General features: G+C 69.1%; 50 protein-coding genes and 5 pseudogenes (1 of these 55 only partly in view). 22 read left to right on the top strand and 33 right to left on the bottom strand.

Annotated features, from left to right (window positions below; translation table 11 throughout):
- Positions 1–34: pseudogene (locus EFK10_RS51165) on the bottom strand (IS256 family transposase) (its annotated part extends 155 nt beyond the left edge of the window); the annotation flags it as partial.
- 35 nt (positions 35–69) lie between these two features.
- On the opposite strand from EFK10_RS51165, the gene EFK10_RS33005 reads away from it, so the two are divergent.
- Entirely contained in the window at positions 70–369 is a 300-nt protein-coding gene (locus tag EFK10_RS33005; RefSeq protein WP_407647198.1) for a hypothetical protein, read from the top strand.
- Between the two features lie 142 nt (positions 370–511).
- Here EFK10_RS33005 and EFK10_RS53545 read toward each other — a convergent pair.
- Positions 512–700 (bottom strand): annotated as a pseudogene (locus EFK10_RS53545) (hypothetical protein); the annotation flags it as partial.
- A gap of 169 nt (positions 701–869) precedes the next feature.
- On the opposite strand from EFK10_RS53545, the gene EFK10_RS32995 reads away from it, so the two are divergent.
- Entirely contained in the window at positions 870–1,814 is a 945-nt protein-coding gene (locus EFK10_RS32995; protein ID WP_127359326.1) for an aldo/keto reductase, read from the top strand.
- Positions 1,815–1,862: 48 nt separating this feature from the next.
- Here the strand turns inward: EFK10_RS32995 and EFK10_RS53815 are convergent.
- The 3 genes and pseudogenes from EFK10_RS53815 to EFK10_RS32980 form a co-directional block, all read right to left on the bottom strand.
- A pseudogene (locus EFK10_RS53815) lies at positions 1,863–2,128 on the bottom strand (hypothetical protein); the annotation flags it as partial.
- A gap of 206 nt (positions 2,129–2,334) precedes the next feature.
- Positions 2,335–3,114: an SDR family NAD(P)-dependent oxidoreductase gene (locus tag EFK10_RS32985; protein WP_127359325.1), complete on the bottom strand. Its 780-nt coding sequence runs from the start codon at positions 3,112–3,114 to the stop codon at positions 2,335–2,337.
- 33 nt (positions 3,115–3,147) lie between these two features.
- Complete coding sequence (locus EFK10_RS32980) at positions 3,148–3,924, bottom strand: PaaX family transcriptional regulator C-terminal domain-containing protein (protein WP_127359324.1); 777 nt, start codon at positions 3,922–3,924, stop codon at positions 3,148–3,150.
- Positions 3,925–4,036: 112 nt separating this feature from the next.
- Between EFK10_RS32980 and EFK10_RS32975 the strand changes: the two genes are divergently transcribed.
- Positions 4,037–5,725 carry a DNA alkylation response protein gene (locus EFK10_RS32975; RefSeq protein WP_127359323.1) on the top strand — a complete coding sequence of 563 codons (1,689 nt, stop codon included), beginning with the start codon at positions 4,037–4,039 and terminating at the stop codon, positions 5,723–5,725.
- Positions 5,726–6,081: 356 nt separating this feature from the next.
- Here the strand turns inward: EFK10_RS32975 and EFK10_RS32970 are convergent, their stop codons facing one another.
- Together EFK10_RS32970 and EFK10_RS32965 are read right to left on the bottom strand one after the other, a co-directional pair.
- Positions 6,082–6,456, bottom strand: coding sequence for a PIN domain-containing protein (locus EFK10_RS32970; RefSeq protein ID WP_164836247.1), 375 nt, complete (start codon positions 6,454–6,456; stop codon positions 6,082–6,084).
- Positions 6,453–6,716: a hypothetical protein gene (locus tag EFK10_RS32965; protein WP_240677624.1), complete on the bottom strand. Its 264-nt coding sequence runs from the start codon at positions 6,714–6,716 to the stop codon at positions 6,453–6,455. Before EFK10_RS32965 ends, EFK10_RS32970 begins: the two co-directional genes overlap by 4 nt.
- 306 nt (positions 6,717–7,022) lie before the next feature.
- Between EFK10_RS32965 and EFK10_RS32960 the strand changes: the two genes are divergently transcribed.
- Positions 7,023–7,511, top strand: coding sequence for a TIGR00725 family protein (locus tag EFK10_RS32960; protein WP_322973439.1), 489 nt, complete (start codon positions 7,023–7,025; stop codon positions 7,509–7,511).
- Positions 7,512–7,717: 206 nt separating this feature from the next.
- Here the strand turns inward: EFK10_RS32960 and EFK10_RS48940 are convergent, their stop codons facing one another.
- Positions 7,718–8,005, bottom strand: a complete 288-nt coding sequence (locus tag EFK10_RS48940; RefSeq protein WP_206305679.1) for an undecaprenyl diphosphate synthase family protein — start codon at positions 8,003–8,005, stop codon at positions 7,718–7,720.
- A gap of 444 nt (positions 8,006–8,449) precedes the next feature.
- Between EFK10_RS48940 and EFK10_RS32950 the strand changes: the two genes are divergently transcribed.
- Entirely contained in the window at positions 8,450–9,397 is a 948-nt protein-coding gene (locus EFK10_RS32950; RefSeq protein ID WP_322973438.1) for an NmrA family NAD(P)-binding protein, read from the top strand.
- A gap of 377 nt (positions 9,398–9,774) precedes the next feature.
- Here EFK10_RS32950 and EFK10_RS32945 read toward each other — a convergent pair whose 3' ends face one another.
- From EFK10_RS32945 to EFK10_RS32940, 3 genes are all read right to left on the bottom strand, one after another.
- Positions 9,775–10,185, bottom strand: coding sequence for an ester cyclase (locus EFK10_RS32945; RefSeq protein ID WP_127359320.1), 411 nt, complete (start codon positions 10,183–10,185; stop codon positions 9,775–9,777).
- A gap of 129 nt (positions 10,186–10,314) precedes the next feature.
- A complete protein-coding gene (locus tag EFK10_RS51155) occupies positions 10,315–10,449 on the bottom strand; it encodes a hypothetical protein (RefSeq protein WP_240677626.1) in 135 nt (44 codons plus the stop codon).
- Positions 10,389–10,778, bottom strand: a complete 390-nt coding sequence (locus tag EFK10_RS32940) for a phosphatase PAP2 family protein (RefSeq protein WP_240677623.1) — start codon at positions 10,776–10,778, stop codon at positions 10,389–10,391. The genes EFK10_RS51155 and EFK10_RS32940 overlap by 61 nt, the downstream gene beginning before the upstream one ends.
- An 8-nt stretch (positions 10,779–10,786) precedes the next feature.
- On the opposite strand from EFK10_RS32940, the gene EFK10_RS32935 reads away from it, so the two are divergent.
- Positions 10,787–11,023 (top strand): hypothetical protein, encoded by a 237-nt coding sequence (locus EFK10_RS32935; protein WP_127359319.1) that lies wholly within the window; start codon positions 10,787–10,789, stop codon positions 11,021–11,023.
- Here EFK10_RS32935 and EFK10_RS32930 read toward each other — a convergent pair.
- From EFK10_RS32930 to EFK10_RS32900, 7 genes are all read right to left on the bottom strand, one after another.
- Complete coding sequence (locus tag EFK10_RS32930) at positions 10,989–12,635, bottom strand: glycoside hydrolase family 13 protein (protein WP_240677622.1); 1,647 nt, start codon at positions 12,633–12,635, stop codon at positions 10,989–10,991. The two genes, EFK10_RS32935 and EFK10_RS32930, sit on opposite strands and share 35 nt — an antisense overlap.
- Positions 12,636–12,907: 272 nt before the next feature.
- Entirely contained in the window at positions 12,908–14,509 is a 1,602-nt protein-coding gene (locus EFK10_RS32925; protein ID WP_127359318.1) for a glycoside hydrolase family 66 protein, read from the bottom strand.
- A complete protein-coding gene (locus EFK10_RS32920; RefSeq protein WP_206305678.1) occupies positions 14,506–15,369 on the bottom strand; it encodes a carbohydrate ABC transporter permease in 864 nt (287 codons plus the stop codon). Before EFK10_RS32920 ends, EFK10_RS32925 begins: the two co-directional genes overlap by 4 nt.
- Positions 15,366–16,385, bottom strand: coding sequence for a carbohydrate ABC transporter permease (locus EFK10_RS32915; RefSeq protein ID WP_127359317.1), 1,020 nt, complete (start codon positions 16,383–16,385; stop codon positions 15,366–15,368). Before EFK10_RS32915 ends, EFK10_RS32920 begins: the two co-directional genes overlap by 4 nt.
- Positions 16,386–16,394: 9 nt before the next feature.
- The gene (locus EFK10_RS32910; protein ID WP_127359316.1) at positions 16,395–17,687 is read right to left on the bottom strand and encodes an extracellular solute-binding protein; all 1,293 of its coding nucleotides are present in this window, start codon (positions 17,685–17,687) and stop codon (positions 16,395–16,397) included.
- 134 nt (positions 17,688–17,821) lie between these two features.
- Positions 17,822–19,069: an ROK family transcriptional regulator gene (locus EFK10_RS32905; protein ID WP_164836246.1), complete on the bottom strand. Its 1,248-nt coding sequence runs from the start codon at positions 19,067–19,069 to the stop codon at positions 17,822–17,824.
- A gap of 82 nt (positions 19,070–19,151) precedes the next feature.
- Positions 19,152–19,427, bottom strand: a complete 276-nt coding sequence (locus tag EFK10_RS32900) for a hypothetical protein (RefSeq protein ID WP_127359314.1) — start codon at positions 19,425–19,427, stop codon at positions 19,152–19,154.
- A gap of 1,262 nt (positions 19,428–20,689) precedes the next feature.
- On the opposite strand from EFK10_RS32900, the gene EFK10_RS47965 reads away from it, so the two are divergent.
- The 3 genes from EFK10_RS47965 (at position 20,690) to EFK10_RS52860 (ending at position 25,433) form a co-directional block, all read left to right on the top strand.
- Entirely contained in the window at positions 20,690–20,857 is a 168-nt protein-coding gene (locus tag EFK10_RS47965; RefSeq protein ID WP_164836245.1) for a hypothetical protein, read from the top strand.
- A gap of 704 nt (positions 20,858–21,561) precedes the next feature.
- A complete protein-coding gene (locus EFK10_RS52865; protein WP_322973437.1) occupies positions 21,562–23,400 on the top strand; it encodes a non-ribosomal peptide synthetase in 1,839 nt (612 codons plus the stop codon).
- Between the two features lie 20 nt (positions 23,401–23,420).
- Positions 23,421–25,433 carry a Pls/PosA family non-ribosomal peptide synthetase gene (locus tag EFK10_RS52860; RefSeq protein ID WP_322973436.1) on the top strand — a complete coding sequence of 671 codons (2,013 nt, stop codon included), beginning with the start codon at positions 23,421–23,423 and terminating at the stop codon, positions 25,431–25,433.
- Between the two features lie 94 nt (positions 25,434–25,527).
- Here the strand turns inward: EFK10_RS52860 and EFK10_RS53540 are convergent, their stop codons facing one another.
- Positions 25,528–25,740, bottom strand: a complete 213-nt coding sequence (locus EFK10_RS53540; protein ID WP_206305677.1) for an SDR family oxidoreductase — start codon at positions 25,738–25,740, stop codon at positions 25,528–25,530.
- 66 nt (positions 25,741–25,806) lie between these two features.
- Here EFK10_RS53540 and EFK10_RS32885 point away from each other — a divergent pair.
- From EFK10_RS32885 to rph, 3 genes and pseudogenes are all read left to right on the top strand, one after another.
- Positions 25,807–26,540 (top strand): annotated as a pseudogene (locus EFK10_RS32885) (FAD-binding protein); the annotation flags it as partial.
- A 365-nt stretch (positions 26,541–26,905) separates the two neighbouring features.
- On the top strand, positions 26,906–27,637 hold the full coding sequence (locus EFK10_RS32880; protein WP_127359313.1) for an SDR family oxidoreductase: 732 nt from the start codon (positions 26,906–26,908) through the stop codon (positions 27,635–27,637).
- A 790-nt stretch (positions 27,638–28,427) separates the two neighbouring features.
- Complete coding sequence (rph, locus tag EFK10_RS32870) at positions 28,428–31,025, top strand: rifamycin-inactivating phosphotransferase (protein ID WP_127359312.1); 2,598 nt, start codon at positions 28,428–28,430, stop codon at positions 31,023–31,025.
- Between the two features lie 420 nt (positions 31,026–31,445).
- Here the strand turns inward: rph and EFK10_RS32865 are convergent.
- Positions 31,446–31,808: pseudogene (locus EFK10_RS32865) on the bottom strand (VOC family protein); the annotation flags it as partial.
- Between the two features lie 179 nt (positions 31,809–31,987).
- Here EFK10_RS32865 and EFK10_RS32860 point away from each other — a divergent pair.
- Positions 31,988–32,230, top strand: a complete 243-nt coding sequence (locus tag EFK10_RS32860; RefSeq protein ID WP_127359311.1) for a hypothetical protein — start codon at positions 31,988–31,990, stop codon at positions 32,228–32,230.
- 137 nt (positions 32,231–32,367) lie between these two features.
- On the opposite strand, the gene EFK10_RS32855 is transcribed toward EFK10_RS32860, so the two are convergent.
- Together EFK10_RS32855 and EFK10_RS32850 are read right to left on the bottom strand one after the other, a co-directional pair.
- Positions 32,368–33,039 carry a GntR family transcriptional regulator gene (locus tag EFK10_RS32855; protein WP_127359310.1) on the bottom strand — a complete coding sequence of 224 codons (672 nt, stop codon included), beginning with the start codon at positions 33,037–33,039 and terminating at the stop codon, positions 32,368–32,370.
- Between the two features lie 102 nt (positions 33,040–33,141).
- Positions 33,142–34,218, bottom strand: a complete 1,077-nt coding sequence (locus EFK10_RS32850) for an asparaginase (protein ID WP_127359309.1) — start codon at positions 34,216–34,218, stop codon at positions 33,142–33,144.
- Between the two features lie 96 nt (positions 34,219–34,314).
- Here EFK10_RS32850 and EFK10_RS32845 point away from each other — a divergent pair, with 96 nt between their 5' ends.
- From EFK10_RS32845 to EFK10_RS32820, 6 genes are read left to right on the top strand one after another with little or no spacing between them, the layout of a single operon-like run.
- Positions 34,315–35,592, top strand: a complete 1,278-nt coding sequence (locus EFK10_RS32845) for an MFS transporter (RefSeq protein WP_164836244.1) — start codon at positions 34,315–34,317, stop codon at positions 35,590–35,592.
- 52 nt (positions 35,593–35,644) lie between these two features.
- A complete protein-coding gene (locus EFK10_RS32840; protein ID WP_127359307.1) occupies positions 35,645–36,892 on the top strand; it encodes an alpha/beta hydrolase family protein in 1,248 nt (415 codons plus the stop codon).
- Positions 36,889–37,503: a cysteine hydrolase family protein gene (locus EFK10_RS32835; protein WP_127359306.1), complete on the top strand. Its 615-nt coding sequence runs from the start codon at positions 36,889–36,891 to the stop codon at positions 37,501–37,503. The genes EFK10_RS32840 and EFK10_RS32835 overlap by 4 nt, the downstream gene beginning before the upstream one ends.
- A complete protein-coding gene (locus EFK10_RS32830; protein ID WP_127359305.1) occupies positions 37,500–38,564 on the top strand; it encodes an amidohydrolase family protein in 1,065 nt (354 codons plus the stop codon). Before EFK10_RS32835 ends, EFK10_RS32830 begins: the two co-directional genes overlap by 4 nt.
- The gene (locus EFK10_RS32825) at positions 38,557–40,053 is read left to right on the top strand and encodes an aldehyde dehydrogenase (protein ID WP_127359304.1); all 1,497 of its coding nucleotides are present in this window, start codon (positions 38,557–38,559) and stop codon (positions 40,051–40,053) included. Before EFK10_RS32830 ends, EFK10_RS32825 begins: the two co-directional genes overlap by 8 nt.
- A 20-nt stretch (positions 40,054–40,073) precedes the next feature.
- A complete protein-coding gene (locus EFK10_RS32820; protein WP_127359303.1) occupies positions 40,074–41,441 on the top strand; it encodes a dihydroorotase in 1,368 nt (455 codons plus the stop codon).
- A 327-nt stretch (positions 41,442–41,768) separates the two neighbouring features.
- On the opposite strand, the gene EFK10_RS32815 is transcribed toward EFK10_RS32820, so the two are convergent.
- The 9 genes from EFK10_RS32815 to EFK10_RS32775 form a co-directional block, all read right to left on the bottom strand.
- Positions 41,769–42,416, bottom strand: coding sequence for a sortase domain-containing protein (locus EFK10_RS32815; protein ID WP_127359302.1), 648 nt, complete (start codon positions 42,414–42,416; stop codon positions 41,769–41,771).
- A gap of 454 nt (positions 42,417–42,870) precedes the next feature.
- Positions 42,871–43,131 (bottom strand): hypothetical protein, encoded by a 261-nt coding sequence (locus EFK10_RS32810; RefSeq protein WP_127359301.1) that lies wholly within the window; start codon positions 43,129–43,131, stop codon positions 42,871–42,873.
- A 449-nt stretch (positions 43,132–43,580) separates the two neighbouring features.
- The gene (locus tag EFK10_RS32805) at positions 43,581–44,633 is read right to left on the bottom strand and encodes a dipeptidase (protein WP_265737581.1); all 1,053 of its coding nucleotides are present in this window, start codon (positions 44,631–44,633) and stop codon (positions 43,581–43,583) included.
- 27 nt (positions 44,634–44,660) lie between these two features.
- Positions 44,661–45,734: an ABC transporter ATP-binding protein gene (locus EFK10_RS32800; RefSeq protein ID WP_240677621.1), complete on the bottom strand. Its 1,074-nt coding sequence runs from the start codon at positions 45,732–45,734 to the stop codon at positions 44,661–44,663.
- Positions 45,731–46,798: an ABC transporter ATP-binding protein gene (locus EFK10_RS32795; RefSeq protein ID WP_127359299.1), complete on the bottom strand. Its 1,068-nt coding sequence runs from the start codon at positions 46,796–46,798 to the stop codon at positions 45,731–45,733. Before EFK10_RS32795 ends, EFK10_RS32800 begins: the two co-directional genes overlap by 4 nt.
- Positions 46,795–47,763 carry an ABC transporter permease gene (locus EFK10_RS32790; protein WP_127359298.1) on the bottom strand — a complete coding sequence of 323 codons (969 nt, stop codon included), beginning with the start codon at positions 47,761–47,763 and terminating at the stop codon, positions 46,795–46,797. Before EFK10_RS32790 ends, EFK10_RS32795 begins: the two co-directional genes overlap by 4 nt.
- On the bottom strand, positions 47,756–48,733 hold the full coding sequence (locus tag EFK10_RS32785; RefSeq protein ID WP_127359297.1) for an ABC transporter permease: 978 nt from the start codon (positions 48,731–48,733) through the stop codon (positions 47,756–47,758). Before EFK10_RS32785 ends, EFK10_RS32790 begins: the two co-directional genes overlap by 8 nt.
- Before the next feature lie 134 nt (positions 48,734–48,867).
- Positions 48,868–50,619, bottom strand: coding sequence for an ABC transporter family substrate-binding protein (locus EFK10_RS32780; RefSeq protein WP_164836243.1), 1,752 nt, complete (start codon positions 50,617–50,619; stop codon positions 48,868–48,870).
- Between the two features lie 151 nt (positions 50,620–50,770).
- The gene (locus EFK10_RS32775) at positions 50,771–51,490 is read right to left on the bottom strand and encodes a GntR family transcriptional regulator (protein ID WP_127359295.1); all 720 of its coding nucleotides are present in this window, start codon (positions 51,488–51,490) and stop codon (positions 50,771–50,773) included.
- Between the two features lie 191 nt (positions 51,491–51,681).
- Between EFK10_RS32775 and EFK10_RS32770 the strand changes: the two genes are divergently transcribed.
- The 3 genes from EFK10_RS32770 to EFK10_RS32760 are packed head-to-tail and all read left to right on the top strand — an operon-like array spanning position 51,682 to position 55,344.
- Positions 51,682–53,394 (top strand): CocE/NonD family hydrolase, encoded by a 1,713-nt coding sequence (locus EFK10_RS32770; RefSeq protein ID WP_127359294.1) that lies wholly within the window; start codon positions 51,682–51,684, stop codon positions 53,392–53,394.
- Positions 53,395–53,422: 28 nt separating this feature from the next.
- A complete protein-coding gene (locus tag EFK10_RS32765) occupies positions 53,423–54,430 on the top strand; it encodes a proline racemase family protein (protein WP_240677620.1) in 1,008 nt (335 codons plus the stop codon).
- The gene (locus EFK10_RS32760) at positions 54,427–55,344 is read left to right on the top strand and encodes an ornithine cyclodeaminase family protein (RefSeq protein WP_127359292.1); all 918 of its coding nucleotides are present in this window, start codon (positions 54,427–54,429) and stop codon (positions 55,342–55,344) included. The genes EFK10_RS32765 and EFK10_RS32760 overlap by 4 nt, the downstream gene beginning before the upstream one ends.
- A 409-nt stretch (positions 55,345–55,753) precedes the next feature.
- On the opposite strand, the gene EFK10_RS32755 is transcribed toward EFK10_RS32760, so the two are convergent.
- Positions 55,754–56,077, bottom strand: a complete 324-nt coding sequence (locus EFK10_RS32755; protein WP_265737583.1) for a DUF4232 domain-containing protein — start codon at positions 56,075–56,077, stop codon at positions 55,754–55,756.
- A 599-nt stretch (positions 56,078–56,676) separates the two neighbouring features.
- A complete protein-coding gene (locus EFK10_RS32750; RefSeq protein WP_206305676.1) occupies positions 56,677–57,030 on the bottom strand; it encodes a hypothetical protein in 354 nt (117 codons plus the stop codon).
- Positions 57,031–57,192: the final 162 nt, after the last annotated feature.

The raw sequence follows: 57,192 nt of genomic DNA, 5'->3' as shown, positions 1-57,192 counted from the left end.
TCGTGCGCAGGCGCACCGTCGCGAAGGTCGACCCGAATGTCCTCGCGGACCTGCGTAGCACCAGTGGCCGTGCCCCGCACGAGGGCGACAGCGGCGGCGATTACTGCGCCAGCATCCGCGTCCAGCCCTTCCCGGCCCGTACCTGACCCCCCGGATGCGTACCGAACCGCCGCCCTGGCTGGCGTCACCGCGTCGGTCGCGCTCGCCCGGACCGCGTACGCCTTCAAGGCCGGCGCCTGGTCGCTGTCCGTCTCCCGGCACCAGATCGAGCAGTCCCCCAAGGTCCGCCGCTCCTGCCCCTGCTGCCACGGCGACGGCGGCTGGTGGACCGGCGGCCCGTTCCCGGAGATGGATGCGTGCGGCTGCTGAGCAGATCGCCGAGCTCTCCGCATCCGGCTGCTTCGACCCGCCCCCTTCCTCGACGAACCGCCGTTCTGAGCCGCCGGTCCGCGTGACTCAGCCCGCAATGCGACTCCATCAGCTGGTTCAGCAGGATCAGCATGTAGAGCGCGGAGAACACCTCCACCAGTACCTTTGGCGGGTCGACACGGGGCAGCAGCGCGTTCACCGCCGCCCGCAGATCGAGCAAAGAAGCCGGTTCGGGCTCCGGCTCCAGCGCGGCGAAGTGCAGACGGCCGTCGTCGTCGAAAACGATCTGAGCGTTGTCCGGCAGACGCAAGGCGACCTCCCGGTAGGTGCCGCGCCGGCCCCACGGCACGCACCGCGATCCGCGCCGCCCGGTCCCTGGCCCGGCAGCGAGCCTGGTCCCTGGCCTGCCGGGCCAGGCGGCCACCCTTCCGGGTTTCCGGCACGTGAACAGATCCCGGAAACGGGAATAGAGAGCTCCGGGCGCGGGGTTGATCTTGCTTATGACTGATCTGCGTAAGCTGGGCAATTCTGACCTCCAGGTTTTCCCGCTCTCCCTCGGCGGCAACGTCTTCGGCTGGACCGCGGACGAGGCGGAGTCCTTCGCCGTACTCGACGCGTATGCCGCCGCCGGCGGCAATTTCATAGACACCGCCGACGTCTACTCCGAGTGGGCACCGGGCAACAAGGGCGGTGAGTCGGAGACGATCATCGGCAGGTGGACGGCCGCCCGCGGCAACCGCTCCGACATCATCGTCGCCACCAAGGTGGGTCAACACTCGGACTACAAGGGGCTTGCCCCGGCCACCATCAAGGCTGGCGCCGAGGAGTCGCTGCGCCGGCTGGGCTCGGATTACATCGACCTCTATTACACGCACTTCGACGACCCGACCGTGCCGGTCGAGGACATCATCACCGCCCTCGACCAGCTGGTGAAGGAGGGCAAGGTCCGCGCCATCGCGGCCTCCAACATCACCGGGGAGCGGCTGGCCGCGTCGCTGGCCTTCTCGGAGAGTGAGGGATTGGCCCGGTACGTGGCACTTCAGCCCCACTACAACCTGGTCTCCCGCGACACCTATGAGGGTCCGCTCCGGGACACCGTCGCCGAGTACGGCCTCTCGGCCGTTCCTTACTGGGCACTCGCCTCCGGCTTCCTGACCGGCAAGTACCGTCCGGGCACCCCGGTGGACAGCGCGCGGGCCGAGGGCGCGGGCAAGTACCTCGAGTCCGAGCGGGGTCTCAGGGTCCTGGCCGCGCTGGACAAGATTGCCGAGGCCCACGAGGCCGAGGTCGCGAGCGTCGCGCTGGCCTGGCTGGCGGCGCAGCCGACCGTCGTCGCGCCGATCGCCTCCGCGCGGACGACCGCGCAGCTGCCCGCACTACTGGCGGGAGTGGAGCTGGATCTGACCGCCGAGGAACTGGCGGAGCTCACTGCCGCTTCCGCCTGAGGCACGCGCCTGACGCCTGGCCCGGCGTACACGCCGGGCCAGGGGCCGTGCTGCGGCCATGCCGCGTTGGAAGGCCTGCCACGATCCGCGCCGCTGGGTGAGCCCGTCGAAGCTCTCCTGCGTCGCGCCGTAGACGCTCACCACCAGCCGGTATGCCGGGTAGGCCTCGAACATCTCGAGCAACTGGCGGAGGATGGCGAGCATCTGCTTGCCCAGGGCCTGCTCGACCAGGGGCGGCTGGTGGGCGTAGTCGCCGCGGAAGACCTCGCGAGTCGCTCCACTTCGGCCTCGATGCCGCGCTGACGGCCGGCCCGCGTACGTCCTTGGTCGGAGCACAGGATCAGGCCGGGGCCACCGACGCGTCCGGCGAATGCCCAGGTGAGCGACCGGGTTCGAGTCCCATTTCGGACCCGGACGTTAAACGACAGGCTTAGCTTGGCTTTAAACCCCACCAAGAAACGATCTTGGTGGGGTTTAAAGCCAAGCTAAGCGGTAGGCGTCGTCGTCCGCGCCGACGGCCTCAGTAGTGGATGGTGCCTCGGGTACCGCCGCTCGCGACGATCGGATCGCCGTTCAGCGCGACGCTCTTCGGGCTGGCGAGGAAGGTGACCACAGCCGCGACCTCCTGCGCGGTCACCAGACGGCCGATCGACACCGTCGACCCCATCGCCCGCTCCACCTCCTCCACGCTGGTGCCTCGGGCGTCGGCCATAGCGGTGAGCACCTGCGTCGTCTGCTCGGTACGCGTCGCGCCAGGGTGTACGACCACGACGTTCACGCCTTGAGGGCCGAGTTCATCCGCGAGGTTCTTGCTCAGTGCGGCCACTGCGACGTTACGTACGGATCCGACCACCGAACCCGTCTGGCGTGCGGCAAGGCCGGCGACGTTGATGATGCGACCCCAGCCCTGAGCGGTCATGAGGGGCGCAAAGGCACGTGCCGTGCGTAGGTATCCCTGGACCTTGACATTGATCTCGCCTTCCAACGCGTCCTCGGAGAAACCTCCGGTGTTAGGGGTGGCTGCGGCATTGACGAGAATGTCGACGCCTCCGAACTGCCGGACGACCTCCCCGGCCATCGCGGCCACGGACTGGTCGTCCCCGGTGTCGGCAGGTACACCGATCACTCGGCGGCCGCTCTCCGCAGCGACCTGCTCGGCAGCCCTCGTAAGAGCGTCGTTGTCTCGCGCGACAAGTGCCACATCGGCCCCCTCGGCTGCCAATGCCCGGCCGATTGCCAGACCGATCCCCCGGCTCCCGCCAGTGACAACGGCACGCCGACCAGTCAGTTCAAGATCCACCGTGATTCCCTTTCAGCGCTCCCCGCATGATCCTCAAGCACCTGGACCCGCCCCTGTGTTCCCGCGGCCGGTCCGCACCGCTTCGGTCAGTTCGCTCCGGTAGTCCGTGTACGTGGTACGCAGGGCCGGCGCGGGCCAGTCGGCGGGCAGGAGTTCGTCGGGCAGGACGGGGTCGGTGAGCAGATGCCGGACCATGGCCGCGGCGGTGGCGAAGCGATCGGCCGGCCGCTCCACCGCCGCGAAGTGGGTGAGGAGAGCGTTGGCCGTTTCGGCCCACGTGTCGAGCGCCCACAGACTCGTGGCCAGGGCGCGCGAGGGCTGCTCGGGCCTGGCGGTGAAGCACTGGGCGAGTTCTGCGACGTGGCTGGGCCGTGGCCGCAGCAGATTGGCAGGCCGGAGCCATACTCCTTCGCGCAGTTCCGCCAGCCGAAGGCCGGACAACTCGGCGCGGAGTTCGGCTCGTTCGGCCGGCTCGCGTCCTGTCGCGGTGACGACGAGGATCTCCCAGTCGCCGTTCCACGCCCGGGTCCTGGGGTGGACGGCGTCGTCCACGCGGCGTTGACGCTGCAGCAGCCTGTCGCTGAGCCGGTAGACCGTGTCCGTACGGTGCAGGTCACCCGCCGCCACCATCCGGCTGAGCGCGGCCCGCAGTGCCGAGCCGGCGACTCCGAACGGTTCCACGGTGCGGACCAGGTCCCGTACCGGAAGCTCGGGCGGGTGGAGGCCCAGCAGCAGGCTCAGGACGACCGACCGCGCGGACAAGGGGCGCAGACCGACCTCGCCCGGCGACAGTGACGCGTTCATCCGCATGGACGGCATTGTGCCCGGCCAGGGGCACGAGCGCGCAGGCAGGTGGGGATCCGCACCACACCTCCGTATTACATGATTGCTTCAGTTGTAGAAATAGTGCAACACTGGCCGCATGGTCCCGATACTCGCACGCGAGCAGTCCGACACGCATGAGGTCACCAACCAGTCCCCGCCGCTCACCCCGTATGACGCGTCCGACGACGCGGCCCTGCTGGAGGGGCTGCGCCGCGAGGGTGCCGACTGGGCCGAAAAGGACGTCCGGCGGCTCGGCCGCCTGGCAGGCGGCGAAGAGGCCCAGCAGTGGGGCGAGCAGGCCAACCGGTACGAACCGGAACTGCGGACGCACGACCGCTACGGCAACCGGATCGACGAGGTCGACTTCCACCCGAGCTGGCATCACCTGCTGGAGGTCGCGATCGCCGAGGGCCTGGGCGCCGCGCCCTGGGCCGACGACCGCCCCGGAGCCCATGTCGCCCGCACCGCCGGCGGTCTGGTGTGGGGGCACACCGACGCCGGGCACGGCTGCCCGACGTCGATGACCTACGCGGCCGTGCCCGCCCTGCGCCGGCAGCCGGACCTCGCCGCGATCTACGAACCCCTGCTGGTCAGCCGGGTCTACGACCCGGGGCTGCGGGCGCCGACCGGCAAGCGCGGACTGCTCGCAGGCATGGGCATGACCGAGAAGCAGGGCGGCTCCGACGTCCGTACCAACGCCACCGTCGCCACGCCCACCGTCGAGCCCGGCGTGTACACCCTGCGCGGGCACAAGTGGTTCACCTCGGCGCCGATGTGCGACCTGTTCCTGGTCCTCGCACAGGCAGCCCCCTCCGGAGACAAGGGCGGCCTGTCCTGCTTCCTGGTACCGCGGATCCTGCCCGACGGCACCCGCAACACGTTCCGCATCCAGCGCCTCAAGGACAAGCTGGGCAACCGCTCCAACGCCTCTTCCGAGCCGGAGTTCGACGGCACCGTTGCCTGGCTGGTCGGCCCCGAGGGACAGGGCGTCAAGACCATCATCGAAATGGTCAACTGCACGCGCCTGGACTGCGTGATGCTCACGGCGACGCTCATGCGGAAGACCCTGGTCGAGGCGGGCCATCACGTGCAGCATCGTGCCGCCTTCGGAGCGCCGCTGATCGACCAGCCCCTCATGCGCAACGTACTGGCCGATCTCGCCCTGGAGTCCGAAGCCGCCACAACGCTCACGCTGCGGCTGGCCGGTGCGGCCGACCGCGCGATCCGCGGCGACGAGCACGAGGCGGCATTCCGCCGGATCGCGACCGCCGTCGGCAAGTACTGGGTCACCAAGCGGGGCCCGGCCTTCACCGCCGAAGCCCTCGAGTGCCTCGGCGGCAACGGGTACGTCGAGGAGTCCGGCATGCCCCGCCACTACCGCGAGGCTCCCCTGCTCTCCATCTGGGAGGGGTCGGGCAACGTCAACGCCCTCGACGTCCTGCGCGCCCTAGGACGGGCCCCCGCCACGGCCGAGGCCCTGTTCTCGGAGCTCTCCCTGGCGCGCGGCGCCGACGCCCGCCTGGACGCCGCCGTGCGCCGGCTCAAGGACCAGCTGTCCGGCCTGGCAGGCGGCGTGGAGGGCGTCCAGTCCGGAGCCCGTCGGCTCGTGGAGCTGATGGCGCTGACCCTGCAGGCCTCGCTCCTGGTCCGCCACGCGCCGCCCGCGGTCGCCGACGCCTTCTGCACGACCCGACTCGGAGGCGACTGGGGGCACGCGTTCGGCACCCTTCCCGCCTCCGCCGACCTCGACGCGATCCTCGCCCGCGCCCTACCCGCCACGGCCTGAGGACCCACGAAACGCGAATGGTGCTGGTCGAGACCCGGACGCGTTCCGCACACGTGGGCGGCCCGAGCGGGGAGCCTGGGATGAGCACGACCGTGGCGGCGGTGAGCACAAGGCCGGTAAAGACGGCGTAGAAGCCCTTGGCGCCGCGTACGCCGCGGACGGCGGCCCGCCGCCGAGGGGGCGGCGGCGGGCCGCTGCCTCACTGTGGCACACCAGGAGTAGTCAGGCTGTCGGAGACCGGGCGTCCGGAGGTGGCCGTGCCGCATCCGGCCACGGGCCAGGCACCGGCCGTACGACTCGACGCGGCGGCGCGGCAGCCCGACCGGGTCGTGTCACGCCCGCGGCCGAAGGGCTGATCAGTTCGGATTCAGGGGTGCAATGCCGGTCCCCAGGTAGAGCTCGGGTTCAAGGGACAGAACCGTGACGGGCTGGCCTGCCTTGACCGCGTGCCAGGCGATCGCCGCGGCGTGAGCCACCGGCCAGTCCACGCTCGGCCAGTCCATCGCATCCGCAGCGTGCGCCGTGGTGAACGGCACGGCTTCGGCGAACCGCAGTGTGGCGGCGTGTCGGCCCGCACCGGCCAGTCGCCGCTCGGCGGCCAGGACCGACAGCGACGGGACCAGGACGCGGCCCGTGCCGCGCGAGGCCTCGATGTACAGGCCGGTGAAGAACGCATCGGCCCGGTACAAAGCAGCCAGAGCCGTATGGTCCAGGACAGCCGTCAAGCTCATGCTGCGGCGCCGCCCTGGTGGGCGCGGATCTTCTCCCAGGCGTCCGTGCCGACCTGCTGCACCTGCTCGGTGTACTCCACCCCGAGCTCGCGAGCAGCCTCAAGAGCACGCTGCTCCCGCTCGGCATCGGTCAGCTCACGAGCGGCGAGCTCCTCCAGCAGCTCCGTAATGGTGGTGCCACGCTCTTCCGCGAGGACGCGCAGCCGGTCGCGCACCCTCTCACTGGTCTTGATGCTCGTCGGCTTGCTCATGCTGCTCATACCGGCATTCTACCGCCGGTAGAACTCTCGGCACCATCCCGCTGCGCCCGACAGCGCCCCGAAGGAGGCAGATGCTGGGGTGTCCATCACAGAGGCGCTCGCCCTGTACACCCCACGCGCCGAGGACCTGCGCGACGGACACCGCCGCCGGCAGCAGCCTGCCGACCAGCCCCTCACCCGCCGCGAGGACACCTCCTGGCCGCCGACGGTTGCCAGGCAGCCCCCGGGAACGCCCGTGCGCCCTGAATCGCGCCGTGGACCGACTTCTGCCCGCCAGGGAATTCGGCGACTTCAACACGGGCGGTCGTGTCATGGCAGTCTGGACAGGTGATCCAGGTTGCGGTGTGCGGGCCAGCGGTATGCACCGTGGCCGAGTCAGCAGCGGCCCGCGAGGTCGGCGCGCTGCTGGCGCGGGCCGGCGCGGTGGTGCTCTGCGGCGGCTACGGCGGCGTCATGGACGCCGCCGCTGAGGGGGCGTCACACGAGGGCGGCCTCGTGGTGGGGATCCTCTCCGGCACCGACCGGTCGGAGGCCTCGTCCCATCTGGCTGCCACCGTCGTCACCGGTATGGGCCAGGCCCGCAACAGCATCCTGGTTGGCTCCGCGGACGCCGTCATCGCCGTCGGCGGCTCCTGGGGAACGCTCTCGGAGATCGCCATCGCTTTGCGGCGCGGCATCGGGCCGGTGATCAGCCTCGGCGGCTGGCACATCACCGACGCGCAGAACCGGCCCGTCCCCGGGCCCGGCCTGGCACACACCCCGCAACAGGCTGTGCGGCTCGCGCTGGGTCGGTGACCGGCGCTGGGTCAGTGACCGCGTAACCCTGGACCAGGACCTCGCCAGCGTCGACGTCTTCGTACAGCGCTGAGCAGCCGCGACAACACCCGAGCTGATGCGGCCGACCGTCCCCGGGCCCCGTCCGTCGGTGAACGACGGGCAAGAGCACGAGCCGAATACCCGAGCCGCCCCGTCCTCGATCGGGCGGGGCTGCTTACGTCGCCTCAAGCACCGTAGCAACGTTGCCGAACTGAATAGCTGCGCAGGGCACGTAGAAAGTCGATCTCTCGGAAAGCGGGCCGGTATGCCTCGCATAAGTACAACTCCGAGTAGGCGCTCTGCCACAGCAGGAAGTTCGACATGCGCTGCTCTCCGCTGGTGCGGATGACGAGGTCCGGGTCAGGCTGTCCAGCCGTGTACAGGTGTCGGGTGATGTCGTCCATCGTCAGGCGCGCTGCGAGGTCTTCGACGGTGAGCCCGGCTGCCGCCTCTTCGTAGAGCAGTTCGCGCATGGCGTCGATGACCTACTGCCTTCCGCCGTACCCGATGGCGAGCGTGACTTGCGATCCGGTGGTGCAGTCACGTGTCGCCGCTTCCTTAAGCGCATGTGCCGTGGAGTCGGGCAGCGCGTCGAAAGTTCCTGCGATTCGCACCTGCCAGCGGGCATCAGGGCGAGCGAGATGAGCTGCCACCACCTGCTCGATCACCGGAAGCCACGTGGGACTCCAGGTCACGGGTGCATGACCTCAGATGGGGCGACATCGGGCAACCGTACGTTTCGCCGGCGTGTGGCGACCGCCGCGCCGGCGGACATACGGCCGGCGGGTGCGCCGGGCATGTGCGGGTGATGTTCCGGCGCCATCGGGCGACGTCCTCGTCCCCGGGGAAGCGACCCCGGCGAGCGCTTGCCGGGCGGTGAGGGGATGGTGGTACTTCGACACGTAAGGAGGCTCATCGTGGCTCCCAATCCCCTTGTTCTCGTAACCGGAGCTGGCGGCGGCGTGGGCCGCGCCGTCCTCGACCTGCTCCTGGCCCAGGACGTGCCGGTCCGCGCGATGGTGCACCGCGACGACCATCGCGCGGACGAACTGCGCGCGCTCGGCGCGGAGGTGGCGGTCGGCGACCTCACCCGGCCCGACACCGTCGCGAACGCGCTCGACGGCGCCGGGCGGATGTACTTCGGGATGAGCGTGTCTCCCGACCATCTCCTTGCGGCGACCGTGGTCGCCACGGTGGCGCGCGAGTACGGCGCACTCGACGGCCTGGTGGACATGTCGCAGATGACGGTGTCGCAGATGACCGCGACCAGCGTCGCCGAGTCGCAACATCAGCGGCTGCACTGGCTCGCGGAGCAGGTGCTGGACTGGTCGGGCCTGCCGGTGGTGCACGTACGGCCGACGATGTTCCTCGACAACCCGCTCTTCACCACACTCGCCGCGCGGTCGATCCGGGAGAGCGGCACGCTCGCCTTGCCGTTCGGTACCGGCCGCACGTCACCGGTGGCCGCGCAGGACGTGGCACGTGTGGTGGCGACAGTGCTGCGCGACCCGGCCCCGCACCTCGGGCACATCTACGAGCTGACCGGGCCGCGCACGCTCGACATGACCGGCGTGGCTGAGGAATTCTCGCGGGCGTTGGGCCGCCCGGTGGCCTATCTCGACGTCCCGCCGGACCGGTGGGCGGCCGAGGCGCTCGCTGCGGCGGGCCTGCCGCCGCACACCGAGCAGCACATCGCGACCATGGCCCGGTTGCTCCGCGAGAACCGCTATGACCGCGCGACCCACGACGTCGAGCGCGTCACCGGCGAGCCGGCGCGGACGATCGAGACTTTCGTGGCCGCGCACAAGGACTTCTATCTGGGGGTGAGTGTGCCCGGGAGGCACGGGAGGACGCACCAGGCGTAGGTGCCGCGCACGCCGCCACGCGCTCACGGCACCCAAAAATAGGCACTCCTGACGCGGCCCACACGGGCAGGATCGCCGCCCTGCACCAAGAGCTGACCGACATCTGCCCGCTTCCGGGAAGGCGCGCGCGCCTTTGTCGCCGATCACGGTGCCGGCTTCGCCGCGCACTTCGGTCCCGCGACGGCTGGTGGCCAGGCCGCGTGATCCTGACGATCGACGAGCGGTGGCTGCTGGACATCGCTCAGAACCAGCTGCCCGGCGACCCCGAGGGCGTCGACTATGGCGCCATCGAGGCCGCCCGCGCCCACCACTGCGCCGTTGTCACGGGCACCCCGGTACTGCAACCGACAGGAGCGACTACGGATTGTGCGCGGCCATCACTCGGTGAGATCGAGCTGACGCAGCATGCCGAGCTCGTCGCTGCTGCCCCAGCGCTCGACGAGTTTGCCGTCGGCGATCCGGCTGATCTGCATGCCCCGGTAACTCACCGTCTTTCCCGTTGGGCTGTGCCCCATCAGCTCACCGAGATGCGTCCCCGTGATGGTGTACGCGAACGCGACTTCGTCGTCGGTGGCCGTGACGTGCTCGACCTCGATGTGCAGATCGGGGAAGGCCTGCCTCATCGTGGCGAACATGTCTTCATAGCCCTCGGGCCCTGGAACCTGCCCCGGGGCCGGGTCGTGGTCCACGGAGTCGGGCGCCACGTATGCGTCGAGCTCGTCGAGATGGCCGCTGTTCACCGCGGATCCGAAGTTCTGCAGGATGGCGAGGTTGCTGCTGCGCGACATGGCGCGCTCCCTGACGTCGAGATCCTGGGCGCGCACATAGCCGGGCTGTGTGGTCGCCCCTTCCTTTCTTCCACGGTAGGGGTGATGGCCCGAGGTGGCGCGCCGGCCCCAGTCGATCACGGCGCCGCATCAAGCAGGGACGTTCCCCTGGTCCGGCGACGCCCGTTCCGCCTGCCACGGTGCGCAGAGCGCGGCCGCCCCTGTCAGCACGGCCGCGCCGAGGAGCCGGCCGGCGATGACGTCGGTCGGCCAGTGGACGCCCAGGTAGACGCGGGTGAAGCGAGGACGAAGACGAGCCCGAGGTCCCAGGCGGTGGCGCGCCAGGGGGCGTGGGAGTGGGGGAAGCGCAGGAGGAAGAGCCAGAGGAGGGCGCCGCAGGTGATGGCAGCGTTCATGGCGCGGCCGGAGGGGAAGGCGGCGTAGTGGGCGGTGTCGACGGGGTCGGGCCAGTCGGGGCGGGGGCGGTCGACGGCCGCCTTGGCGGCCTGCTGGAGGGCCCAGCCGAGGATGCCGCAGAGGGTGAGCCAGACGGCCTGGCGGCAGGCGCCCCGCGGGGCGAGGAAGACGATGGCGGCGAGCAGCAGCACGCGCATGGTCCAGGTTGAACTACGACCTGCTGCTGGCCACCGTGCGTGACCCATCCGCCCCCGTCGACCAGAGCCACGACTACGACCCCCGCTCTTGCGCCCTGGTCGACAGCCACGTCCACACGCTCCTCGCCGACGAGATGCTGGACCACGTGATCGTCACCAGCGACGCCGACAGCAAGACGGACACCAGGCTTCCGGGGCGTCCGGGGGACCTCAGCGGGAGGGAACCGCTCGGTGCCATGTCGTGAGGGGGACCCCGCTTCCGCTGGAGATGACCGGTGGTCCCCATTCGGGGCGGGGGGCGACCGGGGGGCCGGCGAAGGTGGTGACGCAGGTGTGCGCGCCGCGGCGGAAGGCCAGGGCGTCGTCGCGGCCGAGTTCGAGCCATTCGAAGGGGGCCGACGGGTCGAGGTCGCGGCGGGCCCGGAGCATTTCGCGGTAGAAGGCGAGTACGGATCCGGTGTCGGTTTCCTGCCGGTCGACGGCGAACCCGGCGAACCACGAAGGCTGCGGTAGCCACGCAGCGGCTGCGCCGTCGCCGGGGCCGAACCCGAAGTTCTCGGCGTCCGCCCGCCACGGCAGCGGCACCCGGCTGCCGTCGCGACCGTGCTCGGTATGGCCGGACCGCTCCCAGATCGGGTCCTGCCGCGCGTCGTCCGGCAGATCCAGCACCTCCGGCAGGCCCAGCTCCTCGCCCTGATAGAGGTAGTGCGTACCCGGGAGCGCGAGCACCAGCAGCGCCGCCGCCTTCGCCCGCGCGACCCCGAGCGCGACGTCCACTTCCCCGCGGGCCCGGGTCCGTAGCGCATTGGCATCGGCTGTGGCCGGCGGTTCCGCCCGGGTGAGCCCGTACCGCGTCACCGCCCGGTGCACATCGTGGCTGTTGAGCGTCCACGCCGGCACCCCCTCCGCCTCCTTCAGCGCCTCCAGGCACTGCGTGATGGAGGCGTGAAACGCCTTCGCCTCAAAGGGCTGTTGCAACAGGTCGAAGTTGAAGACCTGGTGCAGCTCACCGGGCCGGATGTACGCGGCCGCGTCCGCCGGCGGCAGCCACACCTCGCCGAGCAGCGTGAGCTCACGCCCGTACGAGTCCGCGATCCCACGCCACCGCCGGAAGATCTGGTGCACGCCGGGCTGATTCCACGTGTATGGGTTCTCCCCGTCCGGATTGTCGAGGTCGGGGAGGTCGGGGTGCTTGACCATGGCGTAGGCGACGTCAATGCGGAAGCCGTCCACCCCGCGCTCGAACCACAGCCTCAGCACGTCGTCGAACATCGCGCCGACCCGCGGGTCGGACCAGTCGAAGTCGGGCTGGCTGGCGTCGAAGCTGTGCAGATACCACTGCTCCGGCACGCCGTCGGGCCCGGTGAGCCGGGTCCAGGCCGGGCCGCCGAAGGTCGAGCGCCAGTTGTTGGGGGGCTGCGCGCCGTCCGGGCCGCGGCCGTCGCGGAAGATGAACACGCCCCGCTCCGGCGAGCCGGGCCTCGCCGCCACCGCCCGGCGGAACCACGGGTGGTCCGCCGAGCAGTGGTTGGGTACCAGGTCCATCAACAGCTTCAGGCCCCGCGCGTGCGCGCCGTCGCGCAGTCTCTCGAAGGCGGCCATCCCGCCGTACCGCTCGTCGACGACCGTGTAGTCGGCGACGTCGTAGCCGCCGTCCCGGTTCGGCGAGGGGTAGCAGGGGTTCAGCCACAGGCCGTCCACACCGAGCGAGGCGATGTGGTCGAGCCGCTCGGCGATCCCGTCGAGGTCGCCGATGCCGTCGCCGTCGAAGTCGGCGAACGAGCGGACGTAGAGCTGGTAGATGACGCTGTCACGCCACCAGGAGCGGGGTCCTGGCGGGGTCGGAAGCTCATACAAGGTTAGCCTGCTCCCAAAATGAGGTTGCCGAAATTGATGGCGCTGGCGTGGCCGTTGGTCCAGACGACCACCGTGTGCAGTCCCAGGGTGAGGTTCACCGGCACGCTGAGGGTGGTCCAGCTGTTCCATGCCCTGGGCGGAGAAGGTCGGTGTGGCGATCCGCCGGCCGTCGACGGCGATGATCCGAGTCGCGTCGGAGCCGCCGTTGGCGTACCGCAGGACCAGGGTGCGGTTCCCGGCGGTGGCGGCGTGGACGGTGAAAAACACCCGCATCAGCGGTTGCCGGAGACGGGGTCGATGACGACGATCTGCCAGAGGTGGGGTGCGGGCAGGGTCGCGTGGGCGTAGTCGCCGTCGTCGGTGACGGGGATGTCGACGAGGTGGGGCTGCCGGTCGGGATCGGCGACCCGCACACGTGGCAGCCCGGGTCCGGTCTTACGGATCCGCAGGGTGCCAGGACCGGGGTCGGCCGGGGTGCTTCGCGGCGCGTCCCACAGGGTGTCGTCCTGGCCCGCCAGGTTGATCAGATGGACGACGAGCCGGTCCCCGACTTGCGTGATACGCCGCCACACCCGGCCGGGCGCCACCGGATGGCCGACGGCGGTGGCCGCGTACGACACGTCGAGGTCGTCGTTGTAGCCGCCCGCGTAGGACGCGGTGACATCCGCGATGCCGGGCGCGGTGAGCAGTTCGACATGCTCGACCAGGAAGTCGTACCAGCGGTGCAGCAGCGCGGCGGTGGACGCTTCGACGACGTGATTGCGTACGTAGTAGGGGTCGACGAGGATCCGGTCAGCCTCCCCGCACAGCAGGTGGGTGGCGCCGTGCGAGTGGAGGGTCGCCATGGTCAGCGCGGTGGCCAGGTCGCTCGCGGCGGCCGGCGCGCTGTCGTAGACATGCTGGTAGGCAGCGATGACGACGGGGTTGCCCGCGGCGTCGGCGCGGGCCCGGGTGGCGATCTGGGCAAGGTGCTCCAGGCCGGTGCTGGGTTCCCAGACCTCGATGTAGACGGCGTCCTGTGGGGTGCGGGCGGTGGCCCAGGTGGGGAAGTCGTTGACGTTGTTGAACACCAGCCGCGCCGTGGGGAGTTCGCCGCGGATTCGGCCGATCATCGTGGTGAAGCCGGCCGCCATGTCGACCGGTGTGCCGTCGGGGCGGTACGCGCGCTTGGGGTAGCCGTACTGGTCGAGGTGGAAGCCGTCGAAGCCGACCCGGTCCACGGCGTCCGCCAGGTCACCGGTGAAGTGGTCCAGCCAGTCCCCGGCCGCGGGGTCGACCAGGAACAGAAAGTCGCCCAGCCCGTAGGGTTCGCCGCTCGGGGTGAGCAGCGCGTCGTGCTCCCAGCCCGGCCACTCCTTGGGGCCCACGGCGTACACAGCGGCGTACCCGAGGGCGTCGGAGCCCACGTGGTGGCATCCTTCGATCAGCGCCCGGACGGTGTCCAGCGCCACGGGCTGACCGAGCGCGTCCTGGTATGTCTGCCCACCGCCCAGCAGGTCGGCGTGGCGGTACGCCCAGTCGTAGAGCTGCACTGCGGTGAGGTGCAGCCGCCGCAGGTTGTCGGTGACGGCGCCGATGTCCCGGCCGGGCCGGTAGTCGACGACGAACCCGTATCGGAGCGCTGATCGCGGGTCCCCGGCGACCTGGACCGCGGTACGGGCCACGGTGCGGTCCGCGGTGACGAGTTCCACCCCGTACCCGCCGACGGGCAACGCCCCGAGGTCGGCGAACCCGTCACCGTCCACGGACGTTTCCGCCATCACGCGCCCGAGATGACGTACCGTCACCGTGCCGGGCCCGGCCGAGCCGCGCACCTCGACACGTACGGGTGCTCCGGGCACGTACACCGTTCGCTCGGGCAGTAGCTCTGTCATCCCTTGACCGCTCCTGACGTGAGTCCCTGCACGAAGTACCGCTGGAAGATCAGGAACACAGCGATGACCGGCAGCACCGCGATGACCGAAGCGGCGAACACCAGGTTCCACAGCGTGGAGTTCTGCCCCTGGAACAGCGAGATCGCCAGCGGTAGCGTCTGCTTGGACGGGGTGGTGATGATGGTCAGCGACCAGGCGAACTCGTCCCAGCTCGCGAGGAAGGTGAAGATCGTCGCGGTGGCCAGCGCGGGCTTGGCCAGCGGCAGGATGAGCCGCCGGTAGCGGGACCACGCGCCGGCGCCGTCCACCCGCATGGCCTGTTCCAGCTCGACCGGGATCGCCGCGAAGAAGCCGCGCAGCAGAAAGGTGTTGAGCGGCAGGGAGCCGGCCACGTAGAAGACCACCAGGCCGGTCAGCGAATCGATCAGGCCCAGGTACTTGGCCAGCACGAACTGCGGGATGATGAGCATCATCGCGGGGATCATCAGGCCGAGCAGCAGCAGCCGGTAGAGGAGCTCCCTGCCGCGGAAGCGGAACCGGGCGAATCCGTAGGCCATCATCGAGCTGAGCAGCAGGCTGAGGGTGGTGGTGCAGATGGCCACCACCAGGGAGTTGACGAAGTAGCGGGCGAAGTCGTCCGAGGCCCAGGCGGCCGAGTAGTTGGCGGTGGTCGCGGGGTGCGGGACGAACTGCGGCGGGATGCTGAGCACGTACGTCTGGCTCTTGAACGAGGTGGAGAGCATGTAGAGGAACGGCAGGACCATCACCGCGGAGCCGGCGATCAGCGCCGCGTACCGGGCGGCCGAAGCAGCCCTGATACGGGCGCGGGGCCGCCTGAGCGGATGCACCGCAGTGGTCACGCGGCCTCCTCGGGCTCATCGCGGAACACCCGCAGCTGGATCATGGACAGAACGAAGACAAGCAGCGTGAGCAGCACCGCGATGGCCGAGCCGTAGCCGAAGTCCAGGTTCTTGAAAGCCTGTTGGTACATGTATGTCAGCAGCACCTGGGTGGAGTCCGCCGGACCGCCGCCGGTGACCAGGAGCACCGAGGTGAAGACGTTGAACCCGCCGATGACGAGCATCACGGTGACGAACACGGCGGCCGGCCGCACGGCGGGCAGGGTCACCGCGCGGAACCGCCGCCAGGGCCCGGCGCCGTCCATTGCGGCGGACTCCATGAGCTCTTTGGGCACACCCTGCAACGCGGCCAGGAAGATCATCATCGACCAGCCGACGCCCTTCCACACCCCGAGCGCGGACACCACGGCCATCCCGGTCCACCGCCCGGCCAGCCACGGTGTGGGCTTGGCGGTCAGGTGGGTGACGTCGTGCAGCATCCAGTTGACCAGCCCGCTGTCGGCGAACAGGTACTGGAAGAGCAGCGAGACCACCACCCAGCTGGTGACGACCGGCAGGTAGAACAGCACTCTGAACAGGGCCCGACCCGGCGCCTTGTTGTTCAGCAGCATCGCCACCAGCAGGCCGAGCACGACCTGCGGCGGGACCGTGAGGGCCATGTAGACCGCGCTGTTGGCGGCCGCCCGCCAGAACACCGGGTCGTGGTACGCCTTGACGTAGTTGTGGAAGCCGGTGAAGTCGCTGGCTGCCCCCGCGACGACGTTCCAGTCGTAGAAGCTCATCTGGAACGCCTTGACCATCGGGTAGATGATCAGCGCGGCGAACAGCAGGAAACCGGGCGCGATGAAGGTCAAAGCGGTGCGGGCGGCGCCGCCTTGGGTGGCGCTGTTGCGCCTACGGCCGCCCTGCGGAGGACGGATACGCAGCCGGCCGCCGATCGCGGGCCGGTCCTTGGCCGGCGGGTGACCGGCCGCGCCGGTGTGCGGGGCGGCCTCGGAGTCGAGGTGGGTGGTCATGGGGCTGCCCTAGTGCGTCGCGGTGAGCAGCGGGTCGATCTCGCCGGCCGCCTTGTCGAGCGCCTGCTGGACGCTCTGCTTGCCCTGGAAGGCGGAGGTGAGCTCGTTTTGCAGGACGGTGTCGATCTGCGGGGCCTGCGGCACCGAGGGGCGGGCGCGGGCGGTGCCGAGCTGCTTGATGAAGGGCTTGAGCTCCGGTGAGGCGGCGGCCTCCTGGCCGGCGAGCGAGGTGACCACGGACATCTGGCCGGTCTTGGCCATCGCGAGCTGGAAGTCGGCGGTCTGGGTGAAACGGATGAAGGTCTCGGCGGCGTCCTGGTGCTGGGAGGCTGAGGTCATCGCGATGTCCTCGCCGCCGACGACCGAGACGGAGCCGCCGGGTCCGGCGGGGACCGGCGAGTAGCGGGGCTTGAAGCCGGGGTACTGGCCCGACCAGATGCCGATCATCCAGGGACCGTCGAGGATGTTGGCGTATGTGCCCTTGGGCAGGCCGTCGGAGGTCTGCGTGGCGCCCTTGTCCCCGGCGATGAGGCTCGGGATGGCGCCGGACTTGTAGAGGTCGGCCAACAACTGCACCCCGGCCACGCTCGCCGGACTGTTGAGGTAGCCGGTGGCCTTGGTCTGGTCAGCGTTGGTGACGGAGCCGCCCGCGGACCAGATCCACGGGTAGACGTTCCAGCCCTGCAGGCCCGAGTCGGCGAAGACCGACACCTTGGCGGCCTTCAGCTTCGACGCGGCCGCCTTGAGCTCATTGAAGGTGGCGGGCGGGGTGGTGAGCCCGGCCTTCTTCAGCGCGGCCGGACTCGATATCTGCACCCGGGTGTTGGCGTCCAGCGGCAGACCATAGTAGTGGCCGCCGAACTTGTTGGTGGCCAGGCTCCCCGGGTACGTCTTGCCGGCCAGCGACTGGAAGTCACTCATCTTCTGGTCCAGCGGCGCGAACACGCCGAGCGCACCCATCTTGGGCACCCAGCCGAGGTCGGCGCGGACCAGGTCGGGCAGCTTGCCGCCGGCCGCGGAGGTGGTGAGCTTCTGCAGCAGCGAGTCGTACGGGATGTCGATGTAACTGATCTTGATGTTCGGGTGGGCCTTCTCGAAGGCCGGGATGATCGTCTTGTTGAGGGCGTCGGTCTGCACCTTGTTGCCGCCGTTGCCGTATGTGCCCCAGAAGGTCAGGGTGGTGGCGCCGTCGGCGGCGGACGACCCGGTCGATCTTGCGTTCGACGAGCAGCCGGCCAGCAGTGCCGTGCAGACGGCGGCGGCCGTGCCAAGTGCCAGCGCACCATTGCGGTGACGTCTCATCTCGGTACTCCCCAGGGTCGTTGAGCGTGGATCGGGACGTTAGTTAGGTTGTTTTCGTTCGTCAAGCAATCTATTCGGATTGCGCTGGACGCAAACTCTGCGTGACCCCGAGGGATTTCAGGCCGGGCGCCGGCTCACAGCGGGATCTCGCTGGTCAGCGCCATCAGATACCGCAGTACGCCCTGCCGCAGCATCGCGGCCGCAGCGCCGCGCGCCCAGGTCTCGTCGGGCAGCGGGCGGACCACCAGCCGGCAGTCCGCGGCCGCCGACGAGAAGCTGCCCCGGGCCAGTTCGTCGCCGAGCGCGTCCATGAACATGTCGGAGGCGCTGATGCCCTCCCCGGACAGCACCACCAACGGAGGATTGAACAGGTTCACCAGCCCGGACAGCCCCTGGCCCAGCGCCTGCCCGGCCCTGGCGAACGCCTGCCGCGCCGCCTCGTCACCAGACTGCGCCAGCGCGAGCGCCTGCGCCAGCGACTTCGGGGGCGTACCGCCGCGCCCGCTGCCGATAGCCGACAGGATCGCCTCGTCGCTGGCGTACGTCTCCACGCAACCGTACTTGCCGCAGTGGCACGCCGGTCCCGCCGGGTCCACGATGTTGTGCCCCAACTCGCCTGCCGCGCCGCTGACTCCGTGCAGCAGCGTGCCGTCAACGACGATCGCGCCGCCGACTCCAGAGCCCACCGTGACCACCGCGAAGGACGCGGTGTCCCGCCCGGCGCCGAACCACTGCTCGGCCAGGGCGAGGGAGTTGACGTCGTTCTCGATCACCACCGGCAGATCCAGCTCGTCGGCGAGCAACTGCCGTACCGGCACATCCCGCCAGCCGAGCATCGGCGAATACCTGACGAGACCACTGCGGCCGTCGATGTGCCCGCCCAGGCCCACCCCGACGCCCACATTGGCTCCGCCTACGTCCGGGGCTCGCTGTTCCAGGTCCCGGGCCAGGTCGGCCATCGCCCCAACCACCGCCGCCGGCCGAAGATCGTGCAGCGGCACCCGGCTGGACTGCCGTATCTCCGCGTGCAGATCGACGATGACGCCGATCAACTCCCTTTCGGTGACCTTGATGCCGATCGCGTGATGCCGTCGCGGATCGATCACCAGCGGGATTAGCCGCCGCCCCGGGCCTTCGGAATAGCCTTCCTGCTCGGTGACATAGCCGTGCGCGATCATCGGTTTCACCAGCTTGGTCACGGCGGCCTGCGACATCCCGATGGCGCGGGCCGCGTCCCTCCGGGAGATAGGCCCCCGCGTGAGAATGCTGGTGAAGAGCGCAGCCAGGCTCTTCTCGCGCGGGGACCACTGCTCCGGAAGGTGCGAACGCTCCGGCGGCGGGACGGCCAGCGGTGCGACGGTGCGGTCCGGGGCATTCGGCATGGCGGAACTTCCTTGCTGGGCCGGGTCTTGTGGTGACTGCATTGGACGATTGTGCGGCGCGTTCGGGGGCGGACGCCTCGCGCTACCTCACGTTGCCGTAGAGCGCGCCGGTGGCCGAGTCGGTGAGCCGGTAGCGCAGCGCCACGTCGTCGTCGTCGGTCCAGGCCAGGGTGGCCGGGTTCTGGTGCTCCAGTGAGACCAGCAGCGGGGCGACCGTGCCGCCGGTGGTGCCCCCGCTCGCCAACACCGGACGGGGGACGGCCAGTCGACCCGCCCCGTCGCCGGATCCCACTGCGGAGCGACAGGACGTGAGGTCGGCGTCCTGCACCCACGTACCGCCCCAGAAGTTGTACTCCATGTTTTCCTCCCAGATCGAATTGCCACCGGCCGAAGCCGCCCGCCCCGATTCCACCCGCGATGAACCCGGCGGCCTTCTGCACCGCCGACCACCGCGTCCCGGCACGCGGTGTCGCCGGTCTGCGTGCCATGCCGCTCTACGCCATCAGAAACTCCGCGAGGAAAGCCTGCGCGAGGTTGATTCATTTTGTCAAGCAACTAATATCCGGACGGCAAAAGTTACGGGCTCCATGGTCCCTGGCCGCGCCAATGACTACCTGACGAAGGAGCAGCCCGGGGACCTGGACAACGGGGTCCTGTGGATCACCTCGGTGGGTAAGGGCATCGCCCGACTCGAACCGGACACGCGTGAGGGCGTTCTGGAGCCGGGTGAGCGCGTCACGCCAGGTCAGACCCGGGAAGCCGTGTGGCGCTGCGCTCCTGTTCCAGGATGCGAAAAATACCTGAAGGCGGGCATAAAGGACGGATGCGCCCTCTTGAGTCTGTACGTGGAGACATGTTCCGGCGTTCCGGCAGTGTGCACGTCGGGGTCGTTGGTCTTGCAGGATGCGCCGGCGGCACCTCTTGCGCACCGGAGGAGGCGTCGCTCGGACTCACCGGGAGTCCGCAGGTGCCGTTCTTACCCACTTTTCGATGGTTCGGTGATGACGACTTCGCGTCGGACCGCGCCAGGTCCGCGCCGATGCGACCGCCCGCAACCCCCACGGCCACCCACCGAGAGGTGGGGCACGTGAACATGTGAACGCAGCTTCATCCGAACCCAAATACCTGCCGCCCCCTGGGCGCCGTGCCACTCTCGGGCACAGCGCGGGATGTGCAGCCTTCGGTGCCAATTCTGCGCGCTCACCCGCATGTCCAACCCTGGCTCCACGGCGCGACCGACGGCAGCACCCCGGCCGGTGCGGGCCTCCTGGTGCGGCAGACAGATGACGGTCAGTCAACTCCCTTCACGCGCGGGCGGGCGGCATCCCCCGCAGCCAGACCGAGCAAACTTAGACTGATTCTAACAATAGTTTACATATATTACTTGACTTGTTCTAATCTGGGCGTAATGTCGCATTAGTCGGGTTCAACGGTCAACCGAAGGGCACCGTGCCCGGGCTCCGCGCAGGATCCGGGGCACAAGGACCCGACTCTCCGGGTCCGCTGATCACCACTCACACACCTTGGAAGGAACAACCAACATGTTCGCGAAGACCCCCAAGGTTCGCCGACTGTCCGTCGCTGCGATCGCAGCCCCCCTGCTGGCACTGGTCGGCGCCGGTGCGGCGCCGGTGCGGCGCCGGTGCTGCCGAGGCGGCCACGCCTGCGGCAGCAACCCACACCGCGTCATCCACCGTCACCACCACGTCGCTCATGCCCACCGCCTACCAGTACGGCGGTGGCGGCTACGGCCACGGCGGCTACGCCAGCTACGGGTACGGCCGCTGATCAATCGAGGCCGAGATGTGGCACCGGTCCACCGCGCTGCTGACCGACGGCCTCGACCGCTCCGGCCTTCCCTACGCGGCAGCCGAGGGCGAGGCCGCGTTCTACGGCCCCTTGTCGAAATCCACTGCGGCTCCATCGACGCGAGGGATCGAGATCAATCGGCACCCGCAGTGCCACGTCTCAACGCCGCGGGCGGTCTACGTTCAGGCCACAAGCACCAGCAGACCGTCACATGGTGCAACCAGCGTGGCGAGGACAGCACCCCTCACCGCTTAAATTCGAAGACCCTGTAACGCGACGTCGCAGCCAAGTACGGATAAAATTTCAAGCCGCCTCTCTGGATACCTTACATACCGTGGGAAACGCGCCACGACCGGCCTCCCGATGATTACTGGAAATGTCAAAGCACCAGGTCATATGCATGATCATCACGTGTCGATTTCATAAAGAATTTACACAGAATGTGGCTGAGGTCGTCACGGGTTGGAGTGGCTGTTCGCCCGTTGCCGCAGACCGGCAGACGGAACTCTGAAGTAGTGCCACCTGCGTGGAATTCATTAGCCGACGTTCCGAAAGGTAGAGGAAAAGTGAAACCTGAGATTCGCGTGAAGGAAATAGAATCTTTGGGAATTGATCCGCAGGGCATGGTACTCGGGTCACGGAAGGCCGTGTATCCATCGGGTTCGGCGGCACCTGCGCGGACTTTGATCGATATTCTGGACTATTCGGTCGCCACGTGGCCGAAGGCCATCGCCCTGGACGACGGAGAAGTCGCCCTCACCTACTGGGATCTCGGCCGTGAGGTGGCCCGGGGGGCGCAGGTACTGCGCGCCGCGGGTGTCGGAGTGGGCGACCGTGTCGGGGTCCGTATGCCGTCAGGCGGTGCGGCCCTGTACACGGCGATTCTCGCCGTCCTCACTGTGGGCGCCGCATACGTGCCGGTCGACGCGGATGACCCGGACGAACGGGCTGCGCTGGTCTGGAGTGAGGGTGAGGTGTGCGCGGTGCTCGGCGCCGGACACGAACTCACCCTCAGTCCCGTAGTCGAACCGGGTAGCCGGAAAGGCACGCCGGGCCCGCAGGACGACGCGTGGATCATCTTCACCTCCGGCTCGACCGGCAAACCTAAGGGTGTGGCGGTAAGCCACCGTTCGGCTGCGGCGTTCGTGGACGCCGAGGCGCGATTGCTCCTGCTGAACGCGCCGATCGGTCCGGGCGACCGGGTCCTGGCTGGGCTCTCGGTGGCGTTCGACGCCTCGTGCGAGGAGATGTGGCTGGCTTGGCGGAACGGCGCCTGCCTGGTGCCCGCCCCGCGCTCGCTGGTGCGAACCGGCACGGACCTCGGACCGTGGTTGCAGGACAAGCGGATCAGCGTAGTCTCCACGGTCCCCACCCTTGCCGCGCTCTGGTCCCGGGAGATGCTGGCCGAGGTCCGACTGCTGATCGTCGGTGGTGAAGCGTGCCCGCCGGAGGTGGTGCGACGCTTCGCTCACGACGGACGTGAGGTGTGGAACACCTACGGTCCGACCGAGGCGACCGTGGTTTCCTGCGCGACCCAATTGGTGGACGGTGAACCGGTCAGGATCGGCCTGCCGTTGGACGGCTGGGAGCTAGCCGTGGTCGCCCCGGACGGTGAACCGGTGAGCTGGGGTGAGACCGGCGAGCTGGTGATCGGCGGCGTCGGCCTCGGTCGTTACCTGGACCAGGTCAAGGACGCGGAGCGGTTCGCACCCCTGCCCTCGCTGGGCTGGCCGCGGGCCTACCGCAGCGGGGACATGGTGCGGGCTGATCCGCGGGGACTGTTCTTCGTCGGCCGAGCCGACAACCAGGTCAAGATCGGCGGACGGCGGGTCGAACTCGGCGAGATCGAGGCCGCGTTGCTCGACCTGCCCGGAGTGGCAGCCGCCGCGGCCATGGTTCGGCGGACCGCCGGTGGACTGGACGTTCTCGTCGGCTACGTGGCGCCGTCCGACGGCCAACCGGCACGCTTCGACCGGGTGGACGCCGCCCGGCGGCTGCGTGAGCAGTTGCCCGCCGCCCTTGTCCCGCGCCTTGCAGTGCTGGCCGAGTTCCCCACCCGAGGCTCCGGTAAGGCCGACCGCGACGCCCTACCGTGGCCGCTGCCCGCTGAGCGGACCGCAGCCGCGGCCGACGACACGGCCAGCGACCTGGCCGATGACTCGACCCCGCAGGACGAGGCCACGGCGTGGCTGCTCACGGTCTGGGGTGACCTGATGGGCAGCGAGGCCGGGTTGGACGACGACTTCTTCGGCCTCGGCGGCACGAGCCTGGCCGCTGCGCGGCTGGTGTCCTCACTACGCGAACGCTTCCCCGAGGTGTCGGTGGCAGACCTGTACCGGAATCCGACTCCAAGGGCACTGCGCTCCCGCCTGGTGGCGGTCGAGCCCACCCTCGCCCTGCAGCAGGCCGACGCTGCGGAAAACGGAACGTCGGCCGTGGCCATGAAACGCGGAAAGTCCCACGCCGGAGGACGCCGTGGTGGACCGGATGGGTCCAGACCGCCCTTCAGCCGGTACTGCTGAGCCTCACCGCACTGCGCTGGGTGCTGTCCATCGGGCTGACCGGTAACGTGCTGCAGGCCTTCGGGTTCACCTCGTGGCTACCAACGATGTCCTGGTGGCTGCTGATCCCACCGTGGCTGGTGCTGTATCTCTCCCCCACCCGTGCGGTGATCGCCGCAGCTGGAGCGCGCGTGCTGCGCGGACGGCTCAGGCCAGGTGACTACCCGCGCGGCGGCGTACGGCACCTGCGGCTGTGGGCGGCGGACCGGTTCGTGGCTGCCATCGGCCTCGGCGCGCTGACCGGCACCCCACTGGCCGCCTGGTACGCCCGCATGCTGGGCTGCAAAGTAGGCAAGGGCGTCGACCTGCGCGCGCTGCCGCCGACGACCGGGCTTGCGGAGTTCGGCGACGGCTCCTGCGTGGACCCGGAGGCGGACATCGCAGGATGGTGGATCGACGGCGGCACACTCCGGGTTGGCAAGGTGAGCATCGGCGCGGGAGCAAGCCTGGGCGCACGTGCCACGCTGCTGCCCGGCGCACAGGTCGGCGACGGCGGCGAGGTGCTGGCCGGCAGCACGGTGACGGAAGGCACCCACGTCCCCTCCGGTGAGTGCTGGGGCGGATCCCCCGCACAACCGCAGCCGTCACGCGCGAGCTGGCACACGCCACACCCCAAGCGGTCGCGCGCCTGGTCACTCGCGTACACGCTGACGCCGGGACTGCGCGGGATACTCCTCGCCGTTGCCGCCGCCCCCGCGCTGTCGGTAGAAGTAGCGCTCCCCGGCCAGAACGGCCTGGCCCTGTCCCAATTGCTGTGGTTGCCGCCGCTGGTGCTACTCGGAATGGTCAGCGAGGCGCTGTTGATCGCCCTGGCAGTCCGGCTGGTCGGGCGTTGGCTGTCGCCTGGCACCTACCCGGTTGGCAGCCCGCCGGCCTGGGCCGCGTGGTTGACCCACGATCTGATGGGACTGGCCAGAGGCGCACTGTTCCCCCTCTACGCGAGCCTGTTCACGCCCGTGTGGCTGCAGATCCTGGGTGCGCGGATCGGCCGGTCCGTCGAGGCGTCGACGGTGATCACCCTGCCAAAGCTGCTGCAGGTCGATGACCGGGCGTTCCTCGCCGACGACGTGCTGGCCGCGCCGTACCAGGCGCATGGCGGCTGGGTGCGACTGGGACACTCGCGGGTGGGTGACATGGCCTTCGTCGGTAACTCCGGCATCGTCGGTCCCGACCGTACGGTGGGCGACCGCGCACTGATCGGGGTGCTGTCCGACACGCCCACCGAGGTGCCAGAGGGTTCGTCGTGGCTGGGACGTCCGGCCATGGAACTGCGTCGCGTAGCCGAACACCACGACCCGGCTCGAACCTTCGCACCGGCCAGTTCGCTGCGCATGGCCCGCATCAGCGTGGAGCTGTGCCGAGTGGTCCCGATGCTGCTGTCCGGGCTGCTCCAACTTGCCCTGGTGTACGCGATGCTGATCGTCTGGGACCTGGCGGGGTCTGGCTGGGCGATCCTGGCCGGCGGGTTCCTGATGTGCGCTGGCGGAGTGGTCGCGGGAGTGATCACAACGGCGGCGAAGTGGATCCTGATGGGCCGCTTCGTGGCGGCACGCCACCCGCTGTGGAGCGCCTTCGTGTGGCGTAACGAGCTGTGGGACGTCTTCGTGGAGATGCTGGCCGGACCGTGGCTGGTCCAGCCCGCGATGGGGACTCCCGTGCTGAACTGGTGGCTGCGTAGCATGGGCGCGCGGATCGGCCGCGGGGTGTGGTGCGAGACGCACTGGTTCCCGGAGCCCGACCTGATCAAGGTCGCTGACGGCGCCGTGATAAACCGGGGTTGCGTTCTGCAGACGCACCTGTTCCACGACCGCGTGATGCGGCTGGAGCCGGTGGTCCTAGGGCGCGAGAGTGTCCTGGGCCCGCGCAGCATCGTGCTGCCGGGCAGCGTGGTCGGTGAGGCCGCCAGCGTCGGGGCCGGGTCGCTGGTGATGGCGGCCGAACGGGTGCCGGGACACGGCCGCTGGCAGGGCACGCCCATCACGCGGGTGGGCTGACATCAAGCAACGACGCACCACCAACGACGCACCACAGACCGGGCGTTCGGCTTCGGGTGAACGGCCGGTTTGGCGTGATGCCTGCCCCCACCAATTACCTCCTTCCTGGCCCCGCAACGGGCCATCCACTGTCCTCCCGCTCGACGCCCCGATCCGCCGCACCCAACGACTTGCAGTGCTGCCGGAATTGCGGCTCGTCGACTGCGGCCATCTCCGTTTTGACGTATCCGGGGGCGAGTGCGTTGACCCGGATGTTGTACGGGGCCCACTCAGCCGCAGCCGCGCCGACTTGGTGAGCTGTTGACATCCTCCCCCTCTTTTAAGAGGGGGAGGATGTCAATCCAGCAACAGGGGCTCGATCAACTCCCGTGGCCTTGAGCGGTATTGGATGCCGTTCGCTCGTGAGGACGACGGGAGGATCTCGCAGCGGTTCTTCGGCGCGCACACGTACCGCCGCACCGCGTTCGCGGGCGACTACACGGGCCTCGAGATCCAGCGGACGCTCATCAACCGGGCAACTCAGCTCGACATCCCGGTTCTCGACAACTTGGTGCACGACGGGGCCGTTTTCGGCGCGTACGGCTTTGATCTCACCGATGGCACGCGCTATCTCATCCACGCGGATGCGGTCATCCTCGCCGCGGGTGGGCACCACCGCAGCTGGCGGCGGACCTCCCCGCGCCGTGAGAGAACACCTGCGATTCGTTCCGCCTCGCGGTCGAGGCCGGTGCGCGGCTGCGTGATCCGCAGTTCGTGCAGTTCCACCCTCCGGGCATCATCGAGCCCGAGAACGCGGCCGGAACCCTCATCAGCGAGGCCGCACGCGGCGAGGGCGGAATCCTCCGCAACGCGTTCGGTGAGCGGTTCATGTCCCGTTACGACCCGGAGCGTACGGAGCTTTCGACACCCGATCGCGTCGCCCTCGCCTGCTACACCGAAATGAGGGAAGGCCGCGGCACACCTAACGGCGGGGTGTGGCTCGATGTCTTCCACTTGCCACGCCAGACGATCATGACCCGGCTGCCCCGCGTGTACCAGACCATGCTCGACATCCAGATGCTGGACATCACCGAGGACCCGGTCGACGTCGCAGCCACTGCTCACTACTAGATGGGCGGAGTCTGGGTGCGCCCCGAAGATCACGGACTTCTAAGGCGCGATGCGGCCATAACCTCTGGATCCTGTGCTGGACCCTGAGTCTACCTTCGATAGGCACCAAGCTGGCCCAGCGCAAAGACCGGCGGGCTCCGCGCCCCGCCTGACCGCGGCGGGGTCATCCGCCCGCGAACCGCGGGCCGGTCCGCGTCACGGTGAAGAAGAAATCGTCTCCCTATTGCCAGAGTATTTAAGTACAGAAATGGGTACCGGCCCCAATGCGAATGCGTGCGGATTCATTGCCGGTGCCCTTTCCATCCTCACTGCGCCGTCGAGGCTCCAGAGAGCCGCACCGTGGTGCGCAACGAAAGGTAACCATGAAAATCGCAGTTATCGGCGGTACCGGCCTGATCGGGTCGAAGGTCGTGAAGAAGCTGAACGAGGCGGGACACGAGGCTGTGCCGCACTCGCAGTCCACAGGTGTCGATGTGATCACCGGCAAGGGTCTGGAGGCGGCGGTGGCCGGTGCCGACGTCGTCGTCAACCTGACGAATTCCCCGACCTTCGACGAGGCCTCCCCCGCGTTCTTCCAGACCTCGATGGACAACATCCTGGCCGCCGGCGAGAAATCCGGGGTGGGGCACATCGTCGTCCTGTCGATCGTCGGCGCGGATCAGGTGCCCGAACTCGACTACTACCGGGCCAAGGTCCTCCAGGAAGACATCCTCAAGGCCGGGCCGATCCCGTACTCGATCGTCCGCGCCACCCAGTTCATGGAGTTCGTCGACGCGGTCATGTCCTTGACCACCGAGGGCGACACCATCCGCCTGCCTGCTACTGCGATCCAGCCGATCGCCGCGCAGGACGTCTCCGACGCCGTCGCCGAAGTCGCTGCCGACACCCCGCTGAACGGCACCGCCGACATCGGCGGCCCCGACGTCTTCACCCTCGACGAACTCGGCCGGGTCACCCTGAACGCGCGTTCTGACAGCCGCACTGTCGTCACCGACGACACCGCCGGCATGTTCGCCGTCGTCCGCGGCGACGCCCTCACCACCAAGGGCGACGCCCGCACCGCCCCCACCCACTACACCGACTGGCTCTCCTGAGCCAGCCTGCCCCCGCGGCCAGACCGGAGGTCCGGGCTGGTCGCGTACAGTCAATCCCCTGGTTTCGTAGAGGCCTTTGCGAGGGACTGCAGCCGGGCCACGATCTGGGCGACCCGGGCGGGGTGGCGTGGGGCCGTTCGCTTGGGTGCCGGCCGATTTGAGCTACGGCGACCGTCAAGCGTCCGTTTGGTGAGTTTGGCCCAGCGCTCGCGTGGCGCGACGACCTCCGGGAGATGGCGGCGCGCTCGACGTTCGGGCCTTGCCGACAAGGGAAAGAACTTCTGGTTCCGCGGCTGCATCCGTAGGCCGATGGACATCCTCCTGCGCCAACGACATGTACCGCCGTACGCGGCGCGCCGCCGCTTCGCGAGAAGCTTGTCAGTTCCATTGGACAGCAAAAGGAAAAGGCAAGGAGATCTCTACTCCTTGCCTCTCTTAACGTATAGCGCACTGGGGGGCTTGCGGCAAGACCCGGGGCGTGGCGCAGAATCGTCGGCCGAGGCCACAACCTGCGGAAATGGGGGCACGACGTGCGTGTGTTGTTGCCGACGTATGGGGGACGCGGTGACGTCGAACCAGGGGTGGGACTGGCGGTGCGATTGCGGGCGTTCGGGGCGGAGGTGCGGGTGTGCGCGTCGCCGGACTGGGCGGAGCGGCCGGCCGACTCGTCAGAGGGAAGGCAACCAGAGATGAGAACGTGCCCAACAAGAGGTTCGACAGAGCTTGAGGCGCCGGTGATTCGACCAACCAGTGCAGTGCGACGGAGCACGGCTGCCTCGGAGGTATCGCAATGATCGAGCAGTACGTGTTGGATCTTCAAGAGGTTGACGAGATGCAGGTTGCGGTCGTTGGCGGCAAGGGCGCGCACCTGGGCGGGCTGTCGCGGATCGAAGGCATCCGTGTGCCGGGTGGCTTTTACGTGACGACGGACGCCTTCCGGCGGATCATGGCGGAAGCGCCGTCGATCGACGATCGGCTCGATCAGTTGTCGCGCTTGAACCCGGACGACCGGGAGGCGATCCGCACGCTCAGCGCGCAGATTCGTCGGACCATCGAAGGGATTGCCATCCCGGGCGATCTCGCGGCGGCGATCACCCGCGCGCTCGCCCGGCTCGGCGAGCAAGCCGCCTACGCCGTCCGATCCAGCGCGACGGCAGAGGACCTGCCGACGGCCTCCTTTGCCGGCCAGCAGGACACGTACCTGAACGTCGTGGGGCCGACGGCGATCCTCCAGCACGTCAGCCGGTGCTGGGCCTCGCTGTTCACCGAGCGGGCCGTGACCTACCGCCAGCGGAACGGCATCGACCACCGTACGGTCCACATGGCCGTGGTCGTGCAGCAGATGGTCTTCCCGCATGCGGCCGGCATCCTGTTCACGGCCGACCCCGTCACGGGCAACCGGAAGGTCGCCACCGTGGACGCCAGCTTCGGCCTCGGCGAGGCCCTGGTCTCCGGCCTGGTGAACCCGGACGTCTTCAAGGTGCGACACGGCGAAGTCGTCGCCAAGGCGATCGCCGCCAAACAGCGTGCCGTTCACGCCCTGCCGGCTGGCGGTACGAAGGAAGTGGCGATCGACTCGCAGCGGCAGGAGCAGCCGGCGCTGACGGATGCGCAGGTCGTGCGGCTCGTGCAGCTCGGGCGGCGGATCGAAGCGCACTTCGGCCGCCCGCAGGACATCGAATGGTGCCTGGTCGATGATGGCTTCCAGATCGTTCAGAGCCGGCCGATCACCACGCTGTTCCCCATCCCCGAGACCGGCGACCAGGAGAATCACGTCTACGTCTCCGTTGGTCATGGGCAGATGATGACCGACCCCATGAAGCCCCTGGGGCTCTCCGTGTGGCAGCTGACGGCCACGGTGCCGATGCACGAGGCCGGCGGGAGGCTGTTCGTCGACGTCACCCGGCGCCTGGCCTCGCCCGCGAGCCGCGCCGGCCTCCTGGACGTCATGGGGAGAGGCGATCCGCTGATCAGGGACGCTCTGGAGACCGTCCTCGACCGCGACGATTTCGTCCCGTCGCTCCCGGACGCGGGTCCCGGCGGGCCGCCGGCCAGCGGCGCGTCCGCCCCGATCGAGACCGATCCGGCCATCGTCACCGAGCTGATCGAGCGCAGCCAGGCGTCCATCGCCGCCCTGGAGCGCGACATCCGGACGAAGACCGGACCGGCGCTGTTCGACTTCCTGCTGGAGGCCTTCGAGGAGCACAAGCGAGTCCTCAGTGATCCGCTGAACCTTCAGGCGATCATGGCGGGGATGGAGGCCACGTGGTGGCTCAACGACAAGCTGCAGGAGTGGCTGGGCGAGAAGAACGCGGCCGACACGCTCACGCTGTCCGCCCCCGACAACGTCACGTCGGAGATGGGACTGGCGCTGCTCGACGTCGCCGACGTGATCCGCCCGCAGTCGGCGGTGGTGGCGTTCCTGCAGGGCGTCGAGAACGAGGGCTTCCTGGACGAGCTGGCGAAGCTCGCGGGCGGGACCGAAGCGCGCGACGCCATCCAGGCCTACCTCGACCGGTACGGCATGCGCTGCGTCGGCGAGATCGACATCACGAGGCCACGTTGGCGCGAGCGCCCCACCACGCTCGTGCCCGTGATCCTCGACAACGTCAGGACCTTCGAGCCGGGCGCCGCCGAGCGGCGCTTCGAGCAGGGGCGGCAGAAGGCGCAGAAGAAGGAACAGGACGTGCTGTCACGCTTGCGGGCCCTGCCGGACGGGGACCGGAAAGCCGACGAGGCCAAGCGGATGATCGACCGGGTCCGCACCTTCATCGGGTACCGGGAGTACCCGAAGTACGGCATCGTCAGCCGCTACTTCGTCTACAAGCAGGCCCTGCTGGCGGAGGCCGAGCGCCTCGTGCAGGCAGGCGTGCTTCCTGAGCGGGAGGACATCTTCTACCTCACGTTCCAGGAACTCCACGACGTCGTGCGCTCGAACCCGGTGGATGACCAGCTCATCCAGCAGCGCAAGGACGCGTTCCGGTCGTACCACGCGCTCACACCGCCCCGGGTGCTCACATCGGATGGTGAGGCCGTCACCGGGGCGTACCGGCGCGACGACGTGCCGGCCGGCGCCCTGATCGGCCTCCCGGTTTCCGCCGGGACCATCGAGGGAAGGGCCCGCGTCATCCTTGACATGGCGGAGGCCGATCTCGAAGCGGGCGACATCCTGGTCACGACCTTCACGGACCCCAGTTGGTCGCCGCTGTTCGTCGGAATCGCGGGCCTGGTGACGGAGGTGGGCGGCCTGATGACCCATGGCGCAGTGATCGCCCGGGAGTACGGCTTGCCGGCCGTCGTGGGCGTGGAGCAGGCCACCCGGCTGATCCGGGACGGGCAGCGGATCCGCGTGCACGGAACCGACGGGTACGTCGAGACCCTGCCTTGACCGACCACACCGAGAAGCCCCATCCGTAGCTTCCGACTAAACAACGCCAAGCAGTTGATGACCACCCCACGACCGCCGCCCGCAACGCGCACACGACCCGTAACTGTTCTTCACCTGGGAAGTGCCTCTTCCGCTACCACGTACAGGACCCTCAGCACGTCCTATCGTTGCAGCTCAGAGGCAGCTCAGAGGCACTTTCTACTTTCTCGATCACCTACCGGACAGCGCCCCTCGTGAAAGCCCGAGGTTAGCGCTTCAGTTGGCGAGTTGAGTGTTGTGGTCGGCGAGCGAGCTGATCTCGGGCCCTACACGCAAGCTCTCGCCGCCCGAATCGACCGAGACGCCGCAGCCCAACCCACCCGGGGTCATGGCGCATGAGCACACAAGGCTCACGTGTCGGGGTGTCGTTAAGGCTCCGCGTCAGGACCGGGCGAGGACGCAGAACTCGTGGCCCTCCGGGTCGGCCAGGCACGTCCACGGGACGTCGCCCTGGCCGAGGTCGAGGTCGGTGGCGCCGAGGGCCCGCAGCCGGGCCACCTCCGCTGCTTTGTCATCACCGGGGTACGGCACCAGGTCAAGATGGACGCGGTCTGGCACGGTCTTCACGTCGGGCGTGCGGCGGAACTCGAGAGACGGGCCGACACCCTTGGCGGAGCGCAGCACCGCATGATCGTCGGTCACCTCGTGCAGGGTCCAGTCCATCGCCTCGCCCCAGAACCGGGCCATGGCCCGCGGATCCGCGCAGTCGACCACCACCCGGGCGATCGGCCCGGTGTCCCGGTAGAAACCATTCATGCTCCACACGCCCGACCGGTCGGGCGGCGGCGCGAGCGAGTGAAGGCCGACCCGCCCGCACACGGGCACTTCCCGACCCGGGAAGGCCGGCCGGGCGAAGCAGAGCCCCGCCGGCCCGCCCAACCCACCACCACGACTTCACCGCGTACGCCGCCCGCCAGGCCGTCATGTTCGCGCTGCTCAACCCCACGGCCGAGCGCGTCGAGGACCTGCGCCGACGCCTGATGGTGCTTGGGCCCGACACGCCCGCCCCCCTGCATCTGGACATCGTGGAGGCCGACGCCGATTTGGAGGCCGCGAGCGAGGCCGCCACCGCCGCACGGGATCTGACCGGCGTGGCCCGCAACCTCGCCGTCGCCGCCGCCGAGAAGCAGCTAGACCGATCCTGCGCACATGACCGGTTCGGGTGAGCCGCCCGTCGTGGGAGCTCGGGCGGCGTGATCGGGTTCGCCCGGTATTCTGCGGCGCAGATCGTGTCCTGACCCGGTTCGGCCGCGTCGTGCCCGGCGGTGTCGTCACCCTCACGGGTTAGGTGCGAAGTCACCGGCTAGATCACGCCACGCGTGTGCGCTTCCTCGATCGCGTTGAGCGTTGAGCGCAGATGCTGGAGCGTCAACTGCTCAATCGTGTCGACGTCGCCCGCGCGGTACAGCCTTACCAACTCCGCGTGTTCGCCGTTCGCCTCGGGCACCTGCTCCGGCCGGGCCGCCAGGGACAGGCTCACGTACGCCGACGCGCTGTCACGGAGGTTGGCCAGGATGCCGGCCAGCTTGCTGCCGTTGTCGGGCTCGCCGAACAGCGCGTGGAAGTCGCGGTTCAGCTCCACCCACGCTGACAGGTTGGTCTCCTTCTGCATCCGCTCCGCCAGCTCTTCCGCCTGGTCCAGCTGCGCATTCGTAACGGTCGCGGCGACGCGGCGAACCATCAGCGGCTCAAGGATGATGCGCAGTTGGTAGATCTCGCGTACTTCTGCGATGTCAAGCCGCCTGACCACTGCGCCGCGGTGCGGGTCCATGACGACGAGTCCTTCGACAGACAGGTCGCGCAGCGCCTCGCGCAGCGGTGTCGTGCTGATGTCGAGCTCCGAGGCCAGCTCCGTCTGCACCAGGCGTGTGCCGCCAGCCAGCGTGCCGTCGAGAATGGCGGTACGGAGGGTGGTCAGCGCGTATTCGTGAGCCGTACGAGCCCGTCCGGGCGCCGTCAGCTTGCCGACCCTCACCGCTGCCTCCAGGTGTGATGTGTGTCTGCGCGAGGAGATCCACGAGCATGTTCCTCGCGTGTTTCTCCGCGTGCCTCTCCGCTCAGCTTAGGTCCCACCAGCTCAGGCACCCATCCGCCCTGCGAACTGCGCCCGTACCGTTTCCTGGTCGCACCCCGCCGCCAGCAGCGCCCACAGCAGCAGGCGCGCCTTGCGCGCGTCCAGCCAGCCCGCCGGGATCGCGCCCCGCCGCAGCAGGTCCTGTTCCGAGCCGGCGAAGCCGTATGTGTCGTGGAACACCGCGCCCGCTCCGGTCCGCGTCGCGAACACCACGGGAATCCGTCCGACCGCCTTGGACACCACCGCCGCGAGGTCCTCCGAGACGTGGCCCGCGCCGAACGCGGAGAGCACGGCCCCGTCGTACCCCGCCGCCTCCGCAAGGCCCAGCAACTCGCCGTCGTCCCCGAGGCACGTCTCCAGCAGCGCCACCCGCGGACCGGTGCCGCCGCCGGTGGCGCCGGTGCCCGCGGTCGGCCGGGAGAGCGGCGCCGGGCGGCCGCGGGCCGGGCGGTTCCCGTACGCGAGCGTCCGCTCGTGCACCCGGGCCAGCGGACCGAACGGTACGGAGGTGAAGGCGCCGAGCGCGCTGCTGTCGGCCTTCCGTACCCGCGCCGCCGCGTGCACCTCGTCGTTGAGCACTACCAGCACGCCGAGCCCGCGTGAGCGCGGCTCGGCGGCGGTGAGCGTGGCGGCCAGCAGATTCGCCGGGCCGTCCGCGCTCGGGTACTGCGGGGGCCGCATCGCGCCCGCGACTATCAGCGGCTCGGGCCGGTCCCAGTACAGGTCGAGGAAGTAGCTCGTCTCCTCCAGCGTGTCGGTGCCCTGGACGAGCACCACCCCCGCGGCTCCGTCCGCGACCGCGGCACGTGCCCAGTCCAGCGCGGACAGCAGTTCGGCGAAGCCGAGCGAGGCGCCCGGCTTGGTGAACAGGGTCTCGGCGCGTATCTCCGCGACCTCCGGCAGCTCGGGCACGGAGCCCGTCAGGTCGGCGGCGGTCAGCGAGGGCGTGACGCCCCGCGCGCCGGCCGGCACGGACGTCTCTGTCCCGTCGGGGCCCGCCGTTTCGGCCGGTGCGGCGGCCGCCCTGGTCATGGTGATCGTCCCGCCCAGGGACGCGATGGCCACTAGAGGCTTCGTCATTGCTCACTCTCAGTGACTTGACAGTTGATAGTTTGCATTTTATAGGATGCCGGAATTGCTCCGTATGCTACCCGGAAACCTGATGGAGGCAACGTCGTGGTCTCAGCCGCAGACACAGACACCGAAGGCCGACGGGGCCTTCTCCACGCCGAAGGCCCCCGTCTGAGCACCACGCTTGCCCTGATCAGCCTGGCCGTGCTGGCTGCTTCGTATGTCGTCAACGCGATGGACCGGCAAGTCTTCTCGGTCCTTCTGCCAGGCATCCGCAGTGAGTTCGGCTTCAGCCTCGGCCAAGGCGGGTTGCTTTCCACGATCTTCACGCTGGGTATCGGCCTGGCCGGAGTCCCGACCGGTTACCTGCTCGACCGGATGTCCCGCAAAAGCGTCATCATCATCGGGATCGCGATCTACTCGATCTTCACGATCCTCACCACGCTGGCCGTCGGATTTCCCGACATGGTCGCCTACCGCGCCCTGTCGGGCGTCGGCGAAGCCATGCAGAACGGCGCGCTGTTCTCCGCGGTCGGCGCCTACTTCTTCGCCAACCGGGCCATGGCGCTCGGCACGCTCAACTTCGCCTACGGGCTCGGTGGGTTCATCGGTCCGCTGCTCGGCGCGCACATCGCGGCCGGCAACGGCTGGCGCACGACCTTCTGGACGTACGGCCTGATCGGCCTCGTCTTCGTCGTCATCGTGGCGCTGACGATCCGCAAGTCCTTCACCGAACGGAAGGAAACGGTGGTCAAGGCCGGGCCACGGCTGCGCGTCGACCATCTGCCGACGGCTCTGTACAACCGCAACGTGCTGCTCCTGATGCTCACCGCGATCGTCGTGGGCGTGTCGATGTACGGCTACATCGGGCTGTACCCGACCTTCCTGGAGACCAAGCTCGGCTTCGGCACCGGGCAGGCATCCCTGGCGGCCAGCATGTTCGGCCTCGGCGCGGTGCTCGGCATCCCGGCCGGCTGGCTCGGCGACAAGCTCAACCAGCGCGCCGTGATGATCGTCGCGGCGCTCGCCGGATGCGTCGTCGGCTACCTGTTGTTCAACGGGCCCACCACCGCGGGGCCGCAGTACGCGCTGTCCTTCGGGGAGGGCGCTCTCGCCAGTGGCTTCCTCTTCGTCAACATCTACTCCGCGATGCAGCGCGCGGTCAGGCCGAACCTCATCGGCCGGGTCTCCGGGCTGTTCGTCGCGTCGTTCTACCTGCCCGCCGCGTTCGCGGGCTACCTGTTCTCCGCGCTCGTCAACAGCACCGGATGGGGCGGCGCGGGCCTGTGGCAGCTGACCCTGCTGCCGCTGGTAGGGGTCGCGGCGCTGCTGTTCGTCCGGTCGGGCGCGCTCGCCCGTACGACGCAATTGGCCTCCCCGTGACGGCACGTCCGACCGCGCCGCCCCTCCACCGAAACGAACGGATCGCTTCACCATGAACACCACGACAGGCCCGCGCCGTTGGCACGAGCAGCGCTGGATCACCGACTCGGTGCTGCGCACGGACGGTCTCGAATGGGACCAGCCGCGCGTCGCGTACACCCTGCGGCCCATGGGCGTGGACGCCACTGCGGACTTCCGGGTGGCCGAGTCCCGCATCCACAAGTTCGCGGATCTCGTCCCCGTCTTCACCGAACTCGCCCAGCGGCGTGAGGGGCTGGCCGAAGAGGCGGAACGACATGGGCGAACAGTCGCCGCCCGCGAGCACTACTTCCACGCGGCGCTGCTCTACGCCACGGCCGAGTGGCCCATCTGGGAGGACTGCGAGCGCCTGACCAGCCTCGACGACCGCAAGAACGCCTGCTACAGCGCGTACGGGCGGCTCTCGGACCACCACGTCGAGCGCGTCGAGATCCCGTTCGGGGACACCTTCATTCCGGCCTGGTTCCATCTGCCGCGCGGATACGCGGGCGGCCCCGTGCACACCGTCCTGTCCTGCGGCGGCATGGACGCGCCGAAGGAACTCAACGTCAACCTGTACGGCGACAAGTTCCTCGAACGCGGCTTCGCCGTGCTCGCCTTCGACGGCCCCGGACAGGGTGAAGCGCCCATCAGGGGCAACAAGTTCACGCCCAGCGCGTGGATCGACGCCGGGGCTGCCCTGGTCGAGTGGTGCCGTGCCCGGCCCGAGGTCGACGACGAGCGGATCGTGGGCTTCGGCCTGTCCTTCGGCTCGTACTGGATGTCGCAGATCGCCGCCACCCAGCCGTCGCTGCGCGGTAGCGCGGTCGGTCTGGTCTGTCACGAACCCGGCTGCCACATGATCTTCGAGATGGCCTCGCCGTCCTTCAAGGCCCGCTACATGTGGATGTCCGGCCTCGAACACGACGAGGCGGCCTTCGACCGCATGGTCCAGGAGATCGACCTGCGGCCGCTGATCGGCGGCATGAGCGCGCCCTGGCTGGTGGTCGCGGGCGACGAGGACGAACTGTCCCCGGTCGAGCACAGCTACGCGCTCGCCGCCGCCTGCCCGACGCCCGCGCCGATGCTCGTCTACCAGCAGGGCAGGCACGCGCTGTCGCTGCCCACACCCTCCGTCGCGCTCGGGCCCAACTGGGTGACGTACACGGCGGACTGGCTGCTGGACCGAGTGACCGGCGTACCTGCCGAGGATTACGTCGACTACGTCCTGCCGACCGGGAGGACCGAACGCCGCACCCACCCGAAGGAGTCTGGACGATGACCGCCGTTCCCTACGGACGCTCCGCTGTTGTCACCATCGACCTGCACCGCGGCCACCTCGACCCGGCCGTGGCGACCATGCCGCTGCCCGCCGCCGACGCGGCCCGCGTCACCAAGGCCAACGCCGACTTCCTGGCCGGCGCCCGACGGCAGGACGTACCCGTCGTGCACGTCGTCACCTCGTACCACGCCGTCGAGGAGATCGCCTCCAACCCGTGGTGGGCCTCGGTCGCCGACACCGACGCCAGCCGGGCCAACGTCCTGCGGCACCAACTGCCCGGCAGCCCCGGCCTCACCCTGATGCCCGAGGTGTACGACCCGGAGTACGACGTGGTCGTCATCGGCAAGAAGCGGTACGACTGCTTCTCCGCCACCGACCTCGACCACGTCCTTCGCTCGAGGCGCATCGACACGCTCCTGCTGACAGGCGTCAACACCAACAGCTGCGTCCTGGCCACCACCGTCGCCGCCAACACGCGCGACTACGCGCCCGTGGTCGTCGAGGAGTGCGTGGACACCATGGACAAGGCCGCGCACGAGGCCGCGCTGCTGGTGATCCGGCAGGCATTCGGCTGGGTCGCGTCCGCGAAGGAGGTGCTCGCCGCTCTATGACCACGTCACCAAAAACCCGCCCCAAGGTCGTCGACGCGCACGCGCACGTCATCCCGCCCGTCCTCGTCGACGCCATGCGCGAAGGGCTCGCGCCCGACGGCATCCGGCTCGAGGAGCGCAGCGACGGCTCGACGTGGGTGGTGCATCGGCAGGGCTATCGCTACCCGCTGCTGGACGACTTCCACCACGTGCCCACCCGGCTCGCCACCATGGACCGGCAGGGCATCGACGCCGCCCTGCTGTCCGTGGCACCGCCCCTGTTCCTCTACTGGATCGAGCCCGCCGCGGCCGTCGAGGCCGCCCGCATGATCAACGACGCGATCGCTGCGATGGCCGCCCAGGCACCCGGCCGGTTCGCCGGACTGGCCACCCTGCCGCTCCAGGACCCGGCCGCCGCCGTCGACGAACTCCGCCGGGCGGTGCGCACGCTGGGGCTGCGGGGTGCACAGATCGGGCCGCACGCCGAGGACGTGCCGCTGGACGACGCGCGGCTGCGGCCCGTGCTCGCGGCGGCGGCCGAACTGTCCGTGCCGCTGGTGGTCCACCCGTACTACGTGGGCGCCGCGCCCGGCATGCTCGACGACTTCTACCTGACCAACCTCCAGGGCAACCCCTGGCAGACCGCGGTGTGCGCGTCCCGGCTGATCCTGTCCGGCACCCTCGACGCCCTCCCGGACCTCGACGTGGTGCTGGTGCACGGCGGCGGCCACCTGCCCTACCAGCTCGGCCGCCTCGACCATGGGCACAAGGTCAGGCCGGAGGCGAAGGGCTGCGCCGAGCCGCCCAGCCGCTACGCGCGCCGGTTCCACTACGACACGCTCACCCACAGCCCGGCCGCGACGGCCTGGTTGATCGAGCAGGTGGGCGCCGACCGGCTGGTCCTCGGCACCGACACGCCCTTCGACATGGGCGCGGACGGGCTCGGCAGCCAGCTCGCGGGGGTGGAACTGGGCGCCGACGCCCTGGCGCGGATCGCGCACACCAACATCGAACGACTCGTAGGACCCGTAGGAGACCGTGTGGACGGCGCGGGCCCCGAGAAAGGTACCCGGAATGGCTGAGACCCTGTTGCTGCGGATCGACGGAAAGGACGTCGCCGCGTCCGACGGCGCCACCTTCGCCGTCACCAACCCCGCCACCGGCGGGCACCTCTACGACGTCGCACACGCCACCCCCGGCGACGTGAACCACGCGGTCGCCGCCGCCCGTACCGCCTTCGAGGACCAGCGCTGGCGCGGCATCCGCCCGCGCGAGCGCGCCCGGGTGCTGAACCGCGCGGCCGGTCTGCTCGCCGACCGCATCGACGTGTACGCCCGCCTCGAGACCCTCCAGATCGGCCGGCCGCTGCGCGAGATGCGCGCCCAGCTCGCCCGGCTGCCCGAATGGCTGGAGTACTTCGGGGCCGTCGCGCAGACCGCGGAAGGCAGCGTGCCTGACTTCGGCGCCGGCTACCTCAACGTCGTGAACCGGGTGCCGCTCGGCGTCGCAGGGCTCATCACACCCTGGAACCACCCGCTGCTGATCACCATGAAGAAGCTGTCGGCAGCGCTCGCGGCGGGCAACTCCCTCGTCATCAAACCCAGCGAACTCGGGCCCGCCGTGCCGCTCGCGCTGGTCGATCTGCTGGAGGAGGCCGGGGTGCCGGCCGGGGTGGTCAACGTCGTCACCGGGCTGGGTGCCACCACCGGCCGCGCGCTGTCCGAACACCAGGGTCTCGCGAAGCTCGACATCACCGGCGGCACCGAGACGGGCCGCGTCGTCGCCGCCACCGCCGGCCGCTCGCTGATCCCGGTCACCGCCGAGCTCGGCGGCAAGGCGCCGGTCGTGATCTTCGACGACGTCGACCTCGAACAGGCCGTCGCGGGCGCGCTGTTCGCGTCCTTCATCGCCACCGGGCAGACCTGTGTGCAGGGCGCCCGGGTCCTCGTACAGCGGTCGGTGCACGAGCGGTTCGTGGCGCGCTTCATCGAACGCACCCAGGCACTCAGGCTCGGCGACCCGCTCGCCGTCGACACCCAGGTCGGGCCGCTGGTGTCCGAGGCACAGCGCGAGAAGGTCGCGCAGGCCGTCGCCAGGGCGGCCGGACAGGGCGCGCGCGTGCTGTGCGGCGGGCGGGTGCCGCGGGGCGCGGAGTACCGGAAGGGCTGGTTCTACGAGCCGACCGTCGTCGGGGACATCACGCCGGAGCACGAGCTGTGGTATGAGGAGGTGTTCGGCCCGCTCACCCTCGTCGTACCGTTCGACGACGAGGCCGACGCCCTGCGCAAGGCCAACGACTGCCCGTTCGGGCTCGCCGCGTCCGTGTGGACAGCCGACACGGGCCGCGCCCTGCGGGTCGCCGACGGCCTCGACGTCGGCATCACCTGGGTCAACGACCACCACCGCATCGACCCCAGCTCGCCCTGGGGCGGTTCGAAGGACAGCGGTATCGGCTCGGAGAACGGCCTCGACGCGTACCGCACGTACACCCGCCAGAAGAGCGTCGTGATCAACTCCTCCGGCACGCCGTTCGACTGGTACGCCACGACGCAAGACCTGCGCTATTCCTGACGGGCCAAGGAGGCCGAGCTATGCCGGAAACGAAACTGGATCTGCTGGTGGCGGGCGGCACGGTGGTCACGCCGCAGGGCCGCCGCAGGGCGAACATCGCGGTACGCGACGGGCAGATCGCCTACGTGGGCCCCGAGCGCCCCGCGGCCGCCGAGACGGTCGACGCGAGCGGCCTGCTGGTGCTGCCGGGCGGCGTCGACACCCACGTGCACCTGATGGACCCGGGCAGCACGGACCGGGAGGACTTCCCGACGGGCACGTCGGCGGCAGCGGCCTCCGGCGTCACAACCATCGTCGAGCACAGCCACGGCACGCCGGTCAGGACGGTCGACGACCTCCACGACAAGCGCGCCTACCTGCGGATGCGTTCGAACGTGGACTACGGACTCGCCGCCCACGCCTGGCCGGGCAGCGCGTCGGCCGTGCCCGCACTGTGGGCGGCGGGCGTGACGTTCTTCAAGCTCTTCACCTGCACCACGCACGGCGTGCCCGGCCACACCGCCGCCGCGCTCAAGGAACACCTGACCCAGACCGCGCTGTGCGGCGGCGTGAGCCTGCTGCACTGCGAGGACGAATCACTCACCGAGTCCGCCGAGGAAGTGCTCAGGGCGGAGGGCCGCACGGACGGCGGCGTGCTGGCCGACTGGCGCAACAGGGACGCCGAACTGGTCGCCGCCTCCGTCGCCGCACTCCTCGTGCGGCGCACCGCGGCGCGCGCCACCATCGCACACGTCAGCAACCCGGAGGTCGCCGCGTACGTGGCACGGGAACGCGCACAGGGCGCGCGGCTCGCGGCCGAGGGCTGCCCGCAGTACTTCCTGCTGCGTGAGGACGAAGCCCTCGACCAGGGCGCACTCCGTAAGTTCACCCCTCCCGCGCGCGCCCGCACGGACGAGGACGAACGGGAGATGTGGCAGCTGCTGCGGGAGGGCACGCTGACCCACATGTCCACCGACCACGCGCCCTCGACCCTGGAACAAAAGCGCGCGGGCGACATCTGGAACGTCCACTTCGGCCTGCCGGGCCTGGACAGCACGATGGCGCTCCTGCTGGACGCCGCGGCCCGCGGGCACCTCACGTACGAGGATGTCGCCAGGGTCTACAGCGAAGTCCCGGCGAAGACGTACGGCCTGTGGCCCCGCAAGGGCCGGCTCGCCGTGGGAGCGGACGCGGACCTGGTCATGGTCGACCCGGGCGCGGAACGGGTGCTGCGCAACGAGGACGTCCTGTCGAAGGCGGGTTGGACCCCGTTCGACGGCCGCCGGGTGAAGGGCCGCCCGGTCCGCACGTACCTGCGCGGCACGCTGGTGGCCGAGAACCACAAGCCGTTCGGGGAACGCGCGGGCGTCTTCGTACCGGGCGCGGGCGGCCGCCCGGACCATCCCTGACACCACATCACGCGCGCGGCTCACCAGACGAGCCACCACGCGCGTACCCGGCCGAAAAGCCTCCACGGGCCAGTGGCTCGCCTCCGGCGAAGACGTCCGGCGGCGAGCCCGCCCGGGTACGCGACGGCACGCTCTGATGCGCCGCCCCATAAGACGCACCGCGCGGCGCCGTTTCCGGCCCTGCAGAATCATGACCGGATGACTGCTCGACGCGGCCTCGGCACCGGCCCGGGCCGGGACGACCACCCCACGTCGGCCGACTCTTCCTGTAGGCCGCCGCCGGCTGCCGTCGTGGCCGCCGTCCGATTCGACCCGGGGCGTTCAGGGTCAGCGCTTGGTGGCGGTGAGGACGCCGATCTTGTCGATACGGTGTTCGGGGTTGTTCTGCGCGTCCCGCCAGAAGTTGCCCGCCGCGTGGTCCTCGGGCGTGAGGCAGGTGGTCACGGTGATCATCGCCCGGGCGGGGGCGGCGCCGGGAGAGCCGGGGACAGCGGCGCGCTGCGCGTTCATGGAGGCCTGCGACCGGAAGGAGGTCGTCCGGGTCGAGGTGATCGTGTACTCGTACGTCACACCGCCGGCGGTCACGAACACGGACGCGCCCGTCGGCAGCGACGGCAGCGCCCGCAGCGGTCCGCCCGCCGTGACGCGGTGCCCGGTCACGATGTAGTTGCCCACGTCGCCGGGGCCGACCCCGCCGCCAGGACCGTGCGGGCTGGCGGCCACGCCCTGGTCCTGAATCCGGGTGCCCGGCGCGTCGTCGGGACTGCCCTGGTACGGGACCACAGACAGGCCGGACACGCCGATGGCGGGTATCGACAGCGTGGCCGCCTGGACGCGGGTGACGGCCTGGGGGCGTGCCGAGGCCGGTCCGGAGGGGGCGGCGAGCGCGCCGGGCGCCGACAGCCCGACGGCGAGGGCGGCGCCGACGAGCGCCGCCGGCACGGTACGAGAGGGGAAGAACAGGCGCTGGGGCATGGCAATGTCCCTACGTCGGCCGGGCCGCACGGGGATCAGACAGGCCCGGTTGGCTCTTCCAGCGTCGCATACGGGACCGGATGTCGCAGGGCTGTGACGTGCCGGTGGGACGGGGGTCCGTCTGCTCGCCCTGGCACTCCACCGCGCCGAGCACTGACCACCTCCCGCCGGGGCCCGGTCACCCGGGCCCCGGCGGGCCCGGCTACGAGGACGTCACTGAGGAGTCCTACGGTCATGACTCGACGGTGGGGAACAGACCCGCCTGGGCATGGTGTGGGACGCGGCGTTGTCTCAGGTCGTATGAAGAAGGCGCCGGCCAGGACGGGGGACCTGGCCGGCGCCGGATTGGGGGTGCGGGTTGCCTACATGTCCCTTCCGGACGTCCACGTCAGGCGGCGACCGGGTAGGTGCCCTCGGTGCCGGAGCCGGCCGAGGGGTAGACCATGTAGCCCGCTCAGGACAGGTAGACCTTGCCGGTGGTGGTGAGCGCGGTCGGGGCGGCCGGCGTGTTGGCGGTGACCGGGACGGTCGCGGTGGCGGTGTCCGCGGCGTTGGAAGAGTTACCGGAGGTGTCCTCGGCGTACACGGTGTAGGTGTACGCGGTGCCCGCGACGGCCGTGGTGTCCGTGTACGAGGTGCTGGTCACCGGGGCGTCCCGCTTGTCAGCGGTGTCACTGCGGGCGGCCTGGGCGGCCGTGGACGGGTACTTCGGCATGACGTATCCCCTGCCAGCCGGGCCACGCCCCCGACCGGCTCGTACGACTGCCGCTGACACGACGGAACGGAGAGCTGGGAGCGCGGGCTTCGAAAGACCTTGACCCCGCGAGCGGCAGTACGCGGCCGGCCGGGCAGGACGATATCCGCGACAGCAGTACCCGCCCGAGCAACGACCCGCTGTTCCCTCGAACGAGTGCCCCGACGCGCACGACCAGAGCGCGAACGGCGGGCAAGCCTGTACAGAGCGCCTGGCCACGCAGACCGTGTACGTCGATGCCCGCCTCGATCTCACCCATCGCCGTGTCCTCGCGGCCGCCCGGACGGGGGACATCGACTACGGACTGACCGAAGAATTCCGGACGTCATCGCTCCGGAGACCGACGTCCGCTGCGGAAGCTGAAACACACAACGAGTCAAGGAGCGATCTCGCAGCCGCCGCTTGACGAGTTAGCGCCGTGAGGTGTCTACCGCACGGCCAAGTTCGTTGCGGAACAGCCGTACCACGTTGGCACCGAGCACCTTCACTATGTCCTCGGCCGGCCAACCGCGGCGGATGAGCGCCTCGGTGACCAGGGGTAGCCCCGACGGGCCCTCCAGACCGGGAAGGTAGGTGATTGGGCCGTAGGCGTCGAGCTCGCAGCAGGGCGGGGTCGTGTCGGCGAATACCTCCTGGATGAAGTCAGGGCCGAGACCGACGTGGTCGACGCCGGCGACGGCGGCCACATGCTCGAGGTGGTCGACGAGACGGTCCAGGGTGTGATCGGTCTCATGCAGGTACGGCGCGAAGAAGTTGACGCAGACCACACCGCCGAGCCGGGAGATGCCGGCGATCTGGTCATCGGTGAGATTCCGGTGGTGGTCGCGCAGCGCACGGGCGGAGGAGTGGGTGGCCAGCACCGGTCGGGTCGAGATCTCCAGAACGTGCTCGACGCCGGCCGCCCCGAGATGGCTGACGTCGAAAGTCATACCCATGCGTTCCATCTCGCCGACGGCCTCGACCCCAGCCCGGGTGAGCCGGCTGCGGGTGCCGTCTTCGGCGCTGCCATCGGCGAGGGCCGCACGGCCGAGGTGCGCGAGGGAGGCGACCCGAACCCCGAGCCGGTGCATCGTCTCCAGCAGTTCGATGTTGTCACTTACTCCCGGAGCACTTTCCAGCGCCAGGACGAGCGCGATCCGGCCGGCGGCCAGGGCTGCGTCCACCTCGGCACCGTCCCGGCACAATGCGACGGAGTCCTGGTTCTCGCCGGCCAGCCGATGGGCGGCCTCGATCATTCGCAGCGTCTGACGAAGCGCGCCCTCAGGCCGGTACTCGTCGCCGATGAACACCGGCAGCACCTGGAGATCCACACCGCCCGCTCGCAGTTGCGGCAGCCAGCGTTCACGGAAGTAGGACCCCCATCGCGGCACCGGCCGAGCGACCACGGCCATGAGCAGATCGTTGTGTGTGTCGGCGACCACGGCATCCCGGTGTAGCGCGCGCCAGTCGTCCCTGGTGTCCACGGTGACCTCACTTCCTTCGGGGATGACTCACAGGACCGGGACGGCTTCGGCGAAGTGACACGCCACCGGATGGCCCTGGCCGCGTTCGGCGAGTTCCGGCACCTCCTGCTGGCAGCGGGTCCGCTCGGAGTCGTCAAGCCGGTTGGCGAACAGCGGGCAGCGGGTCCGGAACCGGCACCCGGACGGCGGGTCCGTCGGACTCGGCATCTCCCCGCTCACGACGATTCGCCGGCGTGCCCTTTCCTTGCGGGGATCCGGGATCGGGATGGCCGAGATGAGCGCCTGTGTGTACGGGTGCGCCGGATTGGCGAACAACTCCTCGCTCTTGCCGGTCTCGACGATCCGCCCGAGGTACATGACCGCGACCCGGTCCGCGACGTGACGCACCACGGACAGGTCGTGTGCCACGAACAGGTAGGCGAGCCCGAGCCGGCGCTGTAGGTCTTCGAGCAGGTTGACCACGCCGGCCTGGATGGACACGTCGAGCGCGGACACCGGTTCGTCGAGGACGAGGAGCTTCGGTTCGAGGGCGAGAGCGCGGGCGATGCCGATGCGCTGCCGCTGCCCGCCGGAGAACTCGTGCGGGTACCGGTTGCCGTGCTCGGAGTTGAGCCCGACCGTCTGCATGAGGTCGGCGACGTACCGTGCCCGGTCGGCGGCGTGCAGCCGGTGGATGCGCAGCGGCTCGGCGATTATCTCGTGGACCGTGAGTCGGGGGTCCAGCGAGGCCATCGGGTCCTGGAATACGATCTGCATCTGCCGGCGCAGCCGCCGCAGCCGGTTAGCGGACAGTTCCGCGATGTCCTGCTCTTCGAAGACGACCTGACCCGAGGTGGCACGGCGCAACCCGAGGACGGCGCGGCTGGTGGTCGACTTTCCGCAGCCGGACTCGCCGACCAGGCCCAGCGTCTCGCCGGGGTAGATCTCGAACGAGACGTCGCACACGGCGTGCACGGTGCCCTTCGTCCGGCCCAGCAGGCCCCGGCCGCGCACCGGGAAGTGCACCACCAGGTCCCGTACCGACAAGATCGGCTTGGTGGGGCCGGTCGGCCCGGACGGCACGGCGTTCGGGATGGCCGCGTTGTGATCAAGGGCCGTCACGGGAGGTCTCCTTCGGCGGTGGGTGCGAACAGGTCGTGCGGCCGCACGTCGGCCAGCTCTTCGGAGAAGTGACAGGCGGCGCGGTGCCGCCGCGAGGTGGCGTCCGTGAGAGCGGGCTCCTCGGTTTCGCACCTGTCCCTGGCCATCGGGCACCGGGGGGTGAAGGGGCATCCGGCGGGAAGGTTGAGCAGAGACGGCGGTGAGCCGAGGATCGGCAGCAGCCGCCGCGACCTGCCGGCGTCCAGGCGTGGCACGCTGCCCAGGAGGCCCATGGTGTAGGGCATGCGCGGCCGGTAGTAGATGTCCTCCACGTCGCCGATCTCCACCGGCTTGCCCGCGTACATCACGAGGACCCGGTCGGCCTGCCCGGCGACGACACCGAGGTCGTGCGTGATGAGGACCATGGCCGCGCCGGTCTCCTGCTGCGCGGTCCGCAGCGCGTCGAGTACCTGGGACTGCACCGTCACGTCGAGCGCGGTGGTGGGCTCGTCAGCGATGATCACGTCGGGCCTGTTGGCCATGGCGATGGCGATGACGACCCGCTGCCGCACCCCGCCGGACAGCTCGTGCGGGTAGCTGTCCACCCGCTGACCCGGGTTGGGGATGCCGACGGCGTCGAGCAACTCCACCGACCGCTTACGGGCCTGTGCCTTCGACACGTTGTTGTGGGCCAGTATGGTCTCGGCCAGCTGGTAACCGATCGTGTAGACCGGGTTCAGCGAGGTCATGGGGTCCTGGAAGATCATAGCGATCTTGCTGCCGCGGAGTTTGTTGAGCCCGCTCTCCCGGAGGCCGACAAGCTCCTGTCCGCGGAACCGGATCGAGCCGGTGATCCGTGCCGACCGGGGCAGCAGACCCATGATGGCCATCGACGTCACCGACTTGCCGGACCCCGACTCGCCGACGATGCCGAGGATCTCGCGCTCTCGAAGGCGGTAGCTCACCCCGCGGACGGCCTGGACAGGCCCGTCGTCGGTGGGAAAGCTCACCGTCAGGTCCTCGACGACCAGCACGTCCGCACTCTCGTCCGCGGCCGGTGTCCCGGCGGTCAACTCAGTGGTCATGAGCGCACCCTCGTCGTGGTCGGGTCGAACGCGTCCCGCAGGCCGTCGCCGATGAAGTTGATGCTGAGGACGATGAGGATGATGAAGGCTCCCGGAAAGTAGAACAGCCAGGGCCGGGTGGACACAGCGGTCTGCGCCTGGCTCACCAGCAGGCCGAGGGAGGTGTCCGGCGGCCGCACCCCGAATCCGATGAAGGACAGGCCGGTCTCGGACAGGATCGCCGTCGCGACGAGGATGGTGACGCTCACGATGACCGGGCCCATCACATTGGGCACGAGGTGACCGAAGATGATCCGCCGGTCCCGCGCCCCGAGCGCGCGAGCAGCCTCGATGAACTCCTTCTCCCGCAGGGACAGGACCGAGCCTCGGACGACCCGGGCGACGATCGGCCAGGTGAGCGCCGCGAGAATGATCCCGATGAAGAACCAGCTGCCGGCGGACGTACCCACCTGGGATCCGAGGATGGCGGCGACCGCGATGGTCGGGAAGGTGAGGACCAGGTCCACGAACCGCATCATGAGCGTGTCGTACACACCCCGGTAGTAGCCGGCTATCGCCCCGTAGACGGTGCCGACGCAGGTCGCGGTGAGGGCCACGAACAGCGCGATCTCCAGCGACCGTTGGGTCCCTCTCATCACCATGGCCATCAGGTCGATACCGGTCGAGTCGGTGCCGAAAGGATGCCGGAGGGAAGGTGGCACCGAGATGTCCGGTGTCAGCTGGTCGTAGGAGTAGTGCCAGACCGCCCCGCCGGCGAAGGCGAACAGCACCACCGCGATGAAGACCACCAGGCTGGCAACCGCGAGCTTGTGCCGCAGGAAGCGGCGCAGGATCAGGCGGCTTTGCGAACGTGCCTCGACGGTGAACTCGCGGTCCGGGCGTGCGGGCCCTTGGGAGGGGCCTGTGGTCGGCGCCACCCGCACTGCGCGTGGCCCGTGATCCTCCTGCGGCTGAGAGCTAGGCATAGCGGATCCTCGGGTCGAGTAGGGCGTAGAGCAGGTCGGCTATCAGGTTCATCAGGATCACCGCACTACCCGCGATGAGCAGCCAGGCCAGTACCGGATAGACGTCACGGAGCTGGATGGAGGTAAGCAGGAGGTCCCCCATGCCGTGCCACTGGAACACGGTCTCGGTCACGATCGCGCCGGAGAAGAAGGCGGCGAAGTCCATCGACATCACGGTCACCATGGGCGCGAGCGCGGTGCGCAGCGCATGGCGCACCAGCACCTGCCGTCGGGGCAGGCCCTTCGCCCTGGCCAGCAGGACGTAGTCGCTGCTGAGCACTTCGAGCATGGACGCGCGGTTGAACCGGCTCCATGAGGCGAACGAGGTGATCGCCAGCACGATGGTGGGCAGGATGAGATGCCCGGCGATGTCGCCGATCTGTGCCGCCAACCCCCCGGTGGTCTCGATCGACCTGTCGCCGATCGTGTAGAAGATGGTGTGACCGGTCTGCAGGTTGATGTTCACCGCGAGTTGCTTGAGCAGGATCGCGAACCAGAAGACCGGCATCGCGAGGAACAGGAAACCCAGTCCGGTCAGGGCGTAGTCGGTCGGCGAGTACTGCTTGGCCGCGCTCACGACGCCGACGACGCCCGCGATGATGGCGGCGAGCAGGACGGCGAGCAGCACCAGCCGCATCGTCACCCCGAAGCGGATCCAGAGCTCGTGCCCGATGTTGATGTTCTGTACCGAGGGACCGAAGTCGCCGCGCGGGATTCCGCTGATCCAGTGCCAGTAGCGTTCCAGCATCGGCTGGTCCAGCCGGAGCTCGTGGGCCTGGGCGCGGAGCACGGACTCCGGCGGGGGAGGTTGTCGCGCGCGCAGGTCGGCGAGCGGGTCGCCGGACAGCGACACCATGAGGAACACCAGGAAGGTGGAGGTCAGCAGCACCGGAATCGAGATGATCAGGCGCCGAACGGCGTAGGCGAACATTGTGTGGTCTCCTTCCCACCGTCGGCGACGGGGGCGGCTTGGGGTCACCGTCGCGGTCCTGGCCCGGCCGCACCCCTGGGTGGGGATGCGGGCGGGCCGTACGGACCGCGACTCGGACGTTTCGGGGCGGGAGGCTAGCTGCCGGACTCGAGCAAGCCCCAGTCGGCGATGTTGTACGTCGGGCCGATGTAGTTGGCGTTGTTGCGGATGCCGCCGTACTTGCTGTCGTAGGCGAGCAGGCCGGGCCGCTGGTAGAGCGGCAGCGAGACGGCGTCCGAGGAGATCTGCTTGTCCGCCTTGTTGAGATCGGCCGCCACCGCCGTCGGGTCCAGGTTGGTGACTGAGTCCTTCAGCAACTTGTCCACGTTGGCGTTGCGGTAGTTGGCGATGTTATTGCTGCAGTAGGTCACGCCCTTCGGGCACGACAGGTAGACCGGAGCGTTGATCGCCGCCGGGAACGCAGAGCCGACCCAGGCGAACACGATGATGTCGTAGTCGTAGTGCGAGTCCTGGTGGACCTGGCTGGCGCCCAGATTGTCTGTCGGCTCGACGTTGACGGTGATGCCGAGCGGCTTGACGTACGAGGCGAACAGCGTGCCCTCGGTCTGGCGCAGCTGGTTGCCCGCCGTGTAGACGAAGCGCAGCGCGGGCACCGGCTTGCCGTCCGGGGCGACCAGCTTGGTGCCGATGCCGGTGTAGCCCGCGGTCTGCAGGATCTGCTTGGCCTTGGCGACGTCGGCCTTGCCGAAGCCGAGCGAGCCGACGTTGTCCTGGTAGCCCTGCTGTTGGGGCATGAAGAAGTGGTTGTTCAGCGGCTTGATGCCAGGACTGATCTGGCCGACGGTCCTGTCGATGATGCCCTGGGTGTCGACCGCGGTGAACATCGACTGGCGCAGCGCGTCGCCGGCCGGGTTCTGCCCGAGGAACGGGTTGTTCAGGTTGAACTCGAAGTGCTCCCAGAAGTAGGTGGTCCCGACCTGGTAGTTCACGCCCTGGAGCTGCTTGAGCTGGTTGAGCAGGTCTACCTGGGGCGCGGGGGCGATGGCCTGAACCTCATGGTTCTGCAGCGCCGGGACCTCCTGCGTGGTGTCGGTGATGATGCGGAAGGTCACCTGGTCCAGATTCGGGCCGCTGCCGTACCAACTGGCGTTCTTGGCCTCGATGACGGCCTGGCTGGGCTGGAACTGCTTGATGGTGAACGGCCCGCCGGACCAGGTCGGCGGCTTGTCGGCGAACCCGTGGTTGAAGCTGGTCGCCAGCCCCGCCGCGGTCTTGATGTCACCGTAGGTGGCCGCGATGTGCGACGGGAGCAGGAAGGAGAACAGCGTCTGCCAGGCCGCGAAAGGCTTCTTGAACACCACGGTCGCGGTCTTGCCGCCGTCGGATCCGCTGACAGAGGCGATCTGGTCGTAGCCGGTGGTCGACGCCACCTGGCACTTGGGGCAGTCCTTGGCGTTCTGGGTCTTCCACAGGTAGCTGAAGTCGTCCGCGCTGATCGGTGTCTTGTCCGACCAGACCGCCTTGGGGTTGATCTTGTAGACGATGGTCTGCGGGCTCGTCGACGTCTGCTTGGCGCTCAGCACCAGGTTGGTGTTGAGCTTCACGGTCTGCATGTCCGGCTGGGGAACGTAGACGCTGGGCATGACGCCCGCGACCGCTTCCATTGACTCCACCGTGCTTCCGATGGGCGTCAGCGGGTTCCAGCTGGCGACGTTCTTCTCCAGGACGTAGGTGAGGTTCCCACCTGACTTGACCGGACCGTTGTTGACCGTGTTCGCGTCGCCCTGGATCTGCTTGGCAGCACCCGTGTCAGCACCGCCGGTGCCGGCGGGGGCACCGGAGCATGCCGCCATGGCAAGGCTGAGCGCGAGCGCGCTGACCACCATGCCGAGGGCTCTTGCCGGACGTTTCCGACCTTCTCTCATCGCTTGTCCTTCGTCGATCTTCGGGCCCGGGAGGGCCTGCTGCAAACCGGGGGTTTGGGGGGAATGGATCTTTCGGGGAGGTCCGGGCGAAGCCGGAATCTCCGTGATGAGGTCAGCCGGAATCGGAACCCGTGCCGTCGGCCAGTCCGGCCCACACGCCACGGGCATGCCTGATGTGCTGGGCCATCAGGCGCTCGGCCCTGTCGACGTCACCGGCTTCGATGGCGTCCAGCAGCAGTTCGTGCTCTCGCGCGGAGTCGATCAGATCCGGCGATCCGATCATCTGCTGCAGGCCGTGCAACCGGGTCTGGTTGCGCAGGCGACCCACGATCTCCACGAGGTAGCGGTTGCCCGTCCTCGCTAGCAGGCCCAGATGCAGGTCGTGGTCATGAGCGATGAAAGCGACCATGTCTCCGCTCACCGCTTTCTGTTCGGTCTCCTTGGCCAGCGCCCGCAAATCCGACAGGTCCTGGGTCGGCCGGATGGCCGCGAGGTCCCGCACGGCCGCAACCTCAAGCATCGAGCGGATGCGGACCACCGCGTCCAGGTCGTCCTCGCTGAGGGTGCGGACCCGGAACCCGCGGTTGCGCACGACGTCAACGAGCTCTTCCTTGGCGAGGTCGAGGACCGCCTCACGCACCGGGGTCACGGAGACACCCAGCTGAGCCGCGATGCTGCCGATCGAGTGGAGCTCGCCGGCGACCAGTGCGCCGGTGATGATCCGGGCCCGAATCAGCCTGGCCGCTTCGTCTCGCAAGCTGGTCCGCGCGAGAACACCAAGCTCTCCCTGCCCGCGCTCGGCGCCATCGCCGAGCCCGCTCGCGGCCGTCACGCCTGCCCGCCGGGGCCGCGCGATTCTGTAGTTAAGGTGTGATGCATGAGGTGTAAGGTACTACTCTGTCGAGGCGCAGTACAAGGGGGAGAACGCCAGAGCAGATCGCTGAGCCTCCGTCACACCGCCCCGACCTGCTGACCGAATGTGCTCCACAGCCCGCTGACCGAACGCTGAAGGACAAGCAGCAAATGACCTCGTCAAGCGCGGAAAACGCCAAGAACGCCGCAATCAACGTGCGGCAAGAACTCAACATCCCGGTGGCCATGCGTGACAGCGTGGTGCTCGTTGCCGACCTGTACCGGCCCGACACCGACGCTCCCGTGCCGGTCATCGTCGCCCGCACGCCGTACGGCAAGAACACCGAATTCTCCTACCGCAAAGCCATGTGGTGGGCGCGGCGCGGATATGCCTTCCTCTGGATGGACGTACGGGGACGCGGCGACTCGGAGGGGGACTTCCGGCCACACCGCGACGAGCCGCTCGACGGCTACGACACCATCGAGTGGGCCGCCAAGCAGCCCTGGTGCGACGGCCAGGTCGTCACCTGGGGGCAGTCCTACCTCGGCTACGTGCAGTGGCTGACCGCGGTCGAGCAGCCGCCGAGCCTGAAGGCGATGATCGTCTACGTGCCACCGTCCGACCCCTTCGTGGAGTGGCCGACCGGCGTGCACCTGCCGATGGAGGTCTGCTGGTTCCGGCTGATAGACGGCCGTTCCTTGCAGTACGTCGAGGGGATCGACTGGGACGCGGTCTACGATCACCTGCCGCTGCTCAGCCTGGACGAGCACGCGGGGTTCCACAGCAAGCACTGGCGAGACGATCTGTCCCACTCGCCATCGGACACCGAGTACTGGGGTCCGAAGAACTACCAGCACCGGTTCGGCCAGGTCGACATCCCCACCATGCACGTCACCGGCTGGTACGACGACGTGCAGCCGGCCACGTTCATCAACTTCACCCGGATGACCAAGCAGGCGCCGACCGAGCGGACCCAGCGCGCCCAGCGGCTCGTCGTCGGGCCCTGGGACCACGGCCTCACCCGGCGGCGGGAGCGGACCCTCGGCCCCATCGACTTCGGCCCCGGCGCGGACTTCGACCTCGACGGCCACGAATTGCGCTTCCTCGACCACTTCGTCAAGGGCCTGGACAACGGCGCCCACGCCGACCCCCGTGCCCAACTGTTCATCATGGGCGAGGACCAGTGGCGCAGCGAGGACGAATGGCCGATCGCGCGCACCAAGTGGACCTCGCTCTACCTGTCCAGCGGCGGCAGCGCGAACACCCGGTTCGGTGACGGCGTCCTGACCTGGGAACAGCCGGGCACCGACGAGCCTGCCGACACCTACCGCTACGACCCCGCCGATCCGGTGCCGTACATCACCTCATCGACCTCACACCAGATCGGCGGACCCGACGACTACCGCACGATCGAAGAGCGCGCGGACGTTCTCGTCTACTCCACCCCTGTGCTGGAGACCGATGTGGAGGTGACCGGCCCGGTCCGCCTGGAGCTGTTCGCGTCCAGCGACGCGGTGGACACCGACTTCACCGCCAAGCTCGTGGACGTGCACCCCGACGGCTTCTGCCAGCGCCTGAATGACGGCATCGTGCGCGGACGATTCCGCGAAGGGCTCGACGAGGAAAGGTTCCTGCGACCCGGCGAGGTGTACAAGTTCGAGGTGCACCTGTGGAGCACCTCCCAGGTCTTCCGCGCCGGCCACCAAATCCGGCTGGAGATCTCCTCGAGCACCTTCCCGAAGTACGACCGCAACCTGAACACCGGCGGGCCGCTGGCGACCGGAGTGGAGAGCAAGGTCGCCGAGAACAGCGTCTGGCACAGCGCCGGACACCCGTCACGGCTGATCCTGCCCGTGATCCCCGCAGCCGATGTGACCGGCTGAAACAGCGATCCACCACAAGGAGAGACCCGTGCTTGAGATCAGCACCGTCGACTATCACACCGCCGGAGAGCCGTTCCGGATCGTCACCGGCGGCGCGCCCGACCTGACCGGTTCCACCGTGCTGGACCGCCGGGAGAACGCCGCGTCCGCCGAGATCGACCGAATCCGCCGGCTGCTGGTCCACGAGCCGCGCGGCCACGCCGACATGTACGGCTGCTTCGTCACCCCGCCCGACGATGACGGAGCGTCGTTCGGGGCGGTCTTCTTCCACAAGGACGGCTACTCCACCGCGTGCGGGCACGGCACCATCGCACTCGGTACCTGGGCGGTCGAGACCGGACGCGTCGACGCGCCGCCGGACGGCGAGGTGACGATACAGATCGATGTGCCGTCCGGCCGGGTCGGCGCCATCGTCCGCTTGACCGGCGGTAAGCCTCGGTCGGTAGGCTTCCGCAACGTGCCCGCCTTCGTGCACGCCCGAGGTGTGATCGTGGACACCGACGCCGGCCCCGCGACGGTCGACATCGCCTACGGCGGCGCGTTCTACGCCTCGGTCCGCGCCGACCGGCTCGGGGCAGCCGTCACCCCGGGCGACCTGCCACGCTTGATCGCATTGAGCCGCCAGATCAAATCCGCCCTCGACTCCCGCCAGGCCGCCGAACACCCCGCGGATCCCCGCCTGTCCGGCATCTACGGCGTGACGTTCTACGAGGACCTGCCCCGGCCGGCCAAGGGCGGCGCTCACCAGCGCAGCTGCACCGTGTTCGCAGACGGAGAGGTAGACAGGTCACCGTGCGGCAGCGGCACCACCGCCCGTCTCGCTCTTCTCGCCGACGAGGGCCGCCTGATCGACAGCGAACTGGTCCACGACAGTGTGGTGGGCACGAGGTTCCTCGGACGCGTTCTCGGTACGACCACCACGCTGGGCCGGGCCGGCTACTACACAGAGGTCGAGGGGAGTGCCTTCCGCACCGGTGAGCACCGGTTCATTCTCGACAGCGGGGACCCGCTTGGAGAAGGCTTCTCACTGCGATGACCCACCCACCCTACGTTGACCTGCCGACCCTTACCGGCCTCGTGTCCCTCCCCGCAGCGATCGACGCGCTGGAGAGCGCGTTGCGCGCGGGCTGGCCAGGGCAGGACCCGCTGCGCACATCGGTTCCGGTGCAGTCGGGTGAGTTCCTGCTCATGCCCAGCGAGAGCCCGCGCTACGCGGGGATCAAACTCATCACCGTCGCGCCGGGTAACCCCGCCCGGGGGCTTCCCCGCATCCAGGGCACCTACGTCCTGCATGACGCGGCCTCGCTGACCCCGCTTGCATTGTTCGACGCCGCCGCGCTCACCACGCTGCGGACACCCGCGATCTCGGCAGTCGCCACCAGGCATCTCGCCCGGCCGGACGCCACCGAGTTGGTCGTGGCCGGCACCGGACCGCAGGCGCTCGGCCACGTGCACGCCATGCGTGCCGTGCGCGACATCCAGCGTGTCGGTGTCCTTGGGCGGACCCCGGAGTCGACAGACACCTTTATCAAGACATTGGTGGAGATAGGAATATCTGCCTATCCGGCCGGCGCCGACGACGTGCCGCAGGCACACGTCCTGTGCCTGTGCACAACCGCCCGCAGCCCGGTCGTGCCTGACGACTGGATCGGCGACCGCGTGCATCTCAACGTCGTCGGCTCGCACGAGCCCACCGCACGCGAAGTGGAAACCGCGACCGTGGCACGGAGCCAAGTCGTGGTCGAGTCCCGGGATGCCGCGCTCGCCGAAGCGGGAGACCTCGTGATGGCGCTCGCGGACGGCGTGCCACCTTCAGTCATCATCGCCGACCTGGCAGAACTCGTTCGGGGCGTAACCATCGACCCCGCCCAGGTCACGCTCTTCAAGTCAGTCGGAACAGGCTGGGAGGACCTCGCGGTGGCCGCGCTTGCCTACGAGCTACTTTCCTGAGCTTGATCTTTGACCTCAATGCCGTTGACTCAGGTGTTGGGCTTGGCTGCTGTAGCTGGGACGACCTGCAGTGTTTCAGCGGGGCGTCGACGTGGCCTGGGTGGTTATGGCCGGTCGGGGTGCCAGGCGAGGAAGCGGGACATCTTCCGTTTCGCTTGGCGGGTCAGCACACGCAGGCGACGTGGCGGATTGAGTTCCTGGGCCAGTTCACGGGCGAGATTGGCCAGTTCGGCAGCGAGGTGGTGAGGGGAAAAAAGAACCGGTGAGCGTGGTGACGCTGCGGCGTGTTGCCCGCAGGGCGGCGGCGAAGGAGAGCCGGTGACGATCTAGTGCCGCATTTGCCGCATCAGGCAACGTTCGCCCTGTTGTGACGCGCCGTCCGGGTGTCGGTCCGGGCGGCGCGGACACGTCATGCTGTCCTCGTGGCAGAGCGCGTACATGTCCCGGAGATCGATGATAACGAGGGCCGACGGTACTTGTTGCCGTACACCGGGCCGACCTGCAGGTTCTGCACGGTGGAGCCGACGCATTCCTGCTTGTTCCACGGAATGTTCGCCGACTCCGTCTGATTCGGCGGGAAGACCCGCAGGGTCGGCACCATGGTGAGGTCGCACTGTGCGGCCGAGTACCCGCCCTGGCCGTTGACGGTCTGCACGTCGGCATAGGCGGGGGCATCCGGTATCAGCGTCACGATCGATGTCGCACCGGACGTACGGCTGGCCGCCTTGCCCAGCTGGATATTGTGGATTCGAGGGTGCGGGTCTCGCGAGGGTGCCTCCCGAAGAAACGGCCGTGTCGATCATGGCCGAGATCATGGCCCTCAACTGGGGCGGATCAGGACAACGACTCACCGGGGCCGAGCTGTCGATTCACCGGTAACGACCCGAGCAGTGTTCAACCTCAATTTGAATGTCGCCGCCGAAGATCGGCGCGCTGTTCGGCGGCCGCGACCTGTGACGGCTTGGGTACGGGCATGATGAGCCGCCGCGGTTCGAGGACTTCATCGTCAACCTGGTTCTCGACGAGCTCCCGTGCGACAAACTCTGTCGGCGACCGCCGAGAGCGTGACGCAAGGCGTAGGCGGACGGGACGGGTTCCGGATCGCAAAAGTGCCAGAGGTGTGATGCGGGCCCGGCCGCATTCCGGTGGGAGCTCGTCGTGCTCCTGGTCCTCTGACTTGTTGACGAGGCGCCAGATGCGTACGGCGGCAGCCGCGAACTCTTAAGGACCGGATGGCTCAGAGTAATCACAGGTCAACCACGGAGTCCTCATAGGAACGGCCGACAGTCTCTGCGTAGTTGTCCAAGCGATGAGGAGAGCCGTCATGAACGACTACGACCCGACAAGCCACTCGTCGGCTGGGTCAGCCCCGGCAACCATGGCCGTGCGAGCACGCCGGCCAAGCGTACGGCGGTTGCTGTCGAAGAAGAGGGGTGGATGGATCACGGCCGCCGGGCTGACGTGTGCGGTCGCTGGACTCACCGGTGCCGGCACGTCCGCTGCGGCGGATTTCTCGTCGTCCGCGTCGTCCCTTTCGGCCACAGCCACGTCCTCACCGACCGCAACGCCCACCGGCGGCGGGCCCGTGTCCGGGCCGGCCGCCGGGGGTGCGACCGGCATCGTCGACACCACGTCCACGTCGGGCTTCACCTTTGCGACGGCAACGGGTGTGGAGGTGACCGTCACCGAGGCGTCCTCCACGAAATACGAGAAAGGAACCCGCCGCGCCTCGGCGAGCGCCGTGAAGAACGGCGCAAGCGTCCTCGTCCTGGGGACGGTCGACAGCGCGACCATCGCGGCTACGCGGGTCATCGTGCAACCCGGGGGCGACGGCGGAGCTGCGGCTGC

This window comes from Streptomyces soli (assembly GCF_003999195.1).
In the GTDB taxonomy this organism is placed as follows: Bacteria; Actinomycetota; Actinomycetes; order Streptomycetales; family Streptomycetaceae; genus Actinacidiphila; species Actinacidiphila soli.
The sequence above is the reverse complement of the archived record's forward strand: the minus strand, read 5'-3'. Positions and strand labels throughout refer to the sequence as shown.

Excerpts from the sequence above, each read along its gene's own strand:
- EFK10_RS32995 (WP_127359326.1), top strand. The coding sequence starts at position 870 with ATGACTGATCTGCGTAAGCTGGGCAATTCTGACCTCCAGGTTTTCCCG.
- EFK10_RS32980 (WP_127359324.1), bottom strand. The coding sequence starts at position 3,924 with ATGCGGATGAACGCGTCACTGTCGCCGGGCGAGGTCGGTCTGCGCCCC.
- EFK10_RS32975 (WP_127359323.1), top strand. The coding sequence starts at position 4,037 with ATGGTCCCGATACTCGCACGCGAGCAGTCCGACACGCATGAGGTCACC.
- EFK10_RS32970 (WP_164836247.1), bottom strand. The coding sequence starts at position 6,456 with ATGAGCTTGACGGCTGTCCTGGACCATACGGCTCTGGCTGCTTTGTAC.
- EFK10_RS32965 (WP_240677624.1), bottom strand. The coding sequence starts at position 6,716 with ATGAGCAGCATGAGCAAGCCGACGAGCATCAAGACCAGTGAGAGGGTG.
- EFK10_RS48940 (WP_206305679.1), bottom strand. The coding sequence starts at position 8,005 with ATGCGCGAACTGCTCTACGAAGAGGCGGCAGCCGGGCTCACCGTCGAA.
- EFK10_RS32945 (WP_127359320.1), bottom strand. The coding sequence starts at position 10,185 with ATGTCGCGCAGCAGCAACCTCGCCATCCTGCAGAACTTCGGATCCGCG.
- EFK10_RS32940 (WP_240677623.1), bottom strand. The coding sequence starts at position 10,778 with ATGCGCGTGCTGCTGCTCGCCGCCATCGTCTTCCTCGCCCCGCGGGGC.
- EFK10_RS32925 (WP_127359318.1), bottom strand. The coding sequence starts at position 14,509 with ATGACAGAGCTACTGCCCGAGCGAACGGTGTACGTGCCCGGAGCACCC.
- EFK10_RS32915 (WP_127359317.1), bottom strand. The coding sequence starts at position 16,385 with ATGACCACCCACCTCGACTCCGAGGCCGCCCCGCACACCGGCGCGGCC.
- EFK10_RS32910 (WP_127359316.1), bottom strand. The coding sequence starts at position 17,687 with ATGAGACGTCACCGCAATGGTGCGCTGGCACTTGGCACGGCCGCCGCC.
- EFK10_RS32905 (WP_164836246.1), bottom strand. The coding sequence starts at position 19,069 with ATGCCGAATGCCCCGGACCGCACCGTCGCACCGCTGGCCGTCCCGCCG.
- EFK10_RS32900 (WP_127359314.1), bottom strand. The coding sequence starts at position 19,427 with ATGGAGTACAACTTCTGGGGCGGTACGTGGGTGCAGGACGCCGACCTC.
- EFK10_RS53540 (WP_206305677.1), bottom strand. The coding sequence starts at position 25,740 with ATGTCAACAGCTCACCAAGTCGGCGCGGCTGCGGCTGAGTGGGCCCCG.
- EFK10_RS32880 (WP_127359313.1), top strand. The coding sequence starts at position 26,906 with ATGAAAATCGCAGTTATCGGCGGTACCGGCCTGATCGGGTCGAAGGTC.
- rph (WP_127359312.1), top strand. The coding sequence starts at position 28,428 with ATGATCGAGCAGTACGTGTTGGATCTTCAAGAGGTTGACGAGATGCAG.
- EFK10_RS32860 (WP_127359311.1), top strand. The coding sequence starts at position 31,988 with ATGTTCGCGCTGCTCAACCCCACGGCCGAGCGCGTCGAGGACCTGCGC.
- EFK10_RS32850 (WP_127359309.1), bottom strand. The coding sequence starts at position 34,218 with ATGACGAAGCCTCTAGTGGCCATCGCGTCCCTGGGCGGGACGATCACC.
- EFK10_RS32840 (WP_127359307.1), top strand. The coding sequence starts at position 35,645 with ATGAACACCACGACAGGCCCGCGCCGTTGGCACGAGCAGCGCTGGATC.
- EFK10_RS32835 (WP_127359306.1), top strand. The coding sequence starts at position 36,889 with ATGACCGCCGTTCCCTACGGACGCTCCGCTGTTGTCACCATCGACCTG.
- EFK10_RS32830 (WP_127359305.1), top strand. The coding sequence starts at position 37,500 with ATGACCACGTCACCAAAAACCCGCCCCAAGGTCGTCGACGCGCACGCG.
- EFK10_RS32825 (WP_127359304.1), top strand. The coding sequence starts at position 38,557 with ATGGCTGAGACCCTGTTGCTGCGGATCGACGGAAAGGACGTCGCCGCG.
- EFK10_RS32820 (WP_127359303.1), top strand. The coding sequence starts at position 40,074 with ATGCCGGAAACGAAACTGGATCTGCTGGTGGCGGGCGGCACGGTGGTC.
- EFK10_RS32815 (WP_127359302.1), bottom strand. The coding sequence starts at position 42,416 with ATGCCCCAGCGCCTGTTCTTCCCCTCTCGTACCGTGCCGGCGGCGCTC.
- EFK10_RS32810 (WP_127359301.1), bottom strand. The coding sequence starts at position 43,131 with ATGCCGAAGTACCCGTCCACGGCCGCCCAGGCCGCCCGCAGTGACACC.
- EFK10_RS32795 (WP_127359299.1), bottom strand. The coding sequence starts at position 46,798 with ATGACCACTGAGTTGACCGCCGGGACACCGGCCGCGGACGAGAGTGCG.
- EFK10_RS32790 (WP_127359298.1), bottom strand. The coding sequence starts at position 47,763 with ATGCCTAGCTCTCAGCCGCAGGAGGATCACGGGCCACGCGCAGTGCGG.
- EFK10_RS32785 (WP_127359297.1), bottom strand. The coding sequence starts at position 48,733 with ATGTTCGCCTACGCCGTTCGGCGCCTGATCATCTCGATTCCGGTGCTG.
- EFK10_RS32780 (WP_164836243.1), bottom strand. The coding sequence starts at position 50,619 with ATGGTGGTCAGCGCGCTCGCGCTCAGCCTTGCCATGGCGGCATGCTCC.
- EFK10_RS32770 (WP_127359294.1), top strand. The coding sequence starts at position 51,682 with ATGACCTCGTCAAGCGCGGAAAACGCCAAGAACGCCGCAATCAACGTG.
- EFK10_RS32760 (WP_127359292.1), top strand. The coding sequence starts at position 54,427 with ATGACCCACCCACCCTACGTTGACCTGCCGACCCTTACCGGCCTCGTG.